This is a genomic window from Brevibacillus sp. NRS-1366, from assembly GCF_050467985.1.
On sequence record NZ_JBITPN010000013.1, the window covers coordinates 1 to 56149 of the forward strand.

Consider the following 56149-nt stretch of genomic DNA (forward strand, 5'->3'; position numbering starts at 1 on the left):
TTCAGTTTTCAAAGAGCATTTGCTGTCGCACCTTTTCAAGTGCAGAACTCTATACTATCATATTCACCTGCCAGAGTCAACTACTTTTTTTACTAACTCTTTTAAGCTAGTAACATCGCATGCCAACTGGGCAGATTTATAATATAGCACGTTCTAACAAAAGAATCAAGTGCTTTTTAAATTTCATTGAAAAAAATTCAATGGTGCGGTCGGCGAGACTCGAACTCGCACGGGTCGCCCCGCCACCCCCTCAAGATGGTGTGTCTGCCAATTCCACCACGACCGCATGTAAAAACGTCTCAGGAGAGGTTCGAACTCCCGACCGTCCGCTTAGAAGGCGGATGCTCTATCCAGCTGAGCTACTGAGACATATTTTGTTTTGAAAAATATGGGGCGATCGATGGGACTTGAACCCACGAGTGCCGGAGCCACAATCCGGTGCGTTAACCCCTTCGCCACGACCGCCATATATATGAAAATAACTTTGGCAGGGGCAGTAGGAATCGAACCCACACCAAAGGTTTTGGAGACCTTCGTTCTACCGTTAAACTATGCCCCTATGGTAGCGGTGGAGGGGATCGAACCCCCGACCTTTCGGGTATGAACCGAACGCTCTAGCCATCTGAGCTACGCCGCCAAAATGATCAGCCTGATTCAGTAAAAAGAAGTGGCGGAGGGAGAGGGATTCGAACCCCCGTGAGCTTGCACTCTAACGGTTTTCAAGACCGCCCCGTTATGACCACTTCGGTATCCCTCCGCAAAAAATGGAGCGGGTGATGGGAATCGAACCCACGCGACCAGCTTGGAAGGCTGGAGTTCTACCATTGAACTACACCCGCAAAAATATGGTGCCGGTGAAGGGACTTGAACCCCCACGGTTTCCCTCACGATTTTGAGTCGCGCGCGTCTGCCATTCCGCCACACCGGCTTATCAAGTTGTAAAACTGGTCGGGAAGACAGGATTCGAACCTGCGACCCCTTGGTCCCAAGCCAAGTACTCTACCAAGCTGAGCTACTTCCCGATAATAATGTTTACTTTTATGTTGCGGGGCCCCCGAAAAGTACTCGGAGTTCGCTACAATGCTCTTCTTCACTTTTTGGGGTGTAGAAGCGTGCCCTGAGAGATTCGAACTCCCGACCTTTTGATTCGTAGTCAAACGCTCTATCCAGCTGAGCTAAGGGCACATGTTATGGAGCGGACGAAGGGTCTCGAACCCTCGACCTTCGCCTTGGCAAGGCGACGCTCTACCAATTGAGCTACGTCCGCATAAATAATTAATTAGTTGTGGGGTCCCCGAAAAGTATTCGGAATACGCTACAAAGCTTCACTTCACTTTTTGGGGGAATGGTGCGGTCAAGAGGACTTGAACCTCCACGGTGTTGCCACCACTAGAACCTGAATCTAGCGCGTCTGCCAATTCCGCCATGACCGCATTATCAATCCGGCACCCGAAAAGCCTTCAAAACAACACTCTACTTTTTTGGGTTAAAAAATACTGGTGAGCCATGAAGGACTCGAACCTTCGACCCTCTGATTAAAAGTCAGATGCTCTACCAACTGAGCTAATGGCTCGTATTAAAATGGCTGGGGTACTAGGATTTGAACCTAGGAATGACGGAGTCAAAGTCCGTTGCCTTACCGCTTGGCTATACCCCAATAGCCACGAAGTAAAGATGGTGGGGAGAGACGGATTCGAACCGCCGAACCCGGAGGGAGCAGATTTACAGTCTGCCGTGTTTAGCCACTTCACTATCTCCCCAGCTTTTCCTTGAAAAGCACTGTGCAAACAGCACGCACACGCTATTTTCTAGGTAAATTGTGGTGCCGGCAATAGGACTTGAACCCACAACCCCCTGATTACAAGTCAGGTGCTCTACCAATTGAGCTATACCGGCATATTTCATATAGTAATGGTGGCTCGGGACGGAATCGAACCGCCGACACGAGGATTTTCAGTCCTCTGCTCTACCGACTGAGCTACCGAGCCTCAAGCATTTGACGTTCCACCATTGCTTGAGAAAGAATGGCGGAGCTGACGGGACTCGAACCCGCGACCTCCGGTGTGACAGACCGGCGTGAACTCCAACTTCACCACAGCTCCATATTTGGTTGCACCCAAGGGCACTCCCATCTCACTTGAGCAAGAAGAACTTTCAACGTAGTTCAAGTGAAAAATTTGGTTGCGGGAGCAGGATTTGAACCTGCGACCTTCGGGTTATGAGCCCGACGAGCTACCGAGCTGCTCCATCCCGCGACGTTACTAAGTCACTTTATGAAATTAAGTGGTGGAGGCTGACGGGATCGAACCGCCGACCCTCTGCTTGTAAGGCAGATGCTCTCCCAGCTGAGCTAAGCCTCCGTAACCCCACAAAGTGACGAATATGCTTTGAAGCATATTCCGAGTACTTTGCGGGGGCCCCGTCAACTTCAATGATGCCAAGAAGCATCAAATCCACTTTGTGGGGTAGTATGGTGACCCGTAGGGGATTCGAACCCCTGTATGACAGCGTGAAAGGCTGCTGTGTTAAACCGCTTCACCAACGGGCCAGGATGAATGTTATATAAGTTTCTGAATGGCTCCTCGGGACGGACTCGAACCGCCGACCGATCGGTTAACAGCCGATTGCTCTACCAACTGAGCTACCGAGGAACAATATGGTGGAGCTGAACGGGATCGAACCGATGACCTCCTGCTTGCAAGGCAGGCGCTCTCCCAACTGAGCTACAGCCCCATGAAAGAAACCAAAAAAAGTGACGCTTATGCTTCGTTGGTTATTCCGAATACTTTTCGGGGACCCCTCAGCAAGAAGAAAAAGCTATAATGGTGGGCCTAGGCTGACTCGAACAGCCGACCTCACGCTTATCAGGCGTGCGCTCTAACCAACTGAGCTATAGGCCCGTATCCCTTCTGGAATTATAATCTAGCATAGATTTTAATTCATTGCAATAGAATTTTTCATATTTTTTATCAGATACAGCTAAAATTTTTAAAAAGTAGATTTACGTATATCTACCTAGCAAAAAGCAACCGTGTTTACACAATAAAAAAGAAGCTCAGCTATTCATAGCATGTATCAGAATACACCGCCTGAATAGCTGAGTCTTCCTACATGTCCTTCATTTGTTTGTCGATTAAATATCTAGATCGCGTACTCTTGAAGCATGCTGCTCAATAAACTCTCTGCGCGGTTCTACTTCATCGCCCATGAGCGTTTCAAATACCATATCCGATTCCATAGCGTCCTCTAGGTTTACTTGAAGAAGCGTTCGAACGTCTGGATCCATAGTTGTTTCCCACAATTGATCCGCGTTCATTTCACCCAATCCTTTATAGCGCTGGATATTGGGTTTAGGAGTCGTTTTCAAGGTTGCCAGAATTTCATCACGCTGCCTATCGGTATAGGCATAATGAATCTGCTTCCCTTGTTTAATACTAAAGAGAGGCGGTTGGGCAATATAAATATACCCTGCTTCAATCAATTGTCTCATGTAACGATAGAAGAATGTCAAAAGAAGGGTACGGATGTGAGAACCGTCGACGTCCGCATCGGTCATGATGACAACTTTATGGTAACGTGCTTTGGTAATGTCAAAATCTTCGCCGACCCCCGTACCTAGTGCGGTAATGATCATGCGAATCTCATTGTTGCCCAGAATTTTGTCGAGACGTGCTTTTTCCACGTTCAAGACTTTACCCCGTAGTGGCAGGATCGCCTGGAAATGGCGGTCACGACCCATCTTTGCAGAACCACCCGCAGAGTCTCCCTCTACGATGAACAGTTCTGACTCAGACGCGTCTTTAGACGAACAATCCGCCAATTTACCCGGCAATGCACTTACTTCCAAAGCGCTCTTGCGACGAGTCATTTCCCGAGCCTTCTTCGCTGCTTCACGCGCTCTGGCAGCCATCAAAGCCTTCTCGACCACTTTCTTGGCAATCCCCGGATTTTCCTCCATGAAGCTGTTAAAGCGATCGCCAAAAACAGACTCTGTAATGCTGCGGGCTTCAGAGTTGCCGAGCTTTGTTTTCGTTTGACCTTCAAATTGCGGCTCTTGAATCTTCACCGAGATAATGGCGGTAATCCCTTCGCGCACATCGTCACCAGAGAGATTCTGATCCTTTTCCTTCAAAAAGTTGAACTTGCGGCTATAGTCATTAATCACACGAGTAAGGGCTGTTTTAAAGCCGGTTTCGTGAGTTCCGCCCTCATGCGTATTAATGTTATTGGCAAAAGAGTAAATATTGCTGACGTAGCTATCGTTGTACTGGATAGCTACTTCGACCAGCAAGCCATCCTTTTCGCCTTCACAATAAATAACCTCGTCATGCAAAGCCTCCCTGTTCTTGTTCAGGTACTCAACGAATTGCACGATACCGCCCTCATAATGGAACGATTCTTCCCGCTCCTGATCAGGACGTGCATCCTTTAGCGTAATGCGCAGTCCTTTATTCAGGAAAGCCAGCTCGCGAATCCGTTTTTGCAGGAGGTCGTATTCAAAGACTGTGGTTTCGGTAAAAATAGTCGGGTCAGGCTTAAACGTAACCTTTGTCCCGCTGTCTTCCGTTTCACCAACGATAGCGAGGTCCGCTTCTGGAGCACCTACACGAAAACGCATGTGATAAATGTTGCCGTTTTGTTTGACTTCGACTTCCATCCATTCGGAGAGCGCGTTCACAACCGAGCTACCTACACCGTGCAGACCACCTGAAACCTTGTATCCGCCACCACCAAATTTACCGCCGGCGTGCAAAACGGTCAAAACAGTTTCTACAGTTGATTTACCAGTCTTTTCATGAATGCCGGTTGGAATTCCCCGGCCATTATCGGTTACAGCTATGGAGTTGTCCGGCTGAATGACTACCAAAATCTCGTCACAATAGCCGGCAAGTGCTTCGTCGATGGCGTTGTCGACAATCTCCCATACCAGGTGATGCAAACCGCGGCTGCTGGTCGACCCGATATACATGCCGGGACGTTTCCGAACTGCCTCTAACCCTTCCAGCACCTGAATCTGACTAGCGTCGTAGTTTGTATCTTTTGTCGTCACTTGATCCACTCTTAAGTCAACTCCTCTACTTCAGCTTGTACTAAGGGAACCTGATCCAAGCTGTCCACGAACTGAGCGCGTCGCTTTAGCGTCAGAGAAGAAATAGGTGAACAGTATATGGCATCCTGGGTGATTACATACGACTTTGTTTCTTCCTCGCTGTGATCAACAACGGTTTTCCGTTTTTCATGCAAGAAAGCCTTATTGATTTTGGAGGATTTGACAGTCTGATGGTCGAGAATGGAAATGACTTCCTTTGTGCTCACCACAGTATCTCCACCAATGTGTATAAACATCCCTGATCCCCTACCTTTCCCCCGAGATTTTCCCTTCCTTCACGTAAAAACGAGAGGCTTGCTGGAGAACCTGATGCTTTAAGCCTTCCACACCCGTTGTGCTTACAAACGTCTGAACCCGATCCTGAATGGTTTCGAGCAGCAGGGTTTGTCGATGTTCATCCAACTCTGACAAGACATCATCTAACAAAAGAACGGGGTATTCGCCTACTTCTTCTTTTATCAGCTCGATTTCGGCCAATTTGATGGACAGCGCGCTGGTGCGTTGCTGTCCCTGAGAACCGTACGTCTGTACATCCATGTTGTTCACCTTAAGTGAAAAATCATCACGGTGCGGTCCAATCAGGGTGCTTCCCCGCATGATTTCTCGGTCGCGAACCTCTTCATAAGCAGCCAATAGCTTATCAACTGCCTGGTCTACTGTCATCTCTTCCGTGACGGGCGATGAGTTTTCGTAATGCAAGGAAAGCATTTCCCTGCCGTCGGTAATGCCAGTGTGGATCTCTTGTGCCCACGTTTCTAGCTTGCGAATAAACTCAAAACGCTTCCGTAACAATTTTACAGCTAAATCGGCTAATTGGGTATTCCAAATTGCCAGCATTTCCAGCGAGTTACTTTTTTTCATGGCCAAATCCTTCAAAAGCTGATTTCGCTGGGCCAGCACCTTGTTGTAATTGCTCAAATAATACAGATACGTTGGAGATACTTGCCCGATTTCCATGTCAATAAAGCGTCTGCGCTGAGCAGGAGCTCCTTTCACGATGGACAAATCCTCCGGAGCAAACATCACGACATTCAATGCTCCCACATAGGCACTGAGCTTCTGCTGCTCCATTCCGTTGATTTTGGCCCGCTTTCCCTTTGCTGTCAACTGCAGCTCCAAACGAACAGAACCGTAGCGACGAAGAACATCGCTACGGATAGCGGCATAATCAGCCTCCCAGGCAATCAGCTCCTTGTCTCGGGGCGTGCGATGGGATTTGGCCAGGGCCAACACGTATATGGATTCCAGTACATTTGTTTTGCCTTGAGCATTGTTGCCAATAAATAGCTGAATCGGACCGTCAAATGACAGGGAGAGCGATTCGTAATTGCGATAGTTGGTTAGCGACAGGTTCTTGAGAAACAAGAATCACGCTCTCCTCTCAGCGGCGTACCACTTGATAGCGGCCATAGCCTTCAATCGCCACTTCATCGCCAGGATATAGCTTGCGGCCGCGCCGGTTATCGAGCTCACCGTTGATCTGGATCGGCACTTCAGCCAGAAATGCTTTTGCCATACCTCCAGTATCAATGACTTCCGCCAGCTTTAAAAATTGCCCGAGGGCGATATATTCGGTCGTGATGGAAACCTCACGCATGGTAGGGCCCCTTTCTTTTACGTAAAAACATTCCTTTACGAAAAAACGCCTAGTAGGTACGCACTGGCAAAATCAAATGAAGCATCCAATCATGGTCAGTTGGACGAATGACAAATGGACTCATAGGGCCAGTAAAGCTTGCTTTAATTTCGGTGCTGTCAATCGCACGCAGGGCATCGATCATGTATTTGGCATTGAAGGAGATTTTGAGCTCTTCTCCATTCATCGCTTTCGGCGTCAACATGTCTGTTACTTTCCCGATCTCTGGAGCATTTGATGTGATTTCTACGCTTCCATCAGATAAAGTAACCAATTTTACCACGTTTGATTTGCCTTCGCGACTCAGCAGGGAAGCGCGCTCAATCGATTGCAGCAACTCTTTTGTGCTAACTGTGATCTCGGTTTTGCTGCCTTGTGGAATGATTCTGGTCGTGTCCGGGTACGTTCCCTCCAACAGACGGGAATAGAACAGAATGTGTTTCGACTTCACCAGGATCTGGTTTTCCGCTACGACGATATCAGCAGGGTTTTGGTCGTCATCCAATATTTTTACCAATTCATTACAACTTTTACCCGGTACGACCACGTTATGGAAAGAAAGATCCTCCGGGCATTCTACCATTGCCGTACGGCTAGCCAAACGGTGGCTGTCTGTTGCAACAAAGCGCAGTTGTCCTTGATCGAGCGACCACATTAAGCCAGTCAAAATCGGACGCATCTCGGATGTGGATACACCAAATACGGTTTGACGGATCATGGCTTTCAAAAGATCACATGGAACGCTGAAAACTTTATCCTCTTCCAAGTGCGGCAACTGAGGGAATTCATTCGCATCCATCCCATTAATGGTGAATTCGGCTTGGCCGGAACGAATTTGGGTTACGAGGCGATCATCAACCTGAATGTGGATTTCGTTGCTAGGCAGTTTGCGTACGATCTCGCTGAAAATACGCGCTGTCAATACGATACTGCCTGGCTGATGAATCGTAACTCCCCATTCTCCTGCTTCTTCCAGTGGAATCTGAACTTCGATGGATACATCAGAATCACTTGCCGTTAGAGTGAGTCCTTCATCATCAGTCTTTATCTTGATCCCGGTCAAAATTGGAATGGTTGTTCGGCTAGAAACCGCTTTGCTGACATGCGACACGGCATTAGATAGCTTGTCTCGCTGAACGGTAATGTGCATCAAAGTGAGCCTCCCTCTTTTTAGACGCTATTTTTTCCCTCACCATGCATAATGGCTGCGCCTTTATCATATCTTATTAGGATATATCTTTTTAACAGAAGTAGTAATAGGGCCTGTGGATTTGTGGATATGTGGATCAAACACGTAAAAGAGAGCCTATACACATGTGGGTAAGTTGTGTATAGGCTTTTTGCGTTATTCACAGTTTAGTGGTGAGCTTTTAGTTTTTCAATGAGCGATTGAATCGTTGTCTGCATTTGCGGATCACTAGCCAGGGCACGAGAGATTTTTTCATGTGCATGGATGACTGTTGTGTGGTCGCGTCCGCCGAATTCGTCTCCGATTTTGGGCAGGGAAGCATCAGTCAGCTCTCTGGAGAGGTACATAGCGATTTGTCTGGGAAAAGCAACGGTTTTGGTCCGTTTTTTCGCTTTAAAATCCTCCAGCTTGAGATTATATGCATCGCCCACAGCTCGTTGAATGTCAATGATGGTGATAACGCGAGGGCGAGAAGACGGAATGATATCTTTCAGCGCCTCTGCGGCCAATTGCGTATCAATATCGCGATTAATCAAGGATGAGTACGCTACAACACGAATCAAAGCACCTTCCAGCTCGCGAATATTGCTGTCAATTTGGTTAGCGATATACGCCATCACTTCATTAGGAATGTCCAGATTCTCCGCTTTTGCTTTTTTGCGCAAAATGGCGATCCGTGTCTCAAGATCAGGCGGCTGAATATCCGTAATCAAGCCCCACTCAAATCGGGAGCGCAGGCGATCCTCCAGAGTCGGGATCTCCTTGGGCGGCCGGTCAGAGGAGATGATGATCTGCTTGCTTTCTTCGTGCAAAGCATTGAATGTATGGAAAAATTCTTCCTGGGTCGACTCTTTTCCAGCCAAAAACTGAATATCATCAATTAAAAGGACATCCACGCTACGATATTTATTGCGGAATTCGACCGCCTTATTGTCGCGAATGGAGTTGATGAATTCATTTGTAAATTTCTCAGATGACAAATAAACCACTTTTGCCGAAGGATTGTGTTGAACCACATAATGGCCGATCGCATGCATCAAGTGGGTTTTGCCAAGACCGACACCCCCGTAAATAAAGAGGGGATTGTATGCTTTTGCTGGAGCTTCTGCGACCGCGAGAGACGCCGCATGAGCGAATCTATTCCCAGAGCCAATGACAAACGTGTCGAAGGTGTACTTGGGATTCAAAATACTGGGCGGCTGATCATCCGCAGCAGTAGGCGGAGCACTGGCTTTTACCCGTGGGGTAGGCTGTTCATCGGCAAATGCGGGGTCAAGATTCTGCAAGACGACGAATTTTACCTTCATATTAATACCAGTTACTTCATATAGTGTATCGGTAATCAGTTGAGCGTACCTAGTTTCGAGCCAATCTCTGGCAAAGTCATTGGGCGCTACGACAATCAGTGCATCTTCTTCCAAAGTAGTTGCTTTCGTCGCCTTCAGCCAGGTATCAAAACTGGGTTTGCTTAGCGATTTTTCTATCTTGGCCAAAACTTTGCGCCATAGCTCGCTAATCGCTGCATCCAACCAGAATCCCTCCTTTTGGACAATCCGTAAAATAAATTCATCAATCGAAAATATAACGAAAAAATGCAAAAATCTGTTATGTGCCACCCGTTTGTCAACATGATCGTTGGTTGTCGACTGTGGATAAAAAAAGTCGAAAAAAAGGGATTACACTCGGAGAAGAGAAAAAAAGCAGACGGTTATCCGCACCCATGTGAGTAACAACATACACAAAGGAAGGAATCTGTCCACAAACTTATCCACATGCTGTGGAAAACCTGAATTACCTATGGAAGTTATTCACGCTTCAAAACAAAAACATAATAACAGATATAACGCATGGTATCAATGGTTTTTTCATACTTATCCACAAACACAACCTCTGGTGCTATGTACATATGCACATGTCCATATTTTGTGTACAAGCTGTAGATAAACTTGTCGATTTTTGTTTTTGTGGATAAAATGATATCCACAGGTCCGGGAAATAGTTTTATGGGGATATTTGCCTTGGTAATGAAATTCCACTGTAACTTGACTTTTTAGGCATATGTTTTTATAATGCAAAAGAATGTCTGTGGAAGACGGAGGTGTATAGTAATGAGACCAACATTTAATCCTAACAACCGCAAGCGCAAAAAGGATCACGGATTCCGTAAGCGCATGAGCACAAAAAATGGCCGCAAAATCTTGGCTGCTCGTCGTCAAAGAGGTAGAAAAGTTCTTTCCGCATAAGGCCACTCTTTTAGTGGTCTTTTTGTTTGCCTGTTAAGTCGGAAAATTCTTTGTTCATGCGAAAAGAGGAAGTCCTGCAGCGATGTTGAAACCTTTTGGAGGAGTTTAATTACCTAGCTACTAAAAGGAAGAAGCATGAAAAGGCCAGGAGGAATCCATGGAGCGGAACGAGAGTTTTACCGACTTTTTTGTTTTATTGGCCCAAGACTTTTTAAAGGAAGAGTCTTTTCCAAGCATGGTCTGCGCTTATGCAGGGGGATCCGTTGGAAGAGGAGAGGCAGATGCCCATAGTGATCTGGATCTGAACATCATTGTGGAGGGCAAAAGCGACCACACCAGCGAGAATAGGGAGTTCAGAGGACAGATTATTCAGCTTCACATTCATCCTGCTCCAATCAATGAGACCGTGTACGAGAGACCATGGTCGTGGCGCTATATAAAAGAAGCAAGACTGATTTACGATCCACAGGGGCGCTATTCGACTTGGTTCCACTTTATGCGTGATTATCTCGACTCCGAAGAGGGAAGAGGCAAAATGCTGGAGCAAGCAAAGAGGGACATTGATCAGTACCACGATACTGCAAGTCTCGCGCTCGCCGAGGGATTTGACTATTCGGCTTATCTGGCAGCTTGGGCAGGTTGGACTTGTGCTGTGCAAATGTATGCTTATTTTTGCAAAGGAACGGCAGCGGATGGCTGGTTATTTCCCCTCATGAAAGAGACAGGTCAATGGGAAGTGATTGAGAGGCTTCTTTTAGAGAGCTACGGTGCCAAACAGGATGTACAAGACCGAATGGGGCTGATAGCCGCCTATCGGGCGTACCTGCGTTCTCAGCGGGATAGGGACATGTTTGCTCTGGACCCCCTAAACGATATCCTGTTACGGCGAAAACTAGAGCGCTTGAGGCGGCAAAAAGAGGAGGGAGCTGCGAAGTTTCTCTTATTTTCGGAAGCCATTTGGCTCTATCTTTGTGAGGATGCAGACCAATGGCTGGAGAATCACTGGGAGTCACTTCCACGCGGGCTTCTTTTGCGGCTAAAAGAGTTAGGATTTTTACAAGCGGATGAAGAGCTGATCAACCGTTTACGTATCCATAGCGATGAAATAATCGCTACGATCTGCTAATCTACGGCGATCCTTTCTCTTTTTTTCTGATTTTCTTGTAAACAAAGTGCGCTTATGGGAAAAAAGTGGACGAAACAAGGATATACTGGTAGATGCTGTTTACGTTTTCTACTATAATTGTGATGTTAGGGGTTGTTTACCTTGCATCGTTCACACCGGCTCAAAAAAAATGAGCACTTTCAAGCAGTGTTTCAACGAGGAAGTTCGGCTGCTAATAAGCAGTTTGTCCTATATTCCGCCAAGCAAGAGGGACAAGCAGCTTTTCGCGCCGGGATTTCCGTAAGTAAAAAAATTGGCAACGCCGTTATCCGTAACAGGGTCAAGCGGCTCATACGCGAGGCGGTAGCACGCTTGGAAACCGCCATTCCACTCGGTCTGGATCTTGTCATCATCGCCCGTCCAGGAGTGGAAACGATGACCCTTGAAGCCATTGAGCAGTCACTATTGCACGTCATGAAACGAGCCAAAGTGATCAAACAGGCACCCGTACATAATGGAAAAAGAGGGTGAAACGATGTTGGCGAAAGTCATGGTTTGGTTGATTCGTGGATACCAATTATTTATTTCTCCACTGAAGCCACCCTCATGTAGGTTCGCGCCCACCTGTTCCCACTACGCCATCGAATCGATTCGTCGATTTGGGCCGTGGAGGGGAGGATGGTTGGCCCTTCGTCGCATCCTTAAATGCCATCCGTTCCACCCGGGCGGGTTTGATCCGGTCCCGGATCAACGCAAATAATCATACCTCAATTGAAGCGGGGAAAAGGAGGATCACCCTTGAGTAGACGCACCCTCAGCATTCTTATGCTGACCTTGCTGGTTCTAGTTTTGTCGGGCTGTAATCCGCAGACTGCTGCACCAATCGGCCCTGACGCAACCGGCATCTGGGACAAGTATTTAGTATATCCCTTGTCTTGGTTGATTAAAGAGAGCGCACTTATACTCGGTAACAACTACGGACTGGGTATTCTGGTAGCTACAATCATCATTCGCCTGATTGTACTGCCTTTGATGGTGAAGCAAATCAAGAGCTCCAAGAAAATGCAAGAGCTTCAGCCAGAAATGCAAAAAATCCGTGAGAAGTACAAGAATGATCCGCAAAAGGCTCAACAGGAAACAATGGCTGCTTTCCAAAAGAATGGTGTCAATCCATTGGCTGGTTGCTTGCCAATGCTGGTACAAATGCCGATCCTGATTGCGTTCTACCATGCGATTATCCGTACGACGGAGATCAAGACACAAAGCTTCTTGTGGTTGACGTTGGGCGAAAAAGACCCGTACTATATCTTGCCGATCGTTGCAGCAATTACAACCTATCTACAATCCAAAATGATGGGACAGGCAACACAAGGCAACCCGCAAATGCAAATGATGATTATCATGATGCCGTTGATGATTCTGGCAATTGCGGTTACCTTGCCTTCAGCTCTTTCTCTGTACTGGGTGTACGGTAACCTGTTTACGATTGTACAAACCTACTTCCTGTACCGGGATAAGGGTAATAAGCTTACTCCTAAGGAGGGAGCCTCCAAGTGAAAAAGGTGGTTGCTACGGCAAAAACGATAGACGATGCTGTGCAGAAAGCTTTGCTGGAATTGGGTGTGCCGCGTGAAAGGGCAAGTGTCCGTGTTCTAGAGGAACCGAGCAGAGGTCTGTTTGGATTGATCGGGGCCAAGGACGCTAAGGTGGAGGTAGAATTTCACTTTGATCCGGTTGCACAGGGACGTGACTTTCTTCAAGACGTTTTGTCAAACATGAAGGTAGATGCCAAAGTGGAGACACGTTCAAATGAAGAGGGCATGCTGTTTGACATCCAGGGAACGAATCTGGGAATCATTATTGGCCGTAGGGGACAAACTCTTGATTCATTACAGTATCTCGTAAACGTCGTAGCGAACCGTCATGCGGAGAAACATGTTCGCATCACGTTGGACGCTGAAAATTACCGGCTGCGCCGCAGGGAAACACTGGAGCAGTTGGCGGATCGGGTGGCGAAAAAAGCCCTATCAACCAAGCGTGATGTGCGCCTGGAACCGATGTCGGCTGCCGAGCGGAAAGTAATCCATGCCTTTTTGCAAAAAAGAGCAGATGTGGTTACCTTCAGCGAAGGAGACGAACCCAATCGATATATTGTAATCGCACCGAAAGAAGCCTCTCGTTAGGCTTCTTTTTTTTCTGTATTTTTTTTGCGTTTATGGTTATCCACTGTGGATAATCCGTGGTAGGATTGGAGTATCCAAAAAAAGATCATACTGTGGATAACAAAAGCGTAGCAGCAACCTTGAGCAGGAGGTTGCTTTTTCCTGTTGAGTGTGCGGCAGCAGTCCGAAAATCTGCACTTTCTTTTGGAATTTTTCAGGTCGATCTGTTAAGCTAGTAAGTTAGTGGCTGACTCGTTTGAACGTATAAGAATTTAAGCGCGAACGCTTATGAATTCTGGAGCGCATGAAACATTCCGCTAAAACGCGGTCGCTCATCTTTGAGGAGGCCTCGATAGAGGTTTTCTTATTGGAAAGCTTGAGGTGAATATCATGAAATTCGATACGATAGCGGCGGTCGCTACTCCGATGGGGGAAGGCGGTATTGCTGTGATCCGGGTAAGTGGACCGGAGGCGATCGAAGTTGTGGATAAGATATACAAAGGAAAACAACAGTTGTCCACTGTGGACAGTCATACGATTCACTACGGTCACTTGTATGATCCACTGACAGGTGCGCGAGTGGAAGAGGTGCTGGTTTCCGTTATGAAGGCACCGCGGACTTTTACGCGGGAGGATGTAGTTGAAGTGAATTGCCACGGAGGGATCGTTTCCGTGGAAAAAGTGTTGGAGCTCATTTTGGACAATGGTGCACGATTGGCAGAACCAGGTGAGTTTACAAAGCGTGCATTTTTAAATGGCCGCGTCGATTTGTCGCAAGCTGAAGCTGTTATTGATTTAATTCGGGCGAAGACAGACAGGGCGATGAAAGTGGCGCTCAATCAGGTGGAGGGAAAGCTGTCTCGTCTCATTCGAGGGCTGCGACAGAATCTGATCGAAGCCATGGCTCATATAGAAGTGACGTTGGACTATCCGGAGCATGATGTCGAGGAATTTACACAGAACTTCTTACGAGGCAAATGTGTAGAGGTGAAAGAGGAGATAAAACGGCTGCTACAGACGGCGAAACAAGGGAAAATTTTGCGGGAAGGTCTGTCTACCGCGATTATCGGGCGCCCGAATGTAGGAAAATCCTCTCTATTAAATAGCCTTGTCCAAGAGGAAAAGGCAATCGTTACCGATGTGGCGGGCACTACTCGTGATGTGATTGAAGAATACGTCAACGTACGTGGTGTTCCATTGCGTCTGATCGACACGGCTGGGATTCGGGATACGGAAGATATCGTCGAAAAAATTGGGGTAGAGAAGTCGAGGCAGCTTTTGCAAAAGGCAGATCTTGTCCTGCTCGTCATCAACTACAACGAGCCGCTCACTCCAGATGATTATTCGATTTTTGAAGCGGCTAAAGGATTCCAGGTCATCGTCATTGTGAATAAATTTGACCTGCCGCAGAAGGTCGATTTAGAAGAAGTAAAAAAACAATTTCCACAGCAGCCGTTGATCATGACATCGGCGCGGGAGGAGACGGGGATCGACCTGTTGGAGCAGGCGATTGGGGATATCTTCTTCAGTGGCCGGGTGCAGCAGGATGATTTAACCTACGTGAGCAATGCACGCCACATCCAACTGCTCCGGCAGGCGGACCGTGCGATAGATGAAGCATTAGCTGGAATTGATGATTTGATGCCAGTTGATATGATCCAGATTGATATTAAAAAGGCATGGGAGCTGCTTGGTGAAGTCATCGGTGAGAGTGTTGGTGAGGATTTGATTGACCAGATATTCTCCCAGTTTTGCCTCGGTAAGTAAGGAAAGCGGGCAAGTGGAGTCTTGTTCGAAAGATGTAGTACTCACAAGTAAGGAGGAGGAGAAAAAATGAATGTTGTACCTACGTATGAAGCCGGCTCATTTGACGTCATCGTGATTGGGGCTGGTCATGCGGGTTGTGAAGCGGCATTGGCAGCAGCACGGATGGGTTGTAATACGCTGCTGTTGACCATCAATCTGGATGCAGTTGCGTTTATGCCTTGCAACCCATCCGTCGGTGGTCCGGCAAAAGGTCATGTCGTAAGAGAATTGGATGCGCTTGGCGGAGAAATGGGACGCAATACGGACAAAACCCATATCCAAATGCGGATGCTGAATACAGGAAAAGGACCGGCTGTGCATGCTTTGCGCGCTCAGGCAGACAAGTTTGCTTATCAGCATGAAATGAAAAAGACGATTGAAAACACACCAAACCTGATCCTGCGTCAGGCTATGGTAGAAGAATTGATCGTGAACGATGGAGTATGTGAAGGTGTGCTCACCCAAACCGGAGCACGCTACCAAGCCAAATCGGTCGTTTTGACTACAGGAACGTACCTGCGCGGGAAAATTATTTTAGGTGACTTGCAGTATGAAAGCGGCCCGAACAACATGCGTCCGTCGATTCGATTAGCGTTTCATTTAAAAGAGCTTGGGTTTGAAATGACTCGTTTCAAAACAGGAACTCCACCGCGCATTCACAAGCACAGTGTTGATTTCTCTAAAATGGAGATTCAACCAGGTGATGAGGTTCCACGCGCATTTTCTTATGAAACGACTGAATTTATTACTGACCAGCTTCCTTGCTGGCTGACGTATACAAACGAAGATACGCATGGACTGATTACAAGTAATCTTCATCGTGCGCCGATGTATTCAGGCATGATCGAAGGTACGGGCCCACGTTATTGCCCGTCGATTGAGGATAAGGTAGTACGCTTCAACGATAAGCCGCGTCATCAGATCTTCCTGGAGCCAGAAGGCCGCAATACGGAAGAAATGTACGTGCAAGGCTTGTCTACCAGCTTGCCTGAGGATGTACAGCTATCCATGCTGCGATCCATGACTGGTATGGAAGAAGTAAAAATGATGCGTCCGGGCTATGCGATCGAATACGATGCCGTCGTACCTACACAGTTATGGCCGTCATTGGAAACAAAACTGCTGCCAGGGCTCTTCACTGCAGGACAAATTAACGGTACTTCGGGATACGAAGAGGCAGCAGCCCAAGGATTAATGGCAGGAATCAATGCAGCTCGTCGCGTTCAGGACAAACCGGCGGTCATTTTGGGAAGAGAAGAGGCGTATATCGGCGTTTTGATCGACGATCTGGTGACCAAAGGAACACATGAGCCTTATCGTTTGCTTACTTCCCGTGCTGAATATCGCTTGCTTTTGCGTCATGACAATGCGGATTTGCGTCTCACAGATATCGGCCACGAAATTGGCTTGATCAGCGAAGAGCGGTACCAACGTTTTGACCAAAAACGTGCATTGATTGAGCAAGAAAAGGAACGCGTAATGAATACACGTGTACGTCCTGACATGACACAGGTGCAAGAAGTGCTGCGCGCTGCGGGCTCACCAGAATTAACAGAAGTAATCGAGCTCTCTCAACTATTGCGCCGACCAGAAATAAACTATAGCCACATCATGCAAATGGTGCCTGCACCAGAGCCTTTGCCAGAGGATGTAATCGAACAGGTAGAGATCCAGATTAAGTATGATGGATACATCCGCAAATCACTGCAGCAGGTAGAACGGATGAAAAAGATGGAGGAACGCCGAATTCCTGATAACATCGACTATCACAAGATTTCGGGTATGTCCAAGGAATCTCGCGAAAATATGACCCGAATTCGCCCGTTGAACATTGGTCAAGCAGCGCGTATCTCCGGAGTTACTCCTGCAGACATTTCCGTGTTGATGGTGTACTTGGAGCAGTATAATCGCGTGGGAGCAGCGGAGTAAGGAGAAGAGCACATGAACAAAGAACAATTTGCCGAGGCTCTTGCAGCCCAGGGCATTACCTTAACGGATCGGCAGAAAGAGCAGTTTGACCAGTTTTTTCGTTTACTCGTGGAATGGAATGAGAAGATGAATTTGACCGGGATTACGGAAGAGGGGCAAGTGTACATTAAGCATTTCTACGATTCCATCACGCCAGCTTTTTATTTTCCGTTTGATCAGGTGCAAACCGTTGTGGATATCGGTGGAGGTGCGGGCTTCCCTAGTATCCCGTTGAAAATTTGCTTTCCCCATTTGAAAATGACGATTATTGATTCTCTCAACAAGCGCATGAACTTCTTGCAGCATGTTGCGGATGAGCTGGGCTTGGAAAACGTTTATCCGGTGCACGGGCGGGCTGAGGATCGTGGACAGGAACCCGCCTATCGTGAAAGCTATCAATTGGTTGTGGCACGTGCTGTAGCCCGTTTAAATCTGCTGTCGGAGTTTTGCTTGCCTTTTGCACAAGTAGGCGGCCATTTCATCGCTCTGAAGGGCGCGGAGATTACTCCTGAACTGAATGAAGCGAAAAAAGCAATCAAAACGCTAGGCGGAAAGACTCGGAAAGTAGAGACATTCCATCTGCTGGAGGATGCAGGGGAACGAAACGTCGTAATCATGGAAAAGGTAGAAGCAACCCCGAAAAATTATCCGCGAAAAGCGGGTGTTCCTGCCAAAAAACCGCTTCTGTAAGTGCAAGATAAAAGAAGAAGGTCGTAGCCAAGCTTGTCTGGTGCTGCGATCTTTTTTTAACGTGCAAGAAAGTTTAAGCGCTTCACCGTATGAAAGCAACATGGCTTAAACTTTCTGGAACGCATAACAAAGTGCCTCAGCGTCCGCATCCAGCATTACTTCGGTAAAACCTTCCGCTAAAACGCGGTCGCTCCTCCTTGAAGAGGCCTCGATAGAGGTTTTTTTATTTGTGATCGTCTTGAGCCGAATTCCCCAGGGCATGTGGTTATTATGATCTGCATATACATACAAGTAACTTTTCAAACGAAAATGCTTGTCTGAGAGGATGATGCAAGCATGGAAACAGCGCTCGCCCTATTTTTTCCACCGGAGTTACCAACCATCTTATTGCGATTATTTCTAGCGTTTTTAGCGGGGGCAATTATGGGATGGGAACGAGAGCGATTTTTTAAAGATGTCAATCGGCAGAGAGGGGCAGGATTCCGTACTTACAGTCTTGTCTGTTTCGGATCTTGCTTGTTTGGATTAGCATCTATTTATGGCTTTTCATCCAGCGGGGTCAATCATGATCCCGGTAGGGTAGCTGCTCAGGTTGTGACCGGCATGGGCTTTTTGGGTGCTGGGGCGATCATTAAATGTAACGGAACAGTGAAAGGTTTGACGACTGCGGCAGGTATGTGGGTAGCGTCTGCTATTGGCTTGATGTTTAGTGCAGGAATGTATATCACAGCAATCGTAGCTGCGTTTTTTGCATATTTAACATTAGATTTTCATCGCTTGTTCCCACAGCTTTTTCATGTCACCAAGATTTCACATCCGTCTGATGAAAGCATAGGGGAAGAAGAGAGGCCGAAACAGCGTGGTCAAGCGGTTTTCTATGACGATGATCACGATTGATGTTTCACGTGAAACGTTTTTCAGTAGCAGGAATTGGGCGAATCTTGCAGAATTACATATAGATACAGAACCAGAAAATAAGTGAATAGGGAAGCAGGATTGGGTCGAAGGGAATTTTACAATCTGACAACATGGGCAAAAGCAAGTTGTAGCATGTATTTTTGTAGGGCTAGGGGACCTTTTGTTCGGGAACAGTTCAAATGATTCTGTGGTATCACGTAAACGTCTGGATCTAGTACTAGAATCGCAGGTATTCCTACTTTGTCTTTGGCATGTTCCGTTTGCCAAATGGTCTAAAAAACAGTGCCCACCAGTTTCAAGGGGGTTGAGGGACTTTAAACGAAGTGAGTCGTCGAGATTCAACTGAGTATGAGTCACGTGGAAACTTCCGACAAAGTGGGGAACAGAGAAGGTTTGCTGATTTTTTGGTGCTGAGATGTCAAACAAAGCGAGGGTACGAAAGAAGTCCTTTGGTAGTAAGGGGGAGGACAAGCTGTGATGCACCTAATTAGGTGAGTAAGGCACTTGTTTCAATTCCATGGTCCTAGTGTACACGCATAGTAGCCTTCTTGTTTTAGAAATGGAACACCCTTTTGACAATGGTTGATGAAAAGTCGATGCAGACAAACAAGCTTCAAAAAAGATTCTGTCATGTGTTGGGCAGGGCCTTTTTCTGTTTGATTGGAAAAACAACAATTGCGTAAGAATAGCATGGATGGAACGGGTAGAAGTGGGGGATTTTCTATGGCAGTTAAAGATTCATTTTCTCGGATATTCGGGTTGACCGACAAGACAGACAACGAAGAGATCAGACAGATACCGGTGGAGGAGATCGTACCTAATCCTTATCAGCCTCGCACGGTATTTGACGACGAGAAAATTGATGAGTTGTGTCAAACCATTCGGACTCATGGATTAATTCAACCGATCGTTGTACGGATGAGAGATGGTCATTATGAATTAATTGCTGGAGAACGACGTTTGCGTGCAACAAAAAAATTGGGCATGGAGCGGATTCCTGCAATCGTTAAAGATTTTAATGACGCACAAACAGCCTCTATCGCGCTAATCGAAAATTTGCAGCGTGAAGGGTTGACTGCGATAGAAGAGGCAATAGCCTATCAAAAATTGATTGATTTGCACAATTTGACGCAGGAGAGCCTCGCGCAACGATTGGGCAAAGGACAATCTACGATCGCCAACAAACTGCGATTGCTTCATTTGCCGCAGGAAATTCAAGATGCTTTGTTAGCCCGCCAAGTGACGGAGCGCCATGCGAGAGCGTTGATTCCGTTAAAGGATCCTGAATTGCAAATGAAGGTTCTCGTAGAGATACTGGATCGCGAATGGAACGTTAAGCAGACAGAAGTGCGCGTCAAACAGCTTTTGGAGGCAGCGGACAATCCTAAAAAGGAAAAGGAACAAAAGCCGCGCTGGAAGGCATTCTCCAGAGATGCACGGATTGCAATCAATACGGTACGCCAATCGATCGATATGGTGATCCAAACGGGTTTGACTGTAGAAACCGATGAAGAGGATCATGATGAATTTTATCAATTCACCATTCGTATCCCGAAGAATAAAGAGGCTGGAAAATAGATACGGTATATCCACTTGTTTTTACTTCAAAGTGGGACCATTCTTTAGAATTTTTATACTTTCCGAAGTAGAAAAGAGGCGACAAGGTCGCCTTTCTTTTTGGGCAAAAGTAGCTTGTTCACTGATACTGATAGATCAAATGGCAGTGTTAACTGTTAGCAAAGGTAGGATCGGCCTCATGATATACGAAGTGTGTGATGACGGTTTATATAGAACACATTTCCTTTTCGCTAGCAAAAGGAGTAGCAATATTTGGGGCTTATCACCTGCTTAGCCTATGAGAAAAGGGACATCTGCATCTTTTTCGGACAAAAACGAAGGGCAAATTGGCTCTTTATCAAAAAAACAGCGTACGAGCAACCAACAAATCTGGTAACATGGGTAATACCGAGAAAAAAACCTTATTCGAAACAGTGGTTGCTTTTCCGCCAGTCTGATATGGCCGGTTTTTAGCGGATAGCACAGTTTAGGTACTTCATAGTCCGAAAAGGTTTTTGCTTACATTTTCAGGAACGCATAACGAAGTGCCACACATGACAAATCATGTGTGGGCTGCTAAAAAAGTCTGCATCTATAATTACTTTTGCATAGTAGTCGATTGTTATAGCCGGTTACGAGCTAGGTACATGCAATCAGTTACGGTTTTTTGGAAAGTGAGGAGCGGTAAGAGTCGGTTATGATGACGCTCTCAAACTTTCCTACACGAAAAAAATGAGGTGGAGAAGTTGGGTAAAATCATTGCGGTTGCGAACCAGAAAGGCGGCGTCGGGAAGACGACTACGTCCGTCAATCTAAGTGCTTGTCTGGCCGCATTGGGGAAAAAGGTGCTGCTGGTGGATATTGATCCACAGGGGAACGCAACCAGCGGAATCGGGGTTAACAAAGCCGATGTGCGGTACTGCATTTATGATGTACTGATTAATGACATCAGCCCCGTCGATGCCACTTTGCCTACTGACATCGAAGGATTGATGATTATTCCTGCAACCATACAACTGGCAGGTGCCGAGATAGAGCTTGTTCCTACAATTTCCCGTGAGGTTCGTTTGAAAAAAGCTCTGGAAGTGGTTAAGGACAAGTATGATTACGTGATTATTGACTGCCCGCCATCTTTGGGCATTTTGACTGTAAATTCATTGACAGCTTCCGATTCTGTCCTAATACCGATCCAGTGTGAGTATTATGCGCTGGAGGGATTAAGCCAATTGCTAAATACGATTCGACTGGTGCAAAAACACCTCAATTCACAGTTAGCGATTGAAGGTGTAGTATTGACAATGCTAGATGCAAGGACGAATCTGGGGATACAAGTCATTGAAGAAGTGAAAAAGTACTTTCAAGAGAAAGTATACAAGACGATCATTCCACGCAATGTTCGTCTGAGTGAAGCACCGTCACACGGACAAGCCATTATTACGTACGATCCCCGCTCAAGAGGTGCGGAAGTCTATACTGATTTGGCGAAGGAAGTGGTAGGGGTATGAGCAGAGGTTTGGGAAAAGGGCTGAATGCACTAATTACGTCCAATCTCATCGAGGAAGGGGAACAGGTAAAAGAAGTTTCCGTAAATGAGATCCGTCCCAACCCGTATCAGCCCCGCAAAGAATTCGAACAATCAGCCATTGATGAATTAGCAGCGTCCATTAAGGAACACGGGATTATCCAACCTCTGATTGTACGGAAAAGCATTAAGGGGTATGAACTAGTAGCGGGAGAAAGACGGTTACGAGCTGCGAAAGTGACAGGGTTGAAACAGGTTCCAGTCGTGGTCAAAGCTTATACGGATCAGCAATTGATGGAGATCGCCCTGATTGAGAATCTGCAACGGGAAAATCTCAATCCACTTGAAGAAGCAGAAGCCTACGAAAAGCTGATTGCGCATCATGAATATACCCAAGAGCAGCTTGCCAAACGGATTGGAAAGAGTAGACCACATGTAGCAAATATGTTGCGGTTACTCCAATTGCCAGAGGGGCTTCGCCAAATGGTATCGTCAGCAGATTTGTCGATGGGTCATGCTCGCGCCCTGCTGACTGTCAATGAGGAAAAGGTACAGCAGCAATTAGCAAAAGATGTCGTAGATAAAGGACTAAGTGTCCGTCAATTGGAAGAACTGGTGAAACAACTAAATGTTTCACGTGAAACAAAGAAGAAAAAGACAACGAAAAACGAGCCGATATTGATCGCTATGGAAGAGCGGCTGCGCAGCCGTTTTGGAACATCGGTCAAAATCAAAAAAGGGACAAAACGAGGCAAAATCGAAATCGACTTCTATTCACAGGAAGACTTGCAACGAATTATAGATATATTAAATGCGGAGAAATGAGCCTAGGAGGTAGTCATGGCGATCATCTATTTGGATAACGCAGCTTCTACCTGGCCAAAGCCGCCTGCGGTCAAGGAAATGATGGCTGAGGTCATTGAAGATTATGCCGCCAATCCTGGCAGAGGCGGGCATACGTTGGCGATGAAAGCGAGTAAAGCTGTGTTTCGTACACGGGTGCAGTTATCGCGGTTGTTTGGGATTCAAAACCCGAATAACCTCTTTTTTTATCTAAATGCCACACAGGCGCTTAATCAGGCGATCAAAGGATTCTTGAAGGCCGGAGATCATGTGATTTCTTCCTCAGTAGAACATAATTCCGTGAGACGTCCCATTGAGTATATGCGCCGAACCAGTCAAGTTGAGGCAACGTTTATAGAGCCGAGAAGCAATCATCATTTCCATCTGGAAGACTTTGAAAAAGCAATTCAGCCCAATACGCGTCTGTTGGTCGTCAGTCACGCTTCAAATTTGACGGGGGTCATTTTACCAGTCGAGGAATTAGGCAAGCTGGCAAAAGAACGAGGAATTACGTTTTTAGTAGATGCATCACAGTCAGCTGGTGTATTGCCAATCGATGTAGAAGAGATGCATATCGACATGCTTGCTTTCCCGGGGCATAAAGGCTTGTATGGACCTCAAGGAACGGGTGGTCTCTACGTTCATAATGACATTGACCTAGAGCCATTAATTCATGGCGGGACAGGGAGTCAGTCAGAGGCGATCGAACAGCCGACAACAAGACCTGATCGTTACGAGAGCGGTACCGTAAATACTGTCGGATTGGCTGGATTACAGGCTGGTGTCGCTTTTGTCATGGAAAAAGGCGTGGACAACATTCGTCAACACGAATGGGAATTGGTAAAACAAACGATTCTTAAGTTACAGGAGATACCAGGAGTGATTGTGTATGGACCAGGTGTCGAAACAAAGCGAGTAGGAGTCGTTGCATTTAATATCGGCGAAGTGGATGCTTCAGAGGTTTCGTTTATCCTCGATCAGCAATACGGAATCGCCACCAGATCGGGTTATCATTGTACGCCACTTGGCCATCAAACAGCAGGTACAGATCAGCGAGGAGCCGTTCGCGCCAGCTTCGGTATTTTTAATTCAGACAAAGACGTAGAGGCGCTTATTAACGCGGTTCAAGAAATATCATCTGCGTTCGTGTAGGGCATCTGTAGGAGGAAACATACGTGATCTTGTTGGGAACCCTGGTCAATGCGGCTGCCATCGTGGCTGGTTCCTTGTTAGGATGTCTTTTGACCCGTATACCAGAGTCAATACGTCAAACTGTCATGCAAGGGATTGGCTTAGCCGTCATCGTGCTCGGCATCAAAATGAGCTTGGGCTCGGACAACTTTTTACTGGTAATTGTGAGTATCGTATTGGGTGCGATTCTAGGAGAGGTAATGGGAATCGAAAAACGCCTCAATCAGCTCGGTCAGTGGTTGGAAAGAAAGCTGGGCGGGGGCAAAGAAGGGGGCATTGCCAACGGATTTGTAACTGCTACTCTGGTTTACTGCATTGGCGCCATGGGTGTATTAGGTGCGATGGATAGTGGACTGCGTAACAATCACGATATTTTATTTACAAAGGCTTTAATTGATGGATTTTCAGCCATTATTTTCACTTCCACGTTGGGGATTGGCGTGTTGTTCTCGGCGATTCCCGTGTTTTTGTACCAAGGATTGATAGCGATGTTATCTACACAAATCTACAGTGTTGTGAGCGAAACGATGCTGGATGCGATGTTGGTGGAACTAACAGCTGTTGGTGGCTTGATGATTATTGCAATTGGGATCAATGTCCTAGAAATAAAGAAAATAAACGTAGCAAACATGCTGCCAGCATTACTTATTGCCGCACTAGGTGTTCCGTTCATGGAGTGGTTTTCCAAGCTGTTTTCATAACGAACTTGAAGGCTCTTTCAAATGGAAAGAGTTCTTTTTTTTGCAAAGAAAAGTGGAGCAGCAGGGAAAATGGTATGGAAAGGTAACGTGTTCAATTCTAGAAATTGTGGCTGTTAAAGAAAAAAATCACATGCGATAATAAACCGGATAGCATGGAAAAGCGAGCCGGTGCCAGAGTAACGATGATTCTTTTTATCGTCAATCTCGAATCGGGAAATAACAAAGGGAGAAAAGTCTGGAATCGCTCAGAGCGGGCGCTAAAGGGGCAAAGAACGCATGATCATGTCAGGAAGACTATCTGGGGCGGGAGGCTCGAAAATGAACAAAAGAGCTCATGCAAAAAGAGGGAGTAAAAAAATCATTGCAGTAGGTGGCGACGGTACCGTTCATGAAGTGAGCAATGGAGTTCAGCAATCAGGTCAAGATTGTATATTTGGACTGGTGGCAGCAGGTGCTGGTAACATTATACGCGTAGGCATGGCTGTCGGACGACCCGTGACAGGTATTGAAGTAAATACTCGAAAAAAAGACCTGTTTCCTGAAAAAGAAGGAAAACAAGTCTAAGTGAGTATGCTGCTGTTTTGAAAAATCACTCGCAATCCCATTAGTCATGAAGGACACTGTCTAATTTGCTTTGTGTGGAAGCCAGCATAGCTGCTTTTGATAGCCCGGAAGCGATAATTTCTGCCATGTTCATGACAACAGCAAGACGCGTATTCTGAAGCACAAAATACTCCATGAAGCCACCGACATTGACGATACCTGTAATATGGAAGGTACCAACGGGAGGAAGCTCCTTCTTCACACCAGCACCCGGCTTCAGCGGACCATTGATGACATTAATGTTGCCTACATGGCTAAACTGCCCCAGACAGGCATCAATCGCAATAATCGTGGATTGGGAATGCGAGTCTTGAATGAATTCGAGTTTGTCTTTTAAATTCATGGCATGAACCGGATCGTCCAACGTTCCATATACGTGCAAATTTCGGATTGTTTTCGTTTGCAGCTTTGTTCCTACCAGAGGGCCGAGAGCATCGCCTGTAGAACGGTCTGTCCCAATACACACAATGACAATGTCATCTTCAAACGGTGTTAAACGAAAGCGTTGCGCAAGGTGCCTGGCCAGATGGTTGTCTGCGTTTTCACTACGGTATTCCACTTTAAAAGGTGGCAAAAAACATTCTTTGCTATTACCAAATGTATTCATGGCTACCTCCACTCTTGCGGTCTTGATTACTGAATCAGAAAGTATAAACTTCTTCGTACCTGCTTCCTGGTTCAGCAAGAATAATCTTCTGCTAAAACGCGGTCGCTCATCCATGAGCAGGCCTCGATAGAGGTTTTCTTCAAAGATGTAAAGAGTATTCACAGTATAGTACCGAAGAGTCATTTTTATACCAGCTAATGGGAAGGTTACGGAAGTTTTGAAAAATCAGCGAAACTAGCAAGAGCAAAGTTGAACAGGTACAATAAGGGGAGAAGCAAGTCAGGTGCCATGCAAACCAAAATGGACATACCAAAAAGGAGGGAGATGAATGGGGGGAAAGACCGTACTGATCGCGTTTGACTCCACACAGCAAGCCTTGCGAGCAGAAATGCTTTTGGAGTACGCGGATATAGACATAGACACAAGACCGACGCCAAAAGAGATAACGGCAGGCTGTGCGCTTTCCATTGAGTTTCCAATGCCAGATTACTCACAAGCCAAAACAATCATGGAAGAACAACAAGTGGTCGTACGCGGCTATTTTCGGCAGTTTTCTGATTTTTATCGAGAAATTGACGAGGATGGGAACCAAAAGGAGCGGAAGGAATGAAGAAAGAAAGCTTTTTTGAAACCATCTATGCCCAGGTGTATGGATATGTAACCGACGCCGACATGTGGGTAAACATAGGGATGGTTGTATTAAAAATTGCGGCGATTATCCTGATTTCGCGAATCGTGGTGTCTGTGGTGCAAGCCGCAGTCAACCGGATATTTCAGCATCGCCAAGGAAGCAAGCTGCAGATAGACCAACGGCGCGTGGATACGATGCGCGTCCTAGTTAATAACGTCGTACGTTACACACTGTACTTTTTAGCGATTCTGATGATCTTGCAGCTTTTGGGGATCGACTTAAAGCCAGTTCTGGTGAGCGCAGGCGTACTCGGGTTGGCAGTTGGCTTTGGCGCGCAAAGTCTGGTTCGAGATATTATTACCGGATTCTTTATTATATTTGAAGATCAGTTTGCTGTCGGAGATGTTGTAACCATCAACAATTTGACGGGAACGGTACAAGAGATAGGTTTGCGGATTACTCGGGTACGCAGTTGGACAGGGGAGGTACATATTTTCCCCAACGGCATCATTACACAAGTGACTAACTTTTCTTTGCAGAATACGCTTGCTGTCGTAGATGTGTCCGTTGCCTATGAAGAAAATTTGAATCAGGTCGAGCTGGTGTTAAAGGAAGTTTTGCAGTTAGCAAAAACAGAGCTGACAGATATCGTAGCGGATCCGCAGATTTTGGGTGTGCATGCTTTGGGACCATCGGAGGTCATTTTGCGGGTTACGGCTGAATGCAAGCCAAATACGCACCACGGGGTTAATCGTAATTTGCGAGCGATGATCAGAACCGAATTTACCAAGCGTGGTATCCAGATACCATATCCCAAAATTGTCGCTATGCCAGGAAAAGGACAAGCATAACTCAGGGGGGAAAAAGAGAGAATGGAACGGAAGCTATTTGGGCTGGGGGATGTCGTTCAGATGAAGAAGCCGCACCCCTGCGGTACGAATGCGTGGAAAGTAATCCGTATGGGCATGGACGTGCGCATCAAATGCACGGGTTGTGAGCATAGCGTGATGATTCCGCGTCTGGAATTTGAACGGAAACTGAAAAAAATATTGATTCGGGCAGAGGAAGAGCCAGAATCTTGATCAGAAAGATTTTTTGAACTACCCGTCTGTCTTTTCCTACAATGCCTGTAATGGCCAATGAACCCGCGATAAAGTGGGGCTTTGCCGAAACTACAGGAGGTGTACGATGAAGAGGATGGGTAACAGGTGGTTGCATTTCATTTGTGTGCTAGGTCTTTTACTACTGATGACACAGTCTGCATGGGCAAAAGGGGAGAGTGACTGGGGAGTCAAGGTAACACCCACGGACAAAACAGCTCAGATCGACCCTGAAGCCGTCATTACGCTGTCTTTTTCCCAGCAAATCAAGCTGGCGAACAGTAAGGAAATGACCGACAAAACATTGTTATCTGTAGTGCAGCTGACAGATGCCAAGAAAAAGCGAGTCCCGTTCACGGCAAAATGGAACAAGACAAACAGAACAATAACGGTGGATCCTGTAGGAAATATGGAAGCAGGTCAATCATATAAAGTGACTCTGCTAGAAAAAAAGCTGAAGGATGCAAAGGGCCAGTTAAATCCTGAGGTAAGCAGCACATTCGCAACAAAAAATCCTGTGGATAATATCGCTCCAAAAGCGGTGATACTGCCGGGAGACGGAGCGAAACAAGTGAAGCTTCAAGACAAAGTAACGCTTCAATTTGCAGAAGAAGTTTTTCTGACGGATGGAAACATTCTGTCCAGTAAAACAGTGGCGACCCTAGTACGAATCACAGATGCCAAAGGCTCGCAGGTTTCACATACTGTTACGTGGAACAAAAGTAAGCGAACCGTAACGATAAAGCCGAAAGGGGGAGCCTGGCTTCCTCATACGAGCTATCAGGTAAGCGTGATCGCGGGCCAGCTAAAAGACGCGGCAGGCAACGTGAATCCATCACAATCGTCACGTTTTGCTACAGGGGCTAAATAAAGGTGAAAAAGGATGAGCCAATGAAGGCGCATCCTTTTTTTGTACAATCAGATATATCTCCCGGTTGAAAGTACAGATGTCATTATTGATGTCATTACTGATCATTCCACACCGGCTATACGGCCTGTAAATGATCTATGTGTGGTGGTGAAGGTAAGGCTGCATTTTCGTGCAAGCTTACCTTCAGATAGGCCAGGATCGCAGCGGGAAGCTTAGTCACATTCACAACCTACGATAACGAGAAGGATGAAGAGAACCAAAATCAGCGCGAAATCGTCGAAGCCGTTAAAGATACCCACTTGCTAACACCTCCTACCCTAGTTTCAATATTCATGCTATGTCGGAATGGGAAAAGAGGTATGGGCGGATGTCCCGGTTCGAAGGAAAATAAGTTATACACAAGCTATCCACAGAAAATGTGGACAACTTTTCTGACAAAAAGGGTTTGTGGATAGTTCGATTGGGGATGAAAAGAGGAAAAACGATAAGTTATCCACAGGTTTATCCACAAAAGCGATAATTCTCTGGATAAATTAACTGTTCTTAATAAATATTTAAAATATTTTTATTAATAAGAAGGAGTTTCGTCTATATATCACGTAATTACATTATCTAGAAATTGGAAAAGATAAAGAAGACGAAAAGGGGCGATTGAGATTTGAAAAAGCGAGCGTTTGCATCAATCACGGCTCTAGCCATTGCGTTAACCACCGTATCGGTTCCCTTTATTCCGTACAGTACGTCAGCAGTAGCATTTGCAGCGGAAAAAGCACCTGACTACAAAACACGAGCAGAAATACCTGACCAGTACAAATGGAAGCTGAATCATATTTATCCATCTGTGCAGGAATGGGAAAAAGACGTGGCCAAAGTAGAAGCGATGGCGAATGCATTTACCAAGCATCAAGGCAAACTGGGTAAATCCGCAGATGCGTTGGTAAAGGCTTTTGAAGACTACATCGATATGATGCGTATCAATGATAAAGCGTACGTATACGCGAACATGTCACTGGATGTGAACTCCGCCAATTCGGATCTGCAAAAGCTGGCAGACCGTGCAGAAAAAATGTACACACTGGTCTCAGAAAAAACCGCTTGGGTTCAGCCTGAAATTGTTACGATTCCTGATGGAAAAATGAAGAGCTTGCTTGCCGACAAGAGGGTGGCGCCTTATAAGCTGTTTTTAGAGGACATGCTGCGGACTAAACCACATTCTCTGTCTAAAGAGATGGAGGAACTCTTGGCTAAATCATCACCACTGGGCAACTCCGCAACTAATATATACGGTATGCTTTCAAAAGACGTGAGATTTCCCAAAATCAAGGATGAGAGTGGCAAGGAAGTACAGCTTACCCGCGCCAACTTCATTTCCTATATGGAAAGCAAGGATCAGCGCGTGAGAAAAGATGCGTTCAAGGCATACTACAGCGCATTGATTGATTTCCAAGATTCTTTTGCCCAAACCTTGGCTGCAAAAATTAAGGGAGACAACTTCTATGCAGATGCACGTAATTACAAGTCTGCACTGGAGGCAAGTTTGACACCGAACAATATCCCGACCAAGGTATACGATGAACTGATTGACACTGTGAACGATAACCTGCCGCTTTTGCACCGCTACATTTCCTTGAAAAAGAAAATGCTTGGCGTAAACGAGCTGCACATGTACGACATTTATGTACCTATTGTGCCGTCCGATGACAAGTACATTTCCTTTGACGAAGGGAAAAAGATTGTCGTAGACGGGCTGCAGGCTATGGGAGACGAATATGTAAAAGTGCTGGCGGACGGCTTGGATGCCGGCTGGGTCGATGTCTACTCAACCGATGACAAACGGACCGGGGCGTATCAATGGGGAGCGTATGACACACATCCATACGTATTGTTAAACCATCAGGGAACGCTCGATGACGTTTATACGATCGCGCACGAGATGGGACATGCTATGCAATCGTACTACACCAATAAAAATCAGCCGTACATTTCGTCTAATTACCCGACGTTTACCGCAGAAGTGGCTTCCACTATGAATGAAACGCTTCTTTTCAAGAACATGTACGCGCAGGCGAAAACGAAGGAAGAAAAAATGTATCTCCTGAATCATTATCTGGAGAATTTCCGCTCGACCTTGTTCCGGCAGACACAGTTCGCTGAGTTTGAAAAGGCGATCCATGATAAGGAGCAGGCAGGGGAATCCCTCAATGCGGAAGCAATCAAGAAGATTTACCTGGACATCAACAAAAAATATTACGGCAAAGACATGGTTTCTGATGATGAGATTGCGATGGAATGGGCGCGTGTATCTCACTTCTTCAACTATCAGTACTACGTCTATCAATACTCGACGAGCTTTGCCGCGTCACAGGCGCTTGCCAAGCAAATCATGGATGAAGGTCAACCGGCTGTAGATCGCATTCGCACCAACTTCCTGGAGGCGGGCAACTCCGCGCCGCCAATCGAGGTGTTGAAAGCGGCTGGAGTAGATATGTCCACGTCCAAGCCAATCGAGCAGGCTATGGAGATTTTTGAGGAAACATTAAACGAGCTGGAAAAGCTGGTAAACGAGAAGTAGGACTCAGACTGTAAAAAGGCTCCCTTTCACTTGGAGAGGGAGCCTTTGGCGTGCCTGACTAGTCAAATTAATACGCGATGCCGACCCGAGTCCGTACATAATCCAGGCTGGCGAGTTGTTGATAGGTACATGCAGCGGTATCCGGAACTGAAATTTGGGCGCCACCTTCGGGCAGGTAATCAGCTTCTACCCGGAAGGTGCCAGTATAGATGCCGTCCGGTAAGTAGGTGGGACAAACAATTGTCCACGCAAGGCCTGACCCCGCGAGCAATTCGTACGCTTTGTGATGTTCTTCGGCAGCGCGAGTCAATTTTTGTTTTGATTCACTGGATTGATAGCGGAGGAGCTCAGGAGAGATTCTGCTTTTCAGGATGCCGGCTGTACCTACCGTAATGATCCGTGGGACGCCCTCTTGCTTCATTGCTTCAATTATAATGGGCGTTCCTTTTGACAAGGTTGTGGTTCCATCCGTATTCAGAGCACTGATGACGGCATCCATACCACGCATAGCAGCAGCCACATCGCTTTTTTCCAGAACATTTCCGGTCAAAACGCGAAGGTTTTCAGCTAGTACATGTGAAAGCTTATCCGGAGAACGGACGAGTACCGTCACTTCATGGCCATCTTCAAGTGCATGGGTGAGGACATGGCTGCCTACACGACCAGTTGCACCGAGCAGTAAGAGCTTCATTACATAGTCACCTCATGAAAAATGATCCGAATTAGATACTGCCATCCAGTCTAGCATTTCTTTTTTTGTCCCACCAGCTTGATTTATGCTTGAAAAAACACATCGAAGCAGCTTGAAAGCCCCTGTTCGGGACTCATGGTTACCACAAGGAGACAATTGTATTCTTAAAACCAAATCTATATACTTAGTAGGATGTCATGATGTTGATAAGGGAGTGTATATAGATGGGTGCATCTTGTGGGATTGTAGGTCTTCCCAATGTAGGCAAGTCGACTTTGTTTAACGCGATTACGCAAGCGGGTGCAGAATCGGCGAACTATCCGTTCTGTACGATAGATCCGAACGTGGGAATCGTTGAGGTACCAGATCCGCGTCTGGAAAAGCTGACAGAAATTGTAGTTCCAAACAAAGTAGTTCCGACTGCGTTTGAATTTGTAGATATTGCTGGACTGGTAAAAGGGGCGAGCAAGGGAGAGGGTCTGGGTAACCAATTCCTCGGCCACATCCGTGAAGTAGACGCGATTGCACACGTGGTTCGCTGCTTCGAGGATGAAAATATTACCCACGTATCGGGCCGCGTAGACCCTTTGAGCGATATCGAAACAATCAACCTGGAGCTGATCTTTGCCGACCTGGATTCCGTAGAGCGTCGGATTGACCGTATCGCCCGCAAGGTGAAATCCGGTGACAAAGAGTCCAAGCAGGAGCTGGATGTTTTGGAGCGCCTGAAAGCTGCTTTTGAAGAGGGCGAAGCAGCACGCAGCGTTGAACTGGATGACGACGAGCGCAAATGGATTCGCGATTTGCATCTTTTGACCATCAAGCCGATGCTGTACGTATGCAACGTAGCAGAAAACGGAATCCACGATGCAGACAGCAATCCGCATGTGATTGCCGTACGCGCGCACGCAGCTAACGAAGGTGCTCAGGTAGTTGTCATCAGTGCGAAGGTAGAGGCAGAAATCGCTGAGCTCGATGGCGAAGACAAAGAGATGTTCCTCGAGGAGCTGGGTCTTTCCGAGTCTGGACTTGATCGTTTGATTCGTGCTGCTTACGAGTTGCTAGGATTGGTTACCTACTTCACTGCTGGTGTACAGGAAGTTCGCGCATGGACAATCCGACAAGGGATGAAGGCTCCAGGAGCAGCAGGTGTCATTCATACAGACTTTGAGCGTGGCTTCATTCGCGCCGAAGTAATTGCTTACAATGATCTGGTAGATGCTGGGTCCGTTGCAGCAGCCCGCGAGCGCGGAAAGTACCGTCTTGAAGGGAAAGAGTACGTAGTAGCAGATGGAGATGTTATGCATTTCCGTTTCAATGTCTAGAACGAAAATCTTGCTTCGAGAGAGTCGCTTTGCTATAATACGATAATGCGAGTATTTATGGAGTGCATGTTTTGTGCGTTTCGTTTTAAAGCACTCGCTCCTTGCCCAATAGGGCCGCAAAGTCCATAAGGAGGTGAAAAGGTATGCGTCAATACGAAGTAATGTATGTATTGCGTCCAGACCTTGAAGAAGAGAAAGTGAAATCCAATGTAGCTCGTTACAGCGATGTTGTGACCAACTACGGTGGCGAAATCACTAAGCTTCAAGAAATGGGTAAACGCCGTCTTGCGTACGAAATCAATAAGTTCCGTGAAGGTTATTACGTTTTGATGAACTTCAAAGCGAAATCCGATGCAGTAGCGGAAGCTGAGCGTCTGATGAAAATCAATGACGATGTAATCCGCTTTATGTTCGTTCGTGATGAGAAGTAATCATTGTCGCGATCAGAGGGGGAACCAAGATGAATAAAGTCATTCTCATCGGCAACCTGACGAAAGATCCTGAACTTCGCTACACGCCTAATGGCGTTGCCGTTGCTACTTTTACCGTGGCTATCAATCGTCCCCGCACCAATCAAGCGGGCGAGAGAGAAACCGATTTCATTAATATTGTCGCTTGGCAAAAACTCGCCGATCTTTGTGCAAGCTATTTGCGCAAAGGTAGACAAGCAGCCATCGAGGGACGTATGCAAACGCGCTCCTACGATAATAAAGAAGGAAAAAAGGTATACGTAACGGAAGTCGTTGCGGAGAACGTTCAATTTTTGGGCGGTCGAGGCAATGATAACGGTGGAGATAATTCTGGATACGATCCAGGACCGGGCTTTAGCGGTGGTAATAAACCGTCCGGCCAGAGTGGCCAGAGAAACAACGACTTAGATCCGTTTGGGGATCCCTTCGCGAGTGCAGGCAAGCCGATCAACATTTCAGATGATGACTTGCCATTCTAAAAATCGTATAACTTTCACATTCCTAAGAAGGAGGGACTATTATGGCACGCAAAGGACGTCCTAATAAGCGTCGTAAAGTATGCTTCTTTAAAGTCAACAAAATCAAGCACATCGACTATAAAGATGTTGATTTGCTCAAAAAATTCATCAGCGAGCGTGGTAAAATCTTGCCACGTCGTGTGACTGGTACTTCCGCGAAGTATCAACGCGCACTGACAATCGCGATCAAGCGCTCCCGTCAAGTAGCGCTTCTGCCTTACACGACTGAATAATTCGCACAAGCTATAAAAAGGGGGACACAATTGCGTGGCCCTCTTTTTTCCATATTTATTATTCGGTAAAAAACGTCAAGACGTTTTTTCATAAAAGATTTGACCGCTCGCGGTCAACAAAACGGTCATGCCGTTTTGTTACTCAAATGAGGTGCGAACATGCCTTCAAAAACCAAGCAATTGGCCGAAAATGCTGTAATGCTGGGGATTGCCCTCGTACTGTTGTTTCTCGCCACATACACAGTGCTAGGCGTGCTAGTCATTGTCTTGATTCCTTTGCCGTTTTTATTATTGGCCATGAATCGGACTATGCCTAACATGGTATGGATCTCCCTTGCTTTTGCGTTTCTGGGGTGGATCGTCACTGGCCCTATCACCGCCATTCTTGCCCTCTTGTCGGCGATCTTAGGATCAGTCATGGGAATGACCTACACAAAAAAAGGGACGGCACTCCCTGCGATTGCAGCGGGAGCAGGTGTTATATTCCTCGGCATCGTTTTTATGCTAGCCTTTATGAATTTTGGCTTGCAGACCAGCTTTGACGCTGTCATGAAACAGGCTGCGAGTTTAAAACCGCCGTTCATGCCTCAAGAGCAGTATGATCAAGCCATGGAGCTCGGCAAGATGATTTTGCCAACAAGCATGGTCATTGTAAGCTTCCTATTTAGCATCATTGTCCATGGAGTGGCACGCCTGATCGGAAAAAGGTTACGTAGACCGGTGCCAGCATTAAAGCCAATCCGCGAATGGAACTTTCCGAGGTCGCTGCTGTACTACTATTTCATTGCAATGATCAGCATGCTGGTGTTTGGGCAGAGCATGCAGGGAACGTTTTGGGAAAGTGCGATTTTAAACGTAAAAGTAATGTTAGACGCTGTTTTTACTCTACAGGGTCTTAGTTTCTGTTTGTTTGCAGCGTATTTGTATGGATGGAAGAGATTGACTCCAGTGCTTGTTGTCTGTCTATTTATTTTTCCGCCTCTAGCCACTATACTGAGTCTAGTAGGGATATTTGACCTAGGTATTCGTTTGCGGGATAAATTGGAAACAAGAGTGAAGAGGGGCTGAGGAAATGCCCAAATTCCTGTTAAAGCGTTGGTACGGGATGCATATGGTCCTGGCACTCAGCTTTGGCTTGTTGCTATTGGGAATTTTAACCCTGCACCATTGGATGTACGGGGCGATCGGCATTATCTGCTTGATTGGCCTTGTTATTTATGCCCTTCAAGCTGAAAAGGGGTTCCAACGAGATTTGCGCCTTTATTTGGCTACTGTCACACACCGTGTGAAAAAGGCGGGAGAAGGCGTCATTTCGGAACTTCCGATCGGAATCCTTTTATACAACGAGGAAAAGGCAATTGAGTGGGTTAACCCATTCATGACACACATGTCAGGGGATGAACTGTTGATCGGGAAGAACCTCCAGGAGGTATTTCCCCAGCTGACTTGGAAACCAGAGCAAAAACGTCTGGAATTTACTTACAACGAACGGGTATACGAGGTCTTGGTTCGGGCCGATGAACGTCTCCTGTACTTCAAGGACATTACGGACTTCAAGGAACTGACGACTCGATACCATCGTGAAAAGGCCGCCCTTGCTATTATTCATCTCGACAACCTGGACGAGATTGGACAAGTAATGGATGATCAGAGCCGTACACTTTTATCTACGAGTGTCGCTGGTGTGATTACCGAGTGGGCTAACAAACATGGCATATATCTTCGCCGAATCACGGCCGACAAGTTTTTGGCGCTGATGGAGCGGGAAGCGCTTGATAAATTGGAAGAAACGCGCTTTGACATTTTGGATGTGGTGCGGGAGATGACGGCTGACAACAAGATTCCGATTACGCTTAGTATCGGGGTAGGCGCGGCAGCTGGCACCTATATCGAATTGGGACAAATGGCGCAATCCAGCTTGGATATTGCTTTGGGTCGCGGTGGTGACCAAAGCGCAGTCAAGGTGGGGAACAAGCTAACTTTCTACGGTGGCAAATCGAATGCGGTGGAAAAACGGACACGTGTCCGTGCTCGTGTGATTGCGCATGCGCTGCGTGACTTGATTCACGAAGCCGAGCATGTAATCGTCATGGGCCACAAACAGCCTGACATGGATTCCATTGGGGCTTCTTTGGGTGTACTAAAAGCTGTGCAATTGCACAAAAAAGCCGCTTACATCGTTATGGACGAAGGAAATAATTCTGTTGAACGGCTTATGCGAGAAATCTATGCCAATGAAGAATTGGCTGATACGTTCATCACGCCGGAGCAGGCGATACGACTTATCACAGGTCGTACGTTGCTCGTGGTCGTCGATACGCATCGTCCGTCACTCGTGATTGAACCCAAGCTGCTCAGTGAAACCAGTCGGATTGTGGTAATTGACCATCACCGACGCTCAGAGGAATTCATTGAGCCTGTCCTGTTGTATCTGGAGCCGTACGCGTCGTCTACTTCCGAGCTGGTAACAGAGCTATTACAGTATCAGAGTGAACGCTTGAACATTGATAACCTGATTGCAACTGCGCTACTAGCAGGGATTGTGGTTGATACCAAAAGCTTTGCGTTCCGCACAGGCTCACGAACGTTTGAAGCAGCGTCGTTCCTCAGACGCAATGGAGCAGATACAGCCGCGGTACAGCGGTTGTTAAAAGAAGACCTGAATCAGTATGTGAAGCGAGCGCGAATCATCATGAACACCGAAACGTATCGGGATAACATGGCGATCGCTGTGGGCGATCCTTCTGAGGAGTATACACAAGTACAAGTAGCTCAAGCTGCGGAGCAGCTGCTTACTCTCTCAGGTATTCAGGCTTCGTTCGTCGTCGCAGAGCGAGCGGATGGTACGATCTTGATTAGCGGGCGCTCGTTGGGCGACATCAATGTCCAGTCCATCATGGAACTCTTGGGCGGTGGCGGCCACCTGACTGGAGCCGCAACACAAATCGAGGGTGTTTCCTTGAAGGAAGCAGTAAAACGCTTGAAAGAAGCAATTGATACGGTCGTTTAGGCCAATATAAAAAGGGGGAAACGATGATGAAAGTCATTTTTCTTCAAGATGTAAAAGGCCAAGGAAAAAAAGGTGAGGTAAAGGACCTTTCAGAAGGATATGTACGCAACTTCCTGTTGCCTCGCAATTTGGTAAAGGAAGCTACAGATAGCAATGTAAAAACATTGGATGCTCAAAAGCGCAGTGAAGAAAAACGCAAAGAGCAAGAAAAACTAGAAGCGCAGGAGCTGGCAGCCAAGTTCAGCGAGCTGACTGTAAAGATTAAAGGAAAAGCAGGCGAAGGTGGCCGTCTGTTTGGTGCTATTTCGAGCAAGCAAGTGGCACAGGCATTGGAAGAACAGTTTCAAATCAAAGTAGACAAGCGCAAGTTGGAAATGGAAGCGATTCGTGCGCTTGGCGTGACACAGATCAAAGCAAAGCTGCACAACGAAGTAACCGCGACTCTCAAAGTACACGTCGTGGAAGAATAATGACGAATAAATGGGAGGTGTGACGTGAGCGACCTGTTTTTGGATCGTGTGCCGCCGCAGAACAAGGAAGCGGAACAATCGGTACTGGGTGCCGTGTTCTTGTCCAAGGAAGCTCTAATCACGGCCATTGAGATTCTCCGCCCGGAGGATTTTTATAAGACAGCGCATCAGCGCATCTTTCAAACGATGGTGGACCTGTACGAGAAAGGTGAGCCTGTCGACCTGGTTACAGTGACGGCTGAATTGCAGGACCACAAGCTGCTGGATGAAGTAGGCGGCGTTACGTATATTACGGAAATCGCAAGCTCGGTTCCTACAGCAGCGAATATCGAATATTACGCAAAGATTGTAGAAGAAAAGTCGCTTTTACGGCGATTGATTCATACAGCAACCAAGATTGCCAACGACGGGTACTCTCGCGAGGATGACGTCACAGAGATTATTGCCGACGCCGAGAAGTACATCATGGAAATCGGTCAGAACCGCAATAGCGGCGGTTTTCAACCGATCCGCGACGTACTCCTCGAAACCTATGAACGGATTGAGATTCTAAGTCAGCGGCGCGGCGATATTACGGGGATTCCTTCCGGTTATACCGATCTGGACAAGATGACGGCAGGCTTTCAGCGAAGTGACCTGATTATCTTGGCCGCCCGTCCTTCTGTAGGGAAAACGGCATTTGCACTGAATGTTGCGCAAAACGTAGCCGCACGAGCAAATGAGACAGTAGCCATCTTTTCGTTGGAGATGGGTGCGTCCCAGCTTGTACAACGTATGATTTGTGCAGAGGGAAACCTGGATGCTTCCAGACTTCGTTCCGGGGGATTGGAAGAGGATGATTGGCAGAAGCTGACGATGGCGATTGGAACTCTGGCGAAGGCACCGATTTATATCGATGATACGCCAGGGGTTACGGTGCAAGATATCCGGGCCAAATGTCGTCGCCTGCAAGCTGAGCGTGGCTTGGGAATGATTTTGATTGACTATCTACAGTTGATTCATGGACGCGGCAAAGGAGACAACCGTCAGCAGGAAGTATCCGAAATCTCTCGTACGTTGAAAGGGATTGCCCGTGAATTGAATGTTCCTGTTATTGCTCTGTCGCAGTTGAGTCGTGGTGTTGAACAACGTCAGGACAAGCGCCCGATGATGTCTGACATCCGTGAGTCAGGATCGATTGAGCAGGACGCGGATATTGTCGCGTTTCTATACCGTGATGACTACTACGATAAAGAAACGGAAAACAAAAATGTCATTGAGGTCATCATCGCCAAACAGCGTAATGGTCCGACAGGCACAGTAGAGCTGGCGTTTTTGAAGGAATTCAATAAATTTGTAAGCTTAGATCATCGCTTCCGTAATGCAGCAGGACAATAGCTGGAAGAAGGAGGGCCGGAGAAAATCCGGCTTTTTCTATGTGGCAACTTCATGCATATTATCACATAAACTGTCGAAGGTTCATTGATGCAGGATAAATTACCGAACATATAATCTTTTCACAATTCAAATGTTCGTATTTTCCGTTGACATGGAAGAAATCGTTTAGTACACTTAGATTGTTTCAGGCCCAAAAGGACATGATTATATCAGGAGGTGTTTTTCGATGTCAACTGTCGTTGTCGTCGGAACCCAGTGGGGCGATGAAGGTAAAGGTAAAATCACAGATTATTTAGCTGAAAGTGCAGAAGTAGTAGCTCGTTACCAAGGTGGTAACAACGCAGGTCATACCATTATTTTTGGTGGTAACAAATACAAACTTCATTTGATTCCATCCGGGATTTTTTATACAGACAAGACCTGCGTAATCGGAAACGGTATGGTAATCGACCCGAAAGCGTTGGTAAAAGAGCTGGAGTACATCCACAGCTTTGGTTTCTCTACAAGCAACTTGAAAATCAGTGATCGCGCGCATGTGATCCTGCCATACCACATTAAACTGGATGGCGTGGAGGAAGATAGCCGCGGTGCAAATAAAATCGGTACTACCCGCAAAGGGATTGGCCCAGCATACATGGACAAAGCAGCCCGTATTGGTATTCGTATTGCGGATCTGATGGATCGTGACGAGTTTGCTCGCAAGCTTGAGCGCAATTTGGCTGAGAAAAACCTCCTGTTGGAGAAGCTATACAATACTACCGGCTTTGAATTGAAAGAAATACTGGATGAATACTTGGCTCTTGCCGAGATTATCCGTCCTTACGTAACCGATACATCTGTTGTCTTGAACGATGCCATTGATCGTGGCAACCGTGTCCTTTTCGAAGGTGCGCAAGGCGTACTGCTTGATATTGACCAAGGTACTTATCCATACGTAACGTCTTCCAACCCAATTGCTGGTGGCGTAACAATCGGATCTGGTGTAGGGCCGACCAAAATCAACCAAGTTATCGGTGTAGCCAAAGCATATACTACTCGTGTTGGGGATGGTCCGTTCCTGACTGAGCTGACAGATGCGACAGGCGATCACATTCGTGAGGTTGGCTTTGAGTACGGTACAACAACTGGACGTCCTCGTCGTGTAGGCTGGTTTGACAGCGTGGTCGTTCGTCATGCTCGTCGTGTCAGCGGCATCACTGGTTTGGCCATCACCAAGCTGGATACTCTCTCTGGAATCGAAACACTGCGTATTTGCACGGCGTACAAATACAATGGTGAAATCATTGAATCGTTCCCAGCGAACCTCAACATGCTGGCGAAATGCGAGCCTGTGTATGAAGAGCTACCAGGCTGGAGCGAAGACATTACAGGTGTCCGTAATCTCAATGATTTGCCTGAGAATGCTCGCCACTACATCGAGCGTATTACACAACTGACTGGTATCCCAATGTCGATCTTCTCCGTAGGACCAGATCGTGAGCAAACCGTCGTTGTTCGTGGCATTTACGGATAAACTTAGGCCTTATGGCATGAAGAAAGCTGTCGAATCATCGACAGCTTTTTCTTTTTTGGGCGGACAGACACAAAACGACACCCTCTGGGCATATGGTAAAACATAGGTAGAAAACAAAGAGGTGATCATGATGATGGGATTCGACCAAAAAGCCATGAAGCTGCTGGGGAAAAACGTTCAGGTAAAGATGTTTAATGGCGTCGTCATCAAGGGAACCATGACTCATTTCAACAACGGCTACCTCTGCTTTATTACGACATACAAGCAACAAAACGACGCCGAGAAAACCACTATACGCCGGCTTGCCTTAAAAGATATTACTTCCATGCAAGAGGTGTGAACCCCAGATGAGCAAAATGAAGTAAGCCATCTTTCCTGCCTGAAAGGGAAGATGGCTATTATTTGTTTCTATCTTACACCATGCCACCGTATGAACGAATCATTTCAGTCGCCTCATCCCCTCGTTCTTCGGGTACGACGCAAGTGAGTAAGACACTGCGGTTTAGGTTGTCATCGCCACGATCAGCCATACCACTGGCATCCGGGCTCGCGGCTGCTAATACACTGGCATCGCGTCCATTTGGAAAATCTCCTGCCAATGTCATGCTCCCCAAGGAGGGGATCTCGCCAGTTATGGGGTTCATAATTCTCTCATTTCCGTCACCCGGAAATTGTCCAACTCTGTCGATCTGAATAATGGAGAAACCAGCCAGTCGAAGCGCATCAGCTGCTTTTGCCGCTTCATCTTCCGTGTGAAAACCTGCCAGAATGTTTCGTTCCTTCAAGGAAATCAGCCTCCCAGTAATGATAAAAGCTCCCATTTCTATGTACATAGAATGACTCTTGGCCCCATTTTTTATTCGACGGCAATTTACACTTGAAGTTGTCGGCAAACTTATGGTAAAGTCGACATAGTTGATTTCTTTAGGCAATTTGGCAGATATATGGAAACCAAATTTTGGGATATACGACCTAGTCGGTATATTAAAAATTTTCAGGAAATAGAAACGAGAAAGCTGTGTCTGTTTTCAGGAGGGACAAGTTATGCAATGGTCGGAATGGAAGGCCAAGCTGCAGGAACGGTCAGGACGAATCGTTCGAGATTGCAGCGATCTGGCGAAACGTACTTTGAAACGTACAAGCTCTTACATCCAAGAACATAAAAAACAAACCATATCCGTAGCAGCGGGATTGGTTATAACGGTAGCAGCAGGAGCATCCGCACAGTATTACTACACAAGCAATATCACATCGGTATACCATGTGGCCATAAATGGTCAGGAAATCGGTGTTGTGAGCAGCCCTGATGTCATTCACAAGTGGACCGATGCGAAGCTGGAAGAGGAAAAAGCGAAAAACGGTCTTACGTTGACGCTGGCTGATTACATAACGTTCCAGGAAGAACGTACGTACAAAGCTCCTTTTGACAACGAGGCGGCAGTCAGAGCCCTTTCTGATATGGCAGACCTCAAGGTTCAGGCAGTAAAGCTCGTGGTTGACGGCAAGGCAGTCGGATACTTGCCGGATCAAAAAACCGCAGACGAAGTGTTGGCACGTGTGAAGCAAAAGTATTCGGGTATACCAGCAGCGCCAGAGAAAAGAGCGGTAGTTGCTGCATCCATGTCAGCTGATCAAGCGAGCCCAATAAAAGAAGTAGCTTTCAAGGAAAACGTAGAGATGCAGACGGAATCAGTAGCTGCAGCTCAAATTTTGCCTGCCGAAAAACTGGAGGAACTGCTCGTAAAGGGTACTTTCCAAGATATGACGCATACCGTAGTCGAGGGAGACTGCATCGGATGCATCGCCAAAAAATACGGAATTACGTCTAACGATATTTATGCCAACAACCCAGGCATTACGGAAAATACATTGCTTCAACTGGGACAAAAGATCAACGTCACAGCGGTCCGTCCTTTTGTGACTGTGCAGGTAAAGGAAGAGCTTTCCCAACAAGAGACGGTTGCTTTTTCGACGCAGATCAACAACAACGATAAGCTGCCAAAAGGGGAAACCAAAGTGGTTCAAGAAGGCCGCGATGGCAGCAAGATGGTCAAATATGAGATTGTGAAAGAAAATGGACAAGTTGTCGACCGCAAAGTCATTAAACAAGATGTGATTGCGCAGCCTGTAGCAAAGATCATGGAGCGAGGAACAAAAGTAATTCCTTCACGTGGGACAGGCCGTTTGAGCTGGCCAGCGAAAGGCTACATCAGCAGTGGTTTTGGTACACGCTGGGGCAGACTACATAAAGGTATTGACATTGCCGGTTCCGGTTCTGTTTTGGCAGCAGACAATGGGCGTGTCATCTTAGCGGGATGGGACGGCAATTACGGAAAAGCAGTCGTCATCGACCACGGAAATGGCATGGAAACGCTCTATGGGCATTTGAGCACCATTAACGTGAATGTTGGCGATGTGGTAGAACAAGGGAAGAAAATCGGCGTGAAGGGTTCTACGGGAGACTCCACTGGTGTCCATCTCCATTTTGAGGTTCATCAGAATGGACGAGTTCAGAACCCGATGCGTTTCTTAAAATAGACAAGTAATTTTTGGGGAAAAGAGGGTCACTCTGTAAAGGAGTGCCCTTTTTTTATTTAGCGATGGTCTATCGCGACAGGGAGTGACTTCCAAAGGGCTTCTTTACAGGGAGGACATGGTGTATTGTAGAGGAATAGATGTTTTGCAGGTGGAATCCTTAACAGAGAAAGGGAGGGAGCGGGATGGCAAAACTCCTCGTTGTAGACGATGAAAAACCGATCGCAGATATTTTGAAATTTACTTTTGAAAAAGAAGGGTATCAAGTCGTGTGCGCCTACGATGGTGAGGAAGCACTACTCGTCGTACAAGATGAACGACCAGATCTGATTTTACTCGATGTGATGCTGCCGGGCCGTGATGGCATGGAAGTATGCCGGGCTGTTCGCCAAACACACGATGTGCCGATCATTATGCTGACGGCCAAGGATTCGGAGCTTGATAAGGTCCTGGGGCTGGAATTAGGCGCAGATGATTACGTCACCAAGCCGTTCAGCACCCGCGAGCTTGTTGCCCGGGTAAAGGCCCACCTGCGCAGGCACCAGCCAAGGACAGAAGAAAAGGATAGCCAGCATGTTTTGCGTGTGCATGAGCTGGAAATCGACCTGCATTCATATACAGTGGAAAAAGTCGGGGAGCAATTGGAGCTGACCCATCGTGAATTTGAGCTCCTGGTTTATTTGACCAGACATCAGGGGCAGGTACTGACGCGTGAGCATCTCCTTCAATCAGTCTGGGGATTTGATTATTTTGGCGATGTACGTACGGTAGATGTAACGATACGCCGTTTGCGGGAAAAAATTGAGGATGATCCGAGCCAACCGAAATATATCATTACACGCCGCGGTTTGGGATACACCTTGCGTAACCCAGGCATGGGAGGCACGCCTGGATGAGGCGGTTGTTCAAAACGATTCAACTGTTACTCAAGACCATTCAAAGGCTGTTCAAGACGATTCAATGGAAAATGGTCGTCATCTACATGCTGCTGATTTTGCTCGCGATGCAATTTATTGGCGCTTACTTTGCCCGGGAAGTCGAAAGCTATTACATAAACAACTTTTCTGAGGCATTGAATGGACAGGCGAGTCTTTTAGCAAGCTTGCTGGAGGGAGATTTGCGTCCGCGCGATGGGAAAGAACAAAGCGCAGAGCAATATCGTCAGGATATCGATAACCTGATTAACAACCTTGTAAAAATCAACGGCGCCAATGTTCAAGTAATCGACCAAACCGGAACGGTGGTAAGTACAACTGAGGATAAGAGCACCATCGGTCAGCGGACTTCGCAACCGGAAGTCACCATCGCCCTTTTAGGGACACGCAGCGAGTCGATGCGGATTGATCCGCGGACAGGTGCGCGTGTAAAAGTACTGGTATTGCCGGTCAAGGGCGATCAGATTGTTTATGGGGCCGTTTATATGGTCGCCTCGATGGAAGGAACCTACACGACGATCCGCAAGATGAACGGTATTTTGGCGACAGGCACCATGTTTGCGCTGGTGATTACGGCGGGTCTCGGTGTCGTACTGGCGCGAACGATTACCAAGCCAGTCAAAGAAATGACTCGACAAGCAAGAGCCGTTGCAGATGGTGACTTTAACAGCAACGTCAGGGTGTATAGCGGGGACGAAATTGGCCAACTCGGCATGGCGTTTAACCATATGACGCTGCGCCTGCAGGAAGCCATTTTGCAGCAAGAAGAAGAGCGAGAAAAATTAGCCGGAATTTTAAGCAACATGACCGATGGCGTGATTGCTGCCAATCGGGACGGCCAGATCATTCTGTTTAACCGTGCTGCGGAAGAAATGCTGCAAATAACGATGGCAGACGTGCTTCGTAAACAGCGGACCTTGCATGACTTGCTCAGCCTGCCGCCAGAAAATGAGATGCCCCTTCACAGGCAGGAAGAGCCGCTATTCATCGAAATGATGCTCCCGAATCGGGATGAAGTCATTTTTCGTGTGACGTTTACTACTTTGCAGCATGATAGTGGGAAAAAAGGCGGTATCATTGCAGTGGTGGCTGATGTTACGGAGCAGCAGCGCCTGGAGCAGCACCGCAGAGAATTTGTAGCCAACGTATCGCATGAGCTGCGGACTCCGCTTACGACGATCAAAAGCTACGTGGAAGCGCTCTTGGATGGCGCAGTGGAAGAACCGGAGCTGTCCAATCGCTTTTTGCGTGTCACCATGTCTGAGACAGAGCGGATGATTCGGCTTGTCAATGACTTGCTGCAGCTCTCCAGATTCGACTCGCAAGGAATTCGGCTGCACTGCAAGGAAGCGGATCTTACTCGATTACTGCGATATGCAGCAGATCGCTTTTCCATGTTTGGCGAGCAACAGGAAGTGCAGCTCAATCTGGATGTACCGACCAAGCTGCCACCTGTATTTATTGATTTGGATGCCATTAATCAAGTATTGGATAATCTTTTGTCCAATGCGATCAAATATACACCTCAAGGCGGTACTGTTGTTCTACACGCGAAGGCAAACTACAAACAAAACCGGGTGCATATTTCGCTTAAAGATACCGGGATCGGAATTCCAAGCCGTGATTTGAAACGTATTTTTGAGCGGTTTTATCGTGTAGACAAAGCACGTTCGCGCGGACAGGGCGGTACAGGATTGGGACTGGCTATTGCCCGGGAATTAGTCCAGGCGCACGGCGCAGATATCGAGATTACGAGCGAATGGAATGTAGGGACGACTGTTACGTTCTGGGTGCCATTTGCCCAAGGAGGTAAAACGGGATGAAGCGGATGCTAGAGCCTGCCAAAACCGTATTACTCAATCTGCTGGTACTAACCAGCTTTTGCCTGACCGCGCTGCTTTGGACCAATCAGCCAAAATTTCAATTCATTCAGCCAGCGCAGTATACCGAATCAAAGCCCGTTCAGGAAAAACAGCTTGAGCAGCTAGTGACTCCGGAGTCGGTCATCTTCCACTACGGAGAGGAGCGGCATACCAAGTCGGTTGCAACGGATGCTCCCTATAGTATGATTGTCAGAGAGATGTCCAAATGGATTTTTCTCGATTTCACTCCTTTTACGCTTTCCAATGAAAAGTGGGGGGAAATTGCCCGGGAAAAGATGGGGCTGGAGGTTCGGTTCAGAAGTTCGTTGCCACTGTCGATTATTGGGAGGTTGGTGACGTTTCGGGATGAGTATGACAACCGGATGAATGGGATTGACCGCTTGTGGCTGTATTATGAAAAGGACGAGGACGTCGTCTATGCGCTGTTTCTTTCAACGGACGAAGGACGCATGATGCGCTCTCGGACATCGATAAGTCCAAAGGATTTGCGTGAGTCTTATTTAGCGGCAGGCAATCAGATGCCGGAGCAAATCATGAAAATCGTCAGACCAGACCGGAATTATTCCGCTTTGGAAGGCGCCATACCGTTGTGGAACATTTACTATTTGCCGAAAAATCAAGGACGCATGCAGCAATTTCGTTACAGCTATGTTCCTGTTACCAATGACCGGCTGATGGAAGCCTACTTTATCGATCAGTCTCTCGTAAGACAAATTATGGAGCGGGACAAAACCGTCATATTTACGGATGGCAGCAGGTCCATTCAGTTGAGGTCGGAGCAGCAGGCGATCACGTTTACGGACCCGGCGTACAAGATGCGGGCACAAGAGCTGTCTGATGAGGAAAAGGTACAGGGTGCTGTTACCTTTATTAATAAACATTTGGGTTGGTTGGATGATTACCACTTTGAAAAAATCAAAAAGAGCTACAATGAAAAAGATTTAATCACGTTCCGTCAATATCTAGGGGCGTATCCGTTTATCAGTCGCTCAGGAACCACGCAAATAGATTCGATTCAGATTACTTCCGAGGCAGGGCAGATCGTGACGATGAGCCGATCGCTAGTGGATCTGGACAAGTACATTTCGAACAAAGAGTGGACTGTGATGTCGGGGCCAGAGCTGTATCAGATGATCAGAGATAAAAAGCTGGGAAACACAGAACAAATAACAAATGCCTATCTGGCCTATCAAACGGTAGTAGACGATGGATTTGTAGACCTGATGCCAACTTGGGTCGTGGAAATGACCGATCAAGCCACCTTGTATATTCCTGCGCAGACCAATCAGGGAGGAGGAAAGGTGAATGGATTGGAGTAGAACCAAGACGATCCTCATCTGGGCCTTTCTTCTCCTCGACTTGTTTCTCGGTTATCAGGTATACATCACGAGAATCAGCTTTTCGAATGACAAAGAAGTGGCCCAAGGTGAAAAGGGGAACATCGAGTTTTATTTAAATCAGCAAAATATTATGCTCGCAACCGAGGTACCGCAAGACACGCCGGTAATGGCCAATTTAAATGCAGAGTATGTGGGAATTAACCCTCTTTCCCTGAAGGAGATGCCGGGGCTGCAAGCAACGATGGAAAAAATGTCATTGGCTGCAAAGCTGGACCCGCCTATGCAGATTCGGGGGCAAATTACGCCAAATGAGCTTTTGCGCCAAATTGGGCAGCGGTTGATGTATGGAGACCAGTACTCGGCAGATATGCACCAATCCAATCAGACTCGTCTTTTGTACTGGCAGATGTACAATAAAATACCCGTATTCGTCGCTCCTTTAGATGTTTATCTGGATAATGGAACGATTCTGGGGTACAGACAAACCTTTTACCATATTCGTGAGCAGCAAAATGGTGGGCGGCAGGTCATCTCTGGCTATGTGGCACTACAATCGCTGGTGGAGAAGCAAATTATCGAGCCGGGAGAACGAATTGAGAGTGTGACCCTCGGCTATTACGGATCGTATGACGCAGATATTCAGACACTCGCTCCTGTTTGGCGGGTTATTCACGACGGCAAGCAGCATTTCGTCAATGCATTTACGGGTACATTGGAACGGGCGATGGAGACCCAGTGAGAACGAGATAAGGGTCACAAAGAGAAGCAACTGGGAACGATACGGGAAGAGGGATGTTGGGTGAGATTTAGTGTGTTGGCAAGTGGAAGCACGGGTAATGCCATTTACGTGGCAACGGACCGTGTCTCTGTACTGATTGACGTAGGGATCACAGGGAAGCAAGCAGAAGCGGCGCTGCAGACAATCGGGGTCAATCCCGCAGAATTGAGTGCCATCCTCGTCACGCACGAGCACGTCGACCATATCAAGGGCGTCGGCGTGATGGCCAGGCGGTATGGACTCCCGGTTTATGCGAACCCAAAAACATGGTCCGAGCTGGATGGACAAATAGGAACGATCAAGGAAGACCAGCGACGCTTGTTTGCAGTAGGGGAAAAGCAGGAGCTGGAGGATTTGGGCATTGAGTCCTTTGGTATTTCGCACGATGCGGCTGAGCCCATGGGCTTCTGCTTTTACCAAGGCAAGAAGAAGCTGAGTGTAGCAACAGATTTGGGATATGTCAGTGATCGAATCAAGGAAACGATCCGCGGGGCAGATGCGTATGTGTTTGAATCGAATCATGATGTCGAGCTGTTGCGCATGTCACAGTACCCTTGGAGTATCAAGCGGCGTATTTTGAGCGATGTCGGACACTTGTCGAACGAGGCGGCAGGAGATGCCTTGATCGATTGTTTGACTGGCGGCTCAGAGCGTGTGTACCTCGCCCATTTGAGTAAAGAAAACAACATGATTGATCTGGCTAGACTGACAGTGAAAAATATTCTGGAAGAGCGGGGCTTGGCCGTGGGAGACGATGTCCATCTACGTGACACGTACCCGGATCGTCCTACGAAGCTGGAAGAGCTATGAGATCGGTTTGACTTGGACCTGACGACGGCTAATGGTCTCAGAAAGCTTGGAAGCCATATCGATCTGAAATGTTAATTGGGAGTCCAGCTCCTTCACTTTCGTACTCAACTCTTCGTGAGTCAGCAGCCCTTTGCTGACGAGGAGTTCAATCAGGGCGTGCAGGACAATGGTATTGTGGTAGTCTACTTCTTGTAGATCGGCCAGTTTGGCGATGAGATGAACCTCTTTCATTTCTATCAATCCTTTCTTCCGGCTCCTTGAGGAAAGCTTTTCATCTATCATATCCGGGCCTTTGGTGAAATATTCCTGGACCCTTTAGCAAAGAGAAGATGACTTCAGTATTGTACTGAGGTCATCTTTTTTAATGCATCTCTACCAATCATTTATGTTGGTAAGCTGACGGGGCGTAACCCTTTGAATATGGATCGGAATTAGACTTCGGTTATCTCGGTTGATGAAAAAAGAAGGAGCCGTATCAGCTCCTTCTTTCCTCTCAACCTATACCTCAATGCCGCTATCCAGACGGCGGCTGACTTATTTGTGTTTTACAAATTGGGCTCCTTTTTTGAAAGCTCTTGTATCATCCCTCTTAGCTGTTCTACCATTGGCGCCGGCGCTTTTTTTGGTGAACCCGTATCAAATGGAGGCTGGGGATCGTATTCCAAAATCAACTGGACCACTTTGCTTGTATCTTCCCCCAATTCCCATGCTACTAATTGGAGTGCCATGTCGATACCAGAGGATACACCGGCTGCTGTTACGATTTTGTCATGGCGAACCACTCTTTCATCTGTTGGAATGGCTCCAAAAGATTGAAGTAGGTCAAAGGATCCCCAATGACTGGTGGCCACGGCTCCATTCAACAAGCCAGCGGCGCCCAAAATCAGAGAGCCGTTGCAAACCGAGGTAGTCCATTTCGTAGTCTCATGTAACTGACGAATCCAATTCAGAGATTCTTCGTCATTCATTGGAGTCTTATAATTAGGCGGACTGCAGCCAGGAACGACGAGAATATCAGCTGAAGTCACTTCAGAAAAGCTGTAATCAGCATGCAAATAACCCATTTTTGAATCCAGTTTGATTAACCCTTTATTCTTGGCGACAAACTTTACTTTACTTTTCATTGTAGCAGCAAATACTTCATATGGACCAATTGCATCTAATGCTGTTATTCCATTGTAAAGCATGATTGCGACTTCCATAATGATCTCTCCTTTAACCATAGGAATTCATTCAATTCAAATGCATTGTACTATACTGATGTAGGGTATTGTGATGTCTATATTGTGAAAAACACAATCCGGTGATAATTCGGGTTTGCTTACTGAAATGCTACATTTTATTGTGTTCTATATTCCACAACCTTTCCATATTTCTCACGCGATTTTGCCGAAACCCAGGCGTATACTAAAGGTGTCAAAAGGAAGCAAAGCATACAGACATCATTCATGCTAACGGAAGTGAAAAGGCGTATAGGAGCAGCAAAAACCTGTAACCCTAGTAATAGTAGAGGAAGGAGAGTGTGAATCATGGGTTTTTATGATGATTTGACTCACGTAGAACGGAAAAAACGGCGTACGGGAGGCGTTGGCCGTCTAGTCATGACGTCAGTAACCTCAGCAGTTATTGGGGGAATGGTCGTCCTGCTCATGCTGCCGACGCTCTCCAATGCCGGATATATCAATATGGTCAAGCCGGGAGCGACGAATGTCATGAGCAACCCCACAGCCAATCTATTTGCACAGCCAGTCTCCGTCAAAGTAGAGACAGGAACCGTGGATGCTGTGAAAAAAGTGGAGAATGCGGTGGTAGGTGTCATCAACATCGGCCGGACAAGAAGCAATTGGTTTAATAATACGCAAGATGTCGAGCAGGGCGAAGGTTCTGGCGTTATCTTTGAGAATAAGGGTGGAAAAGCCCACATCATCACCAACTACCACGTGATTGATCAAGCGCAAAAGCTGGAGATCGCACTGCCAACGGGTGAAAAAGTAGAAGCAAAAGTCTTGGGCGCAGATCCATTTGCCGATCTGGCTGTACTGGAGATCGACGGCTCCAAAGTAACCACGGTTGCGGAGCTGGGGGATTCCTCCACACTGCAAGTAGGTGAACCTGCGATTGCTATCGGGAACCCACTGGGTATGAAATTCTCCCGCACCGTCACACAAGGAATCATCAGTTCACTGGAACGCTCGATGCCGATTGACTTCAATGATGATGGTCAAGACGACTGGGAGCTGGATGTTCTGCAAACAGACGCCGCGATCAACCCTGGTAACAGCGGCGGAGCCCTGGTCAATATCCAAGGACAGGTCATCGGGATTAACACACTGAAGATTTCCAAAACCGGTGTGGAAGGCTTGGGCTTTGCCCTCCCAATCAACGATGTGAAAAGCATCGTCAGCGAGCTGATGGAAAAAGGGAAACTGGAGCGCTCTTATCTGGGTGTCCAACCATTCGACCTGACCAATGTACCGCGCTACAACTGGAAAGAAACCTTGAATTTGCCTGACGAAGTGCAAGCGGGGGTAGTCGTTCAAGGTGAAGTCGGCAAATTCTCTCCAGCGGGAGAAGTCGGTCTCAAACAATACGACGTCATCGTCAAACTCGACAACAAGGACATCGCGAATGGCGCCCAGCTGCGCAAGTTCCTGACTTTGAACAAAAAGCCAGGTGACTCCGTCGTCATTACGTACTATCGCGATGGCGTGAAGAAAACGGCCACAGCCAAACTGACCAAAACGCCGGAGTAATCAGGCGAAAGCAACTCCGGGACTTTGTCCCGTTTCCATAAATTTTTTTCCCCCCTCTATCTATTGACCATAGATAACGACTTGTGAGCGTCGAGCTTCATTCGGCGCTCTTTTTTTATGCCGGGAAGGAGGATGAGGGATGGCTTGTTTTCTTTTCGTTCTGGGGTAGAATAGGAAGCGACATGAGAATGAACGGAAAAGAGGCTGGCAACATGGATAAGATGATGAAAAGCATTCAAATAGAAGGAAAAGCAGTCGAGCTGCAGGAGGAATTCCCCGTGCGCTTTGCCTGCATGGAGCACTTCGATCAGGAACTGGATGACTACGTCAATGATTATGAAGCGGCACCGGATACGTACGCGGCACAGGCGATTGAAGATGATACGGTGGACAAGCGTTGTCGGGCTTGCGGAGTACCGGGACAGATCGCGCTACTGCGAGAGAAAGGAATGTAGGGGAACGTGCAAATTACGATTATTACGGTAGGGAAGCTAAAGGAAAAATATTTGCGCGAGGGTATCGATGAATACAGCAAGCGCTTGTCCGCTTATTGCAAGCTCCAGGTCATAGAGGTGAACGACGAAAAAGCGCCCGAAGAGATGAGCTCGGCCGAGATGGAGCAGGTGAAGCGCAAGGAAGGCGAGCGCATACTGACGCAGATCAAGCAGGACCAGTACGTGATCGCGCTCGCGATTGACGGGCAGATGTGGTCATCCGAGAAGCTATCGGCGGAGATGGACAAGCTCGCTTTGCATGGGCGCAGCCAGATTGCTTTTGTGATTGGTGGGTCGTTGGGGCTGGCTGATCAGGTGTTGAAGCGGGCTGATGCGTTGCTGTCGTTTTCCAAGATGACGTTTCCTCATCAGTTGGTAAGGTTGGTTTTGTTGGAGCAGGTTTATCGGGGGTTTCGGATTAGTCGGGGGGAACCGTATCATAAATGACGCAAAAAATATTTAGATTATTATTTGTCAATAATTCTGTTAGAATTGCCTTGGTAAAGGTGTTTTAAAGAAAGCGAACTCAAAAAGGGCCATCCGCGTGTGTTTCGGGGTGGCCCTTTGGTCAAATCATACTATTTTTTAACCACAGGAACCCAAAATTCGCCGTAGAAAGTGCCGTCACCGTTTTCTTTGCGATAAGTCGCATTGGGACCGCCGATGTAAGCATAGTCAGTGATTTGTGACAAGACTTCGCCAAAAGCACGATAAGTCAACTGATCAAACAAAGTTTCCTTGTCGCCGGTTCCTGCGAGCACTATGTACTCGCTCTCTGGAAACTCGATGATGCGTGTTGCGTCAGCCACCGATTTGCTAGCTTCTACCGCGAAATAATTCCACGGCCTGCCTTGATAAACCTCGTTGACTGACCATTCGCGATCATCTTTTGCGGCCGCTTTAAGCTTATCAAAACGTCCGTCAGCCTTGAGTGCTCCCCAAAACTCTGCTTTTTCCTTCTGCAAAGCTGGCGCGTCTTGGAAATTGGATTGAATTGAAAAACCATAAGCGGTCAATGTAAATGATTTCTTATGTTCAACTGTGTAATTTGCCATGGGAGTGCTCCTTTGACTGAGATTAGCCTGCTACTTTTTTTGCACGAAGCCACATTTCGCCGTAGAATGTACCGTCTTCAGCTGCTTTGACGAATGTTGAGTTACCAGGACCAACGTATTTGTAGTCTGTGATTTCTTGCAGCAGGCCACTGAAAACTTTGCCTGTTATTTCGTCAGCAAGGCGGTCTTTGTCAGCGCCTGTGCCAGGCACCACGAGGTAGTCCCCAGCGAGGAAGTCAAGGACGACCGCGCCTTCCACGTCGTATGCACCCATCACGCCGAAGCCGCGCCAAGCCTTGCCGTCGATGACGTAGTTGATTTGATATTCTTGCCCGTCAGCGAGCGCGAGAAGTTCGGCAAGCTTGCCGTTTTCAGTGATTTCAGCTTTTTTCGCTGCAGTTTTTGCTGCATTGCCTGCCCAGTCGTTGTAGTCTTCAAGTAAAACACCGAAAGCAGTCATTTTGTAGTTTTCTGAGATGGTTTGGATGGAGTAGTTAGACATCTTGATCTCTCCTTAGCGGATTTGTTTTTACAAGATTGATACTATTCTCTAAATGTATCAAAAAACGATTCCTTTTATCGAATATCAAAAAGTATTGCAAAAACAGAATCAAAATCAGTACTGGTGCTACATTTCTGATACAATAAAATCATGAAAAAGACAGAACGAGTGAACCTGATCATGCGCTTCATCAATAACCGCGCGCATTTTACGATTGCAGAGATTCAGCGGGAGTTCAAGATTTCTCGCGCGACGGCGATCCGCGACATTAACGAGATTCAGGCGATGGGTTTTCCGCTGACGACCGAGCTTGGGCGCGGGGGCGGCTACAATGTCCTGCAAAATCAGTATCTGTCCGCCGTCCGTTTCACGCCAGAAGAGCTGAAAGCGATATTTATCAGCTTTATCGCCTCGAAAAATTCGCAGCTGCCTTATTTGCAAAATCGCCGCTCCATCACTGAAAAACTCATCGGCATCGCGTCGCAAACCCAGCACGACGAGCTGATCGAGCTGAATAATATCTTGCTTTTTGAAAATACAAATCCCGCTAATCCGAATCTTTTGGAACTCGATGATGCGGCGCCTGCGGAGTTGAACCAGTTGATTTCGCTTGCCGTGCGGGATAAGCACTTGCGCTTGACGTATGAGCCGAGTCCTGGCTGGCCGCAGTTGATGGACGTTTTTTTGATTCATATTTTTAACTCAAACGCTCGTTGGCTGGTCGAGGTTTATGATCTTGATACCGATGAGTTTCGTTATTTGCCTGTTGAGATGCTGCGGGACTCGGCCATTTCTGAGCAGAAGATGAGGCAGTCTGAGCAAGAGATTTTAAGCAAAAAACGGCTTGGCGCACGTGAGTCCAATCTGATTGTAAAGCTTGATACGACTGGGATTCAGCGCTTTAAGCGCTTGCACCCGCCGGGGATTATTTTGTCCTTTACAGGGATGTTCCAGTCGAGTGGGATTTTCAATGCTCAACTGGATGTGACCGATGTTGAGGCGCTAGAGTATTATGCGGATTGGCTTTTGTTTTTGGGGAAAGGGGTCGAGTTTGAACGGATTCCTGATGAGCTGCGCTTGATTTTGGAAGAGCGGTTAAGGGGAAGTGCTGACACTTTAACAAAAATACGTTAGGCCAATAACCGGGCTGCAACGTTCGCGAGCCCGAGTCGGCTTGGTGCCGCAGCAACCTCAAAAACCACTCCAATGGTATATCGTCTTAAGAACAGGATCATGTTCTTGGAGCCCTTATCGATTGATTATGGTCAATTACTTGTTCCCTAAAACATCCACTCTTTCCTGTAATCCTTCTACAACTTCTTTCGGTATTTCCCTGACCTTGATATCTCCACCTAAGAAAAGTAGCCAATTTGTTATTTCGGCCAACTCATCCGGATGATGAACATTGATGAAAGTCTTTAAAATAGCCGTGGTTTGATAAGGATTCGTGTATGAAATTGTAATTTTTAATGGATGGTACTTTTTGAACTGGGCAATCGCCTTGGGGCCAAGTTCGAGGACTAGGTTGATGGCTTCTTCCTGCTTGCTTAGTTGTTCTACAATCTTCTTCTTGCTTATTCTTTTTTTCTCGGGGTATGGTTTGATATCGGTGAGATTGTCGACAGGAATAATCCGCCTCTTTTCCTCCTCTAGGTCGAAGCCTTCAATTTGCCAAGAGCTTTTTTCACGATATAGGTGCAAGAGATAGATGGGATAAGACTTTATTTCCCTTCCTTCTTCAACGGAAACCACTAAGTAGCTGTCCATAAGAAGGATTTGGATGAGTTGTTCTAACATAGGATGGGGCAAATCTGATAGATCAAGCAAGTCAGGATTGTGAGGGTTGGTACCTTCGAAGAGCAAGATTTGATTTAACAGAACAAGATCATCTTGCTGGTTTTCAGAGATGAGGCCGAGCAATTTTTCCGTTAAAGATTGGCGACTCTTGAGATAAGGGAGTTGTAGATTTCGCGTGGCCATGAAGGCGATAAAAAGAGCTTTAATCTCATTATCGGTAAAGCGGACAGTGGGCAGGACGGAATTGTGCATCACAAAATAACCCCCGTCCCTCCCGACTTCGGCGACTAGAGGCATTCCCATCGCTTCAATTTCCCTGATATCTCTAATCGCCGTCGAGCGGGAGATGTTAAACTCATGCATGATTTCCGAAATGGTAAAATGGGCGCGGTTATTGATGTACCGCATGATGATGTTAATCCGTTCTACTTTTTTCATAGGGTCCTCTAAACAGTATCATATTTTGACATGATTTATAGTTATTATAAACCTATCAAGTGAAAAAACAAATGATTTGATCAATTAAAAAAAAGGAGCTGGGATGATGGCAACGTATACCCTTGAGGAAAAAGACAGCTTTATCGTTCTAGGTATTGGAACGGAACTGAAGAGCGATTACACGGACTATGCCGGCA

At 46.9% G+C, this 56149-nt stretch carries 57 protein-coding genes and 24 tRNA genes (1 of these 81 cut by a window edge); 42 read left to right on the plus strand and 39 right to left on the minus strand.

Annotation, left to right across the window (positions count from 1 at the left end):
• Positions 1 to 201: 201 nt before the first annotated feature.
• The 30 genes from ACIFQN_RS06895 to dnaA form a co-directional block, all read right to left on the minus strand.
• A tRNA-Leu gene (locus tag ACIFQN_RS06895) sits at positions 202 to 286 on the minus strand.
• A 9-nt stretch (positions 287 to 295) separates the two neighbouring features.
• Positions 296 to 369 (minus strand) — tRNA-Arg (locus tag ACIFQN_RS06900).
• Positions 370 to 389: 20 nt separating this feature from the next.
• Positions 390 to 465: transfer RNA gene (locus ACIFQN_RS06905), tRNA-His, on the minus strand.
• 20 nt (positions 466 to 485) lie between these two features.
• Positions 486 to 559: transfer RNA gene (locus ACIFQN_RS06910), tRNA-Trp, on the minus strand.
• A 1-nt stretch (position 560) separates the two neighbouring features.
• A tRNA-Met gene (locus ACIFQN_RS06915) sits at positions 561 to 637 on the minus strand.
• A 31-nt stretch (positions 638 to 668) separates the two neighbouring features.
• A tRNA-Ser gene (locus tag ACIFQN_RS06920) sits at positions 669 to 757 on the minus strand.
• An 8-nt stretch (positions 758 to 765) separates the two neighbouring features.
• Positions 766 to 839 (minus strand) — tRNA-Gly (locus tag ACIFQN_RS06925).
• A gap of 7 nt (positions 840 to 846) precedes the next feature.
• Positions 847 to 928: transfer RNA gene (locus tag ACIFQN_RS06930), tRNA-Leu, on the minus strand.
• Positions 929 to 945: 17 nt separating this feature from the next.
• Positions 946 to 1022: transfer RNA gene (locus tag ACIFQN_RS06935), tRNA-Pro, on the minus strand.
• An 89-nt stretch (positions 1023 to 1111) separates the two neighbouring features.
• Positions 1112 to 1185 (minus strand) — tRNA-Arg (locus ACIFQN_RS06940).
• Between the two features lie 6 nt (positions 1186 to 1191).
• Positions 1192 to 1267: transfer RNA gene (locus tag ACIFQN_RS06945), tRNA-Gly, on the minus strand.
• 79 nt (positions 1268 to 1346) lie between these two features.
• Positions 1347 to 1433 (minus strand) — tRNA-Leu (locus ACIFQN_RS06950).
• A gap of 64 nt (positions 1434 to 1497) precedes the next feature.
• Positions 1498 to 1573, minus strand: a tRNA-Lys gene (locus ACIFQN_RS06955).
• Positions 1574 to 1582: 9 nt separating this feature from the next.
• Positions 1583 to 1657: transfer RNA gene (locus ACIFQN_RS06960), tRNA-Gln, on the minus strand.
• A gap of 18 nt (positions 1658 to 1675) precedes the next feature.
• A tRNA-Tyr gene (locus tag ACIFQN_RS06965) sits at positions 1676 to 1760 on the minus strand.
• Between the two features lie 60 nt (positions 1761 to 1820).
• Positions 1821 to 1896, minus strand: a tRNA-Thr gene (locus ACIFQN_RS06970).
• 16 nt (positions 1897 to 1912) lie between these two features.
• Positions 1913 to 1988 (minus strand) — tRNA-Phe (locus tag ACIFQN_RS06975).
• A 37-nt stretch (positions 1989 to 2025) separates the two neighbouring features.
• Positions 2026 to 2102 (minus strand) — tRNA-Asp (locus ACIFQN_RS06980).
• Positions 2103 to 2178: 76 nt separating this feature from the next.
• Positions 2179 to 2255, minus strand: a tRNA-Met gene (locus ACIFQN_RS06985).
• A 29-nt stretch (positions 2256 to 2284) separates the two neighbouring features.
• Positions 2285 to 2360 (minus strand) — tRNA-Val (locus tag ACIFQN_RS06990).
• 111 nt (positions 2361 to 2471) lie between these two features.
• A tRNA-Glu gene (locus tag ACIFQN_RS06995) sits at positions 2472 to 2548 on the minus strand.
• A gap of 27 nt (positions 2549 to 2575) precedes the next feature.
• Positions 2576 to 2651, minus strand: a tRNA-Asn gene (locus ACIFQN_RS07000).
• 6 nt (positions 2652 to 2657) lie between these two features.
• Positions 2658 to 2733, minus strand: a tRNA-Ala gene (locus tag ACIFQN_RS07005).
• Between the two features lie 90 nt (positions 2734 to 2823).
• Positions 2824 to 2900: transfer RNA gene (locus tag ACIFQN_RS07010), tRNA-Ile, on the minus strand.
• Positions 2901 to 3133: 233 nt separating this feature from the next.
• Positions 3134 to 5059 carry a DNA topoisomerase (ATP-hydrolyzing) subunit B gene (gene gyrB, locus ACIFQN_RS07015; protein ID WP_429832320.1) on the minus strand — a complete coding sequence of 642 codons (1926 nt, stop codon included), beginning with the start codon at positions 5057 to 5059 and terminating at the stop codon, positions 3134 to 3136.
• 2 nt (positions 5060 to 5061) lie between these two features.
• Positions 5062 to 5346: an extracellular matrix regulator RemB gene (gene remB / locus ACIFQN_RS07020; protein WP_429832321.1), complete on the minus strand. Its 285-nt coding sequence runs from the start codon at positions 5344 to 5346 to the stop codon at positions 5062 to 5064.
• A 10-nt stretch (positions 5347 to 5356) separates the two neighbouring features.
• On the minus strand, positions 5357 to 6475 hold the full coding sequence (gene recF / locus ACIFQN_RS07025) for a DNA replication/repair protein RecF (protein WP_429832322.1): 1119 nt from the start codon (positions 6473 to 6475) through the stop codon (positions 5357 to 5359).
• 16 nt (positions 6476 to 6491) lie between these two features.
• Positions 6492 to 6707: a S4 domain-containing protein YaaA gene (gene yaaA / locus ACIFQN_RS07030; RefSeq protein WP_429832323.1), complete on the minus strand. Its 216-nt coding sequence runs from the start codon at positions 6705 to 6707 to the stop codon at positions 6492 to 6494.
• Positions 6708 to 6756: 49 nt separating this feature from the next.
• Positions 6757 to 7896, minus strand: coding sequence for a DNA polymerase III subunit beta (dnaN, locus tag ACIFQN_RS07035; RefSeq protein ID WP_429832324.1), 1140 nt, complete (start codon positions 7894 to 7896; stop codon positions 6757 to 6759).
• Between the two features lie 206 nt (positions 7897 to 8102).
• Positions 8103 to 9464, minus strand: a complete 1362-nt coding sequence (gene dnaA, locus ACIFQN_RS07040) for a chromosomal replication initiator protein DnaA (RefSeq protein WP_429832325.1) — start codon at positions 9462 to 9464, stop codon at positions 8103 to 8105.
• 579 nt (positions 9465 to 10043) lie between these two features.
• Here dnaA and rpmH point away from each other — a divergent pair.
• From rpmH to ACIFQN_RS07120, 16 genes are all read left to right on the plus strand, one after another.
• A complete protein-coding gene (gene rpmH / locus ACIFQN_RS07045; RefSeq protein WP_084766016.1) occupies positions 10044 to 10178 on the plus strand; it encodes a 50S ribosomal protein L34 in 135 nt (44 codons plus the stop codon).
• A 157-nt stretch (positions 10179 to 10335) separates the two neighbouring features.
• Positions 10336 to 11304: a hypothetical protein gene (locus ACIFQN_RS07050; protein WP_429832326.1), complete on the plus strand. Its 969-nt coding sequence runs from the start codon at positions 10336 to 10338 to the stop codon at positions 11302 to 11304.
• A gap of 141 nt (positions 11305 to 11445) precedes the next feature.
• Complete coding sequence (gene rnpA / locus ACIFQN_RS07055) at positions 11446 to 11814, plus strand: ribonuclease P protein component (RefSeq protein WP_429832327.1); 369 nt, start codon at positions 11446 to 11448, stop codon at positions 11812 to 11814.
• A gap of 4 nt (positions 11815 to 11818) precedes the next feature.
• Positions 11819 to 12043: a membrane protein insertion efficiency factor YidD gene (gene yidD, locus ACIFQN_RS07060; protein ID WP_429832328.1), complete on the plus strand. Its 225-nt coding sequence runs from the start codon at positions 11819 to 11821 to the stop codon at positions 12041 to 12043.
• Between the two features lie 38 nt (positions 12044 to 12081).
• Positions 12082 to 12840 (plus strand): membrane protein insertase YidC, encoded by a 759-nt coding sequence (yidC, locus tag ACIFQN_RS07065; RefSeq protein ID WP_429832329.1) that lies wholly within the window; start codon positions 12082 to 12084, stop codon positions 12838 to 12840.
• Complete coding sequence (gene jag / locus ACIFQN_RS07070) at positions 12837 to 13466, plus strand: RNA-binding cell elongation regulator Jag/EloR (protein WP_429832330.1); 630 nt, start codon at positions 12837 to 12839, stop codon at positions 13464 to 13466. The genes yidC and jag overlap by 4 nt, the downstream gene beginning before the upstream one ends.
• A 369-nt stretch (positions 13467 to 13835) precedes the next feature.
• Positions 13836 to 15212 carry a tRNA uridine-5-carboxymethylaminomethyl(34) synthesis GTPase MnmE gene (gene mnmE, locus ACIFQN_RS07075; protein WP_429832331.1) on the plus strand — a complete coding sequence of 459 codons (1377 nt, stop codon included), beginning with the start codon at positions 13836 to 13838 and terminating at the stop codon, positions 15210 to 15212.
• 66 nt (positions 15213 to 15278) lie between these two features.
• Positions 15279 to 17180, plus strand: coding sequence for a tRNA uridine-5-carboxymethylaminomethyl(34) synthesis enzyme MnmG (mnmG, locus tag ACIFQN_RS07080; RefSeq protein ID WP_429832332.1), 1902 nt, complete (start codon positions 15279 to 15281; stop codon positions 17178 to 17180).
• A 12-nt stretch (positions 17181 to 17192) separates the two neighbouring features.
• Positions 17193 to 17909: a 16S rRNA (guanine(527)-N(7))-methyltransferase RsmG gene (gene rsmG / locus ACIFQN_RS07085; RefSeq protein ID WP_429832333.1), complete on the plus strand. Its 717-nt coding sequence runs from the start codon at positions 17193 to 17195 to the stop codon at positions 17907 to 17909.
• Positions 17910 to 18245: 336 nt separating this feature from the next.
• Positions 18246 to 18806 (plus strand): MgtC/SapB family protein, encoded by a 561-nt coding sequence (locus ACIFQN_RS07090; protein ID WP_429832334.1) that lies wholly within the window; start codon positions 18246 to 18248, stop codon positions 18804 to 18806.
• Positions 18807 to 19550: 744 nt separating this feature from the next.
• Entirely contained in the window at positions 19551 to 20405 is an 855-nt protein-coding gene (gene noc, locus ACIFQN_RS07095; RefSeq protein ID WP_429832335.1) for a nucleoid occlusion protein, read from the plus strand.
• Positions 20406 to 21130: 725 nt separating this feature from the next.
• The gene (locus ACIFQN_RS07100) at positions 21131 to 21889 is read left to right on the plus strand and encodes a ParA family protein (RefSeq protein WP_429832337.1); all 759 of its coding nucleotides are present in this window, start codon (positions 21131 to 21133) and stop codon (positions 21887 to 21889) included.
• Positions 21886 to 22731 carry a ParB/RepB/Spo0J family partition protein gene (locus tag ACIFQN_RS07105; RefSeq protein WP_429832338.1) on the plus strand — a complete coding sequence of 282 codons (846 nt, stop codon included), beginning with the start codon at positions 21886 to 21888 and terminating at the stop codon, positions 22729 to 22731. The genes ACIFQN_RS07100 and ACIFQN_RS07105 overlap by 4 nt, the downstream gene beginning before the upstream one ends.
• 15 nt (positions 22732 to 22746) lie before the next feature.
• Positions 22747 to 23901, plus strand: coding sequence for an aminotransferase class V-fold PLP-dependent enzyme (locus tag ACIFQN_RS07110; RefSeq protein WP_429832339.1), 1155 nt, complete (start codon positions 22747 to 22749; stop codon positions 23899 to 23901).
• 23 nt (positions 23902 to 23924) lie between these two features.
• Positions 23925 to 24641: a DUF554 domain-containing protein gene (locus tag ACIFQN_RS07115; RefSeq protein ID WP_429832340.1), complete on the plus strand. Its 717-nt coding sequence runs from the start codon at positions 23925 to 23927 to the stop codon at positions 24639 to 24641.
• A 318-nt stretch (positions 24642 to 24959) separates the two neighbouring features.
• Positions 24960 to 25205, plus strand: coding sequence for a diacylglycerol kinase family protein (locus ACIFQN_RS07120; protein WP_429832341.1), 246 nt, complete (start codon positions 24960 to 24962; stop codon positions 25203 to 25205).
• A gap of 40 nt (positions 25206 to 25245) precedes the next feature.
• On the opposite strand, the gene yyaC is transcribed toward ACIFQN_RS07120, so the two are convergent.
• Positions 25246 to 25851 carry a spore protease YyaC gene (gene yyaC / locus ACIFQN_RS07125; RefSeq protein ID WP_429832428.1) on the minus strand — a complete coding sequence of 202 codons (606 nt, stop codon included), beginning with the start codon at positions 25849 to 25851 and terminating at the stop codon, positions 25246 to 25248.
• Positions 25852 to 26179: 328 nt separating this feature from the next.
• Here yyaC and ACIFQN_RS07130 point away from each other — a divergent pair, with 328 nt between their 5' ends.
• The 4 genes from ACIFQN_RS07130 to ACIFQN_RS07145 all read left to right on the plus strand — a co-directional run bounded on the left by ACIFQN_RS07130 (position 26180) and on the right by ACIFQN_RS07145 (position 28453).
• Positions 26180 to 26461: a DUF3343 domain-containing protein gene (locus tag ACIFQN_RS07130; RefSeq protein ID WP_429832342.1), complete on the plus strand. Its 282-nt coding sequence runs from the start codon at positions 26180 to 26182 to the stop codon at positions 26459 to 26461.
• A complete protein-coding gene (locus tag ACIFQN_RS07135) occupies positions 26458 to 27333 on the plus strand; it encodes a mechanosensitive ion channel family protein (protein WP_429832343.1) in 876 nt (291 codons plus the stop codon). The genes ACIFQN_RS07130 and ACIFQN_RS07135 overlap by 4 nt, the downstream gene beginning before the upstream one ends.
• A gap of 21 nt (positions 27334 to 27354) precedes the next feature.
• Positions 27355 to 27564, plus strand: a complete 210-nt coding sequence (locus tag ACIFQN_RS07140) for a DUF951 domain-containing protein (RefSeq protein ID WP_429832344.1) — start codon at positions 27355 to 27357, stop codon at positions 27562 to 27564.
• A 106-nt stretch (positions 27565 to 27670) separates the two neighbouring features.
• Positions 27671 to 28453: an Ig-like domain-containing protein gene (locus ACIFQN_RS07145; protein WP_429832345.1), complete on the plus strand. Its 783-nt coding sequence runs from the start codon at positions 27671 to 27673 to the stop codon at positions 28451 to 28453.
• Positions 28454 to 28665: 212 nt separating this feature from the next.
• Here the strand turns inward: ACIFQN_RS07145 and ACIFQN_RS07150 are convergent, their stop codons facing one another.
• Positions 28666 to 28752: a YjcZ family sporulation protein gene (locus ACIFQN_RS07150; protein ID WP_429832429.1), complete on the minus strand. Its 87-nt coding sequence runs from the start codon at positions 28750 to 28752 to the stop codon at positions 28666 to 28668.
• A gap of 359 nt (positions 28753 to 29111) precedes the next feature.
• On the opposite strand from ACIFQN_RS07150, the gene pepF reads away from it, so the two are divergent.
• The gene (pepF, locus tag ACIFQN_RS07155) at positions 29112 to 31025 is read left to right on the plus strand and encodes an oligoendopeptidase F (protein WP_429832346.1); all 1914 of its coding nucleotides are present in this window, start codon (positions 29112 to 29114) and stop codon (positions 31023 to 31025) included.
• Between the two features lie 67 nt (positions 31026 to 31092).
• On the opposite strand, the gene ACIFQN_RS07160 is transcribed toward pepF, so the two are convergent.
• The gene (locus ACIFQN_RS07160; protein ID WP_429832347.1) at positions 31093 to 31716 is read right to left on the minus strand and encodes an NAD(P)-dependent oxidoreductase; all 624 of its coding nucleotides are present in this window, start codon (positions 31714 to 31716) and stop codon (positions 31093 to 31095) included.
• A gap of 224 nt (positions 31717 to 31940) precedes the next feature.
• Between ACIFQN_RS07160 and ychF the strand changes: the two genes are divergently transcribed.
• The 10 genes from ychF to ACIFQN_RS07210 all read left to right on the plus strand — a co-directional run bounded on the left by ychF (position 31941) and on the right by ACIFQN_RS07210 (position 40972).
• Complete coding sequence (gene ychF / locus ACIFQN_RS07165) at positions 31941 to 33041, plus strand: redox-regulated ATPase YchF (protein WP_429832348.1); 1101 nt, start codon at positions 31941 to 31943, stop codon at positions 33039 to 33041.
• 143 nt (positions 33042 to 33184) lie between these two features.
• Complete coding sequence (rpsF, locus tag ACIFQN_RS07170) at positions 33185 to 33472, plus strand: 30S ribosomal protein S6 (RefSeq protein ID WP_429832349.1); 288 nt, start codon at positions 33185 to 33187, stop codon at positions 33470 to 33472.
• Positions 33473 to 33501: 29 nt separating this feature from the next.
• The gene (locus tag ACIFQN_RS07175) at positions 33502 to 33990 is read left to right on the plus strand and encodes a single-stranded DNA-binding protein (protein ID WP_429832350.1); all 489 of its coding nucleotides are present in this window, start codon (positions 33502 to 33504) and stop codon (positions 33988 to 33990) included.
• 41 nt (positions 33991 to 34031) lie between these two features.
• A complete protein-coding gene (gene rpsR, locus ACIFQN_RS07180; RefSeq protein ID WP_049740480.1) occupies positions 34032 to 34262 on the plus strand; it encodes a 30S ribosomal protein S18 in 231 nt (76 codons plus the stop codon).
• 159 nt (positions 34263 to 34421) lie between these two features.
• Positions 34422 to 35330, plus strand: coding sequence for a DUF2232 domain-containing protein (locus ACIFQN_RS07185; protein ID WP_429832351.1), 909 nt, complete (start codon positions 34422 to 34424; stop codon positions 35328 to 35330).
• Between the two features lie 4 nt (positions 35331 to 35334).
• Entirely contained in the window at positions 35335 to 37272 is a 1938-nt protein-coding gene (locus tag ACIFQN_RS07190; protein WP_429832352.1) for a DHH family phosphoesterase, read from the plus strand.
• 26 nt (positions 37273 to 37298) lie between these two features.
• Positions 37299 to 37742, plus strand: coding sequence for a 50S ribosomal protein L9 (rplI, locus tag ACIFQN_RS07195; RefSeq protein WP_429832430.1), 444 nt, complete (start codon positions 37299 to 37301; stop codon positions 37740 to 37742).
• 24 nt (positions 37743 to 37766) lie between these two features.
• Positions 37767 to 39119, plus strand: a complete 1353-nt coding sequence (gene dnaB / locus ACIFQN_RS07200) for a replicative DNA helicase (RefSeq protein WP_429832353.1) — start codon at positions 37767 to 37769, stop codon at positions 39117 to 39119.
• Between the two features lie 226 nt (positions 39120 to 39345).
• A complete protein-coding gene (locus ACIFQN_RS07205) occupies positions 39346 to 40632 on the plus strand; it encodes an adenylosuccinate synthase (protein ID WP_429832354.1) in 1287 nt (428 codons plus the stop codon).
• Between the two features lie 133 nt (positions 40633 to 40765).
• Positions 40766 to 40972, plus strand: a complete 207-nt coding sequence (locus ACIFQN_RS07210) for a hypothetical protein (RefSeq protein ID WP_429832431.1) — start codon at positions 40766 to 40768, stop codon at positions 40970 to 40972.
• A 73-nt stretch (positions 40973 to 41045) separates the two neighbouring features.
• Here ACIFQN_RS07210 and ACIFQN_RS07215 read toward each other — a convergent pair whose 3' ends face one another.
• A complete protein-coding gene (locus ACIFQN_RS07215) occupies positions 41046 to 41417 on the minus strand; it encodes a hypothetical protein (RefSeq protein ID WP_429832355.1) in 372 nt (123 codons plus the stop codon).
• A gap of 259 nt (positions 41418 to 41676) precedes the next feature.
• Between ACIFQN_RS07215 and ACIFQN_RS07220 the strand changes: the two genes are divergently transcribed.
• The 6 genes from ACIFQN_RS07220 (at position 41677) to ACIFQN_RS07245 (ending at position 48913) form a co-directional block, all read left to right on the plus strand.
• Positions 41677 to 43170 carry a peptidoglycan DD-metalloendopeptidase family protein gene (locus ACIFQN_RS07220; protein ID WP_429832356.1) on the plus strand — a complete coding sequence of 498 codons (1494 nt, stop codon included), beginning with the start codon at positions 41677 to 41679 and terminating at the stop codon, positions 43168 to 43170.
• A gap of 182 nt (positions 43171 to 43352) precedes the next feature.
• Complete coding sequence (gene yycF, locus ACIFQN_RS07225; RefSeq protein ID WP_429832357.1) at positions 43353 to 44063, plus strand: response regulator YycF; 711 nt, start codon at positions 43353 to 43355, stop codon at positions 44061 to 44063.
• Between the two features lie 38 nt (positions 44064 to 44101).
• Positions 44102 to 45925 (plus strand): cell wall metabolism sensor histidine kinase WalK, encoded by a 1824-nt coding sequence (walK, locus tag ACIFQN_RS07230; RefSeq protein WP_429832432.1) that lies wholly within the window; start codon positions 44102 to 44104, stop codon positions 45923 to 45925.
• Positions 45922 to 47304, plus strand: a complete 1383-nt coding sequence (locus ACIFQN_RS07235; RefSeq protein ID WP_429832358.1) for a YycH family regulatory protein — start codon at positions 45922 to 45924, stop codon at positions 47302 to 47304. Before walK ends, ACIFQN_RS07235 begins: the two co-directional genes overlap by 4 nt.
• Positions 47291 to 48064, plus strand: a complete 774-nt coding sequence (locus tag ACIFQN_RS07240) for a two-component system regulatory protein YycI (protein WP_429832359.1) — start codon at positions 47291 to 47293, stop codon at positions 48062 to 48064. The genes ACIFQN_RS07235 and ACIFQN_RS07240 overlap by 14 nt, the downstream gene beginning before the upstream one ends.
• A 60-nt stretch (positions 48065 to 48124) precedes the next feature.
• Complete coding sequence (locus tag ACIFQN_RS07245; protein ID WP_429832360.1) at positions 48125 to 48913, plus strand: MBL fold metallo-hydrolase; 789 nt, start codon at positions 48125 to 48127, stop codon at positions 48911 to 48913.
• Here the strand turns inward: ACIFQN_RS07245 and ACIFQN_RS07250 are convergent.
• Complete coding sequence (locus ACIFQN_RS07250) at positions 48908 to 49144, minus strand: hypothetical protein (RefSeq protein WP_429832361.1); 237 nt, start codon at positions 49142 to 49144, stop codon at positions 48908 to 48910. The two genes, ACIFQN_RS07245 and ACIFQN_RS07250, sit on opposite strands and share 6 nt — an antisense overlap.
• A 314-nt stretch (positions 49145 to 49458) precedes the next feature.
• On the minus strand, positions 49459 to 50115 hold the full coding sequence (locus tag ACIFQN_RS07255) for a DJ-1/PfpI family protein (RefSeq protein ID WP_429832362.1): 657 nt from the start codon (positions 50113 to 50115) through the stop codon (positions 49459 to 49461).
• Positions 50116 to 50442: 327 nt separating this feature from the next.
• On the opposite strand from ACIFQN_RS07255, the gene ACIFQN_RS07260 reads away from it, so the two are divergent.
• The 3 genes from ACIFQN_RS07260 (at position 50443) to rlmH (ending at position 52607) form a co-directional block, all read left to right on the plus strand.
• Positions 50443 to 51666 (plus strand): S1C family serine protease, encoded by a 1224-nt coding sequence (locus ACIFQN_RS07260; RefSeq protein WP_429832363.1) that lies wholly within the window; start codon positions 50443 to 50445, stop codon positions 51664 to 51666.
• Positions 51667 to 51854: 188 nt separating this feature from the next.
• Complete coding sequence (locus ACIFQN_RS07265; protein ID WP_429832364.1) at positions 51855 to 52121, plus strand: CxxH/CxxC protein; 267 nt, start codon at positions 51855 to 51857, stop codon at positions 52119 to 52121.
• A 6-nt stretch (positions 52122 to 52127) separates the two neighbouring features.
• Entirely contained in the window at positions 52128 to 52607 is a 480-nt protein-coding gene (gene rlmH, locus ACIFQN_RS07270) for a 23S rRNA (pseudouridine(1915)-N(3))-methyltransferase RlmH (RefSeq protein WP_429832365.1), read from the plus strand.
• 131 nt (positions 52608 to 52738) lie between these two features.
• Here the strand turns inward: rlmH and ACIFQN_RS07275 are convergent, their stop codons facing one another.
• Both ACIFQN_RS07275 and ACIFQN_RS07280 read right to left on the minus strand, forming a co-directional pair.
• Entirely contained in the window at positions 52739 to 53215 is a 477-nt protein-coding gene (locus tag ACIFQN_RS07275) for a GyrI-like domain-containing protein (RefSeq protein WP_429832366.1), read from the minus strand.
• Between the two features lie 22 nt (positions 53216 to 53237).
• Positions 53238 to 53717, minus strand: a complete 480-nt coding sequence (locus tag ACIFQN_RS07280) for a hypothetical protein (RefSeq protein WP_429832367.1) — start codon at positions 53715 to 53717, stop codon at positions 53238 to 53240.
• Positions 53718 to 53867: 150 nt separating this feature from the next.
• Here ACIFQN_RS07280 and ACIFQN_RS07285 point away from each other — a divergent pair, with 150 nt between their 5' ends.
• Positions 53868 to 54851, plus strand: coding sequence for a helix-turn-helix transcriptional regulator (locus ACIFQN_RS07285; protein ID WP_429832368.1), 984 nt, complete (start codon positions 53868 to 53870; stop codon positions 54849 to 54851).
• A gap of 135 nt (positions 54852 to 54986) precedes the next feature.
• Here ACIFQN_RS07285 and ACIFQN_RS07290 read toward each other — a convergent pair whose 3' ends face one another.
• Positions 54987 to 55952: a helix-turn-helix transcriptional regulator gene (locus tag ACIFQN_RS07290; RefSeq protein ID WP_429832369.1), complete on the minus strand. Its 966-nt coding sequence runs from the start codon at positions 55950 to 55952 to the stop codon at positions 54987 to 54989.
• 106 nt (positions 55953 to 56058) lie between these two features.
• Here ACIFQN_RS07290 and ACIFQN_RS07295 point away from each other — a divergent pair, with 106 nt between their 5' ends.
• Positions 56059 to 56149 carry the start of a GyrI-like domain-containing protein gene (locus ACIFQN_RS07295; protein WP_429832433.1) on the plus strand. Its footprint extends 389 nt past the window's final position, so 91 of the gene's 480 nt are visible here — the first part of the coding sequence; its start codon is at positions 56059 to 56061; its stop codon lies off the right edge, out of view.

Excerpts from the sequence above, each read along its gene's own strand:
- rpsR (WP_049740480.1), top strand. The coding sequence starts at position 34,032 with ATGGCACGCAAAGGACGTCCTAATAAGCGTCGTAAAGTATGCTTCTTT.
- ACIFQN_RS07255 (WP_429832362.1), bottom strand. The coding sequence starts at position 50,115 with ATGGAAGTCGCAATCATGCTTTACAATGGAATAACAGCATTAGATGCA.
- ACIFQN_RS07235 (WP_429832358.1), top strand. The coding sequence starts at position 45,922 with ATGAAGCGGATGCTAGAGCCTGCCAAAACCGTATTACTCAATCTGCTG.
- rpmH (WP_084766016.1), top strand. The coding sequence starts at position 10,044 with ATGAGACCAACATTTAATCCTAACAACCGCAAGCGCAAAAAGGATCAC.
- ACIFQN_RS07220 (WP_429832356.1), top strand. The coding sequence starts at position 41,677 with ATGCAATGGTCGGAATGGAAGGCCAAGCTGCAGGAACGGTCAGGACGA.
- yidD (WP_429832328.1), top strand. The coding sequence starts at position 11,819 with ATGTTGGCGAAAGTCATGGTTTGGTTGATTCGTGGATACCAATTATTT.
- remB (WP_429832321.1), bottom strand. The coding sequence starts at position 5,346 with ATGTTTATACACATTGGTGGAGATACTGTGGTGAGCACAAAGGAAGTC.
- ACIFQN_RS07135 (WP_429832343.1), top strand. The coding sequence starts at position 26,458 with ATGAAGAAAGAAAGCTTTTTTGAAACCATCTATGCCCAGGTGTATGGA.
- yycF (WP_429832357.1), top strand. The coding sequence starts at position 43,353 with ATGGCAAAACTCCTCGTTGTAGACGATGAAAAACCGATCGCAGATATT.
- ACIFQN_RS07120 (WP_429832341.1), top strand. The coding sequence starts at position 24,960 with ATGAACAAAAGAGCTCATGCAAAAAGAGGGAGTAAAAAAATCATTGCA.
- ACIFQN_RS07160 (WP_429832347.1), bottom strand. The coding sequence starts at position 31,716 with ATGAAGCTCTTACTGCTCGGTGCAACTGGTCGTGTAGGCAGCCATGTC.
- yyaC (WP_429832428.1), bottom strand. The coding sequence starts at position 25,851 with ATGAATACATTTGGTAATAGCAAAGAATGTTTTTTGCCACCTTTTAAA.
- ACIFQN_RS07250 (WP_429832361.1), bottom strand. The coding sequence starts at position 49,144 with ATGAAAGAGGTTCATCTCATCGCCAAACTGGCCGATCTACAAGAAGTA.
- ACIFQN_RS07240 (WP_429832359.1), top strand. The coding sequence starts at position 47,291 with ATGGATTGGAGTAGAACCAAGACGATCCTCATCTGGGCCTTTCTTCTC.
- dnaN (WP_429832324.1), bottom strand. The coding sequence starts at position 7,896 with ATGCACATTACCGTTCAGCGAGACAAGCTATCTAATGCCGTGTCGCAT.
- ACIFQN_RS07140 (WP_429832344.1), top strand. The coding sequence starts at position 27,355 with ATGGAACGGAAGCTATTTGGGCTGGGGGATGTCGTTCAGATGAAGAAG.
- ACIFQN_RS07205 (WP_429832354.1), top strand. The coding sequence starts at position 39,346 with ATGTCAACTGTCGTTGTCGTCGGAACCCAGTGGGGCGATGAAGGTAAA.
- ACIFQN_RS07260 (WP_429832363.1), top strand. The coding sequence starts at position 50,443 with ATGGGTTTTTATGATGATTTGACTCACGTAGAACGGAAAAAACGGCGT.
- rpsF (WP_429832349.1), top strand. The coding sequence starts at position 33,185 with ATGCGTCAATACGAAGTAATGTATGTATTGCGTCCAGACCTTGAAGAA.
- ACIFQN_RS07280 (WP_429832367.1), bottom strand. The coding sequence starts at position 53,717 with ATGTCTAACTACTCCATCCAAACCATCTCAGAAAACTACAAAATGACT.
- yaaA (WP_429832323.1), bottom strand. The coding sequence starts at position 6,707 with ATGCGTGAGGTTTCCATCACGACCGAATATATCGCCCTCGGGCAATTT.
- ACIFQN_RS07285 (WP_429832368.1), top strand. The coding sequence starts at position 53,868 with ATGAAAAAGACAGAACGAGTGAACCTGATCATGCGCTTCATCAATAAC.
- ACIFQN_RS07290 (WP_429832369.1), bottom strand. The coding sequence starts at position 55,952 with ATGAAAAAAGTAGAACGGATTAACATCATCATGCGGTACATCAATAAC.
- ACIFQN_RS07190 (WP_429832352.1), top strand. The coding sequence starts at position 35,335 with ATGCCCAAATTCCTGTTAAAGCGTTGGTACGGGATGCATATGGTCCTG.
- ACIFQN_RS07265 (WP_429832364.1), top strand. The coding sequence starts at position 51,855 with ATGAACGGAAAAGAGGCTGGCAACATGGATAAGATGATGAAAAGCATT.
- mnmG (WP_429832332.1), top strand. The coding sequence starts at position 15,279 with ATGAATGTTGTACCTACGTATGAAGCCGGCTCATTTGACGTCATCGTG.
- rplI (WP_429832430.1), top strand. The coding sequence starts at position 37,299 with ATGAAAGTCATTTTTCTTCAAGATGTAAAAGGCCAAGGAAAAAAAGGT.
- ACIFQN_RS07110 (WP_429832339.1), top strand. The coding sequence starts at position 22,747 with ATGGCGATCATCTATTTGGATAACGCAGCTTCTACCTGGCCAAAGCCG.
- ACIFQN_RS07050 (WP_429832326.1), top strand. The coding sequence starts at position 10,336 with ATGGAGCGGAACGAGAGTTTTACCGACTTTTTTGTTTTATTGGCCCAA.
- ACIFQN_RS07105 (WP_429832338.1), top strand. The coding sequence starts at position 21,886 with ATGAGCAGAGGTTTGGGAAAAGGGCTGAATGCACTAATTACGTCCAAT.
- ACIFQN_RS07175 (WP_429832350.1), top strand. The coding sequence starts at position 33,502 with ATGAATAAAGTCATTCTCATCGGCAACCTGACGAAAGATCCTGAACTT.
- ACIFQN_RS07145 (WP_429832345.1), top strand. The coding sequence starts at position 27,671 with ATGAAGAGGATGGGTAACAGGTGGTTGCATTTCATTTGTGTGCTAGGT.
- mnmE (WP_429832331.1), top strand. The coding sequence starts at position 13,836 with ATGAAATTCGATACGATAGCGGCGGTCGCTACTCCGATGGGGGAAGGC.
- rsmG (WP_429832333.1), top strand. The coding sequence starts at position 17,193 with ATGAACAAAGAACAATTTGCCGAGGCTCTTGCAGCCCAGGGCATTACC.
- ACIFQN_RS07130 (WP_429832342.1), top strand. The coding sequence starts at position 26,180 with ATGGGGGGAAAGACCGTACTGATCGCGTTTGACTCCACACAGCAAGCC.
- ACIFQN_RS07185 (WP_429832351.1), top strand. The coding sequence starts at position 34,422 with ATGCCTTCAAAAACCAAGCAATTGGCCGAAAATGCTGTAATGCTGGGG.
- ACIFQN_RS07090 (WP_429832334.1), top strand. The coding sequence starts at position 18,246 with ATGGAAACAGCGCTCGCCCTATTTTTTCCACCGGAGTTACCAACCATC.
- ACIFQN_RS07275 (WP_429832366.1), bottom strand. The coding sequence starts at position 53,215 with ATGGCAAATTACACAGTTGAACATAAGAAATCATTTACATTGACCGCT.
- noc (WP_429832335.1), top strand. The coding sequence starts at position 19,551 with ATGGCAGTTAAAGATTCATTTTCTCGGATATTCGGGTTGACCGACAAG.
- ychF (WP_429832348.1), top strand. The coding sequence starts at position 31,941 with ATGGGTGCATCTTGTGGGATTGTAGGTCTTCCCAATGTAGGCAAGTCG.
- ACIFQN_RS07210 (WP_429832431.1), top strand. The coding sequence starts at position 40,766 with ATGGGATTCGACCAAAAAGCCATGAAGCTGCTGGGGAAAAACGTTCAG.